Genomic DNA, 54,739 nt, shown 5'->3' with positions numbered 1-54,739 from the left:
CGACCCCCGCGGCGAAGCGGAGCGGCGGCGGCGGTCTCGTCGTCCGGCGCGACAAGCGCGACGTGACTGACGCCCAGGGCGGTCGCCAACTCGAAAAGGGTGACAATGGTAGGGTTGCGGCGGCCGCGTTCCAGGCTGCTCAGGTATTGCTGGCTGAAGCCCGACTTTTCGGCGAACGCTTCCTGCGTCAGGCCCACTTCGAGCCGGATGCGACGCACATTCCTCCCAACCAACCGCCGCATGTCCATGCAGGCACGGTTGGCGCGCTACATACTTTGAGTTTATCACCTATAGTGTGTATCGGCGTTTGCCATTGAGTTGCGCGTCAGGGATGGCGCATGGCGCACCAATCAATGACGCTGAGGCTGTGTGTGCACCGAGTCGTCGATGAGCGGAGGGCCTGCATGGACACCGGGAAGATTCTCGACAGGCCACCCGACGCGCCAACTGTCACCGACTATGATCTTGCCCAGAAAGTGACCTATCTCCGGCTGCTTGATGCCGCGGCCGAGCACGCCGATTGGCGCGAAGTTGCCCGCATCGTTCTCGGCCTGGACCCGGACCGCGACCCTGACCGTGCCAAGCGCATCCACGACAGCCACCTTGCCCGCGCCCTTTGGATGACCGAGGCCGGCTATCGCGACCTGCTGCAGCGAGGCCCCACAAACTGACCAGCGTTGCGCCGGTGGCAACACGGGTTGCCCGGCGAGCGCCTCCACAACTCGCCGAATGGTCGCATCTCTCCGCATGCTGCGCGCGGAGCGTGTGCTCCGCCCTATGCCGGAGCCTTGCCATGCCGTCGCGAGACTGGCGGTCGGCCGCCGCCTACGCAGATCTGGAGAGCGCCTCGGCGCGCGATCTCGCCTGGGAGTTCCTCAGGCGCAACCCGCGCTACGTGCGCGACTGGGAACAGCTCGACGACGCACGGCCCGACGACGCGGCCGAGCCCGTCGCCGAGCGCTGGGGGTTGCGATTTCCCGGCCGACCCGGCGCTCGACGCGCGCGCGGCGGGCGTCGTCTGGATGCCGGCGCTCTGCACCGCCACCGTGGCGCTCTCGGCCTTGCCGCCGTCATTCTCGCCACGCTCTCCGGCTGCCCTGCCGCCTCTGAACTCGCCGCGCCAGGCGAGTGACGGCCTGCACGGCGTCGTCGGGACCCCATTGCTGCCGGTCTGGCTGCTCGGCGATCCCCCGCCCGCCGCGCCGCTCGGCCTCATCATCCCGCTCGATGACCTGACGCCCAGGAGGATGGCTGCCGCGCTGCGCCTCTGGCACGCGTTGCATGGCCGCCCCAGACGAGAGCGCATCACGCGTGACCAGCGGCGGCAGTTGATCCTCCGGCTTCGCGCGCTGGATGGACACGCCGACGGCGCAGCCCTCCGCGACCTGGCGCGCGGCCTGTTCGGCGCCGATCACGTCCCCGACGGCCCTGCCTGGAAAACCCACGATCTGCGCAGCCGCACGCTTCGCCTCCTCGCCACCGCCCGCGCGCTGCGTGATGGCGGCTACCGGGAGTTGCTGACGGCGGGGCCAAGCGTCCGGCTCTGACCTCCGCACAGGGGGTCCGCTTTCTCCGCCGCAGTCTTCGGACTCCCCCGCCGCGACCCCGCTTCGCCAGCCTCCGATGCAACCGCCGCGCCCCATGCGCGGCATCCGACAGCATCACCGGAGGCTCCCGATGCCCGACCCGAATGCCGGCCTGCCACCACGCTACCTCCGCACGCCCGAGGCCGCGCGTTTCCTCGGCCTGTCCGGCCGCACCCTCGAAAAGCACCGCACCTACGGCACCGGCCCGCGCTACTCGAAGCTTGGCGGTCGGGTTGTCTACGCTGTCACCGATCTGCAGGCCTGGGTGAACCGCGGCACCAAGGCCTCGACCAGCGATGACACGGGCGAGACCGTGCTTCCCGCCAAGCGCCATGCCGCTGTCTCGCCGGCCTATGCCGGCGCAGCACGGCGCTGACCAGACGATGCACGGCGAGCGAACCCCCAGCGAACGGCTCAGGCTGAGCCCGTTCGACGCCCTGCCGGACGACGGACCGCCGCGCCGCGACCAGCGCGACCTGATGGAGCGGCCGTTCTTCTCGCTGGCAAAAGGCCGCCGCGTTGCGCCGATCCTCTACCGCGCCGGCGACATCGAGGTGCAGGTCCATGCCGTCCCCGAGCATGGTATGGCGACCATCTGGGACGCCGACGTGCTAATCTGGGCCGGCTCGCAGATCGTCGAGGCCGCCGACCGAGGGCTCGCAGCCTCCCGGTTCATGCGTTTCGCGCCGCACCAGCTGCTGACCGCCATCGGGCGCGGCACAGGCCAGCATCAATACTTGCTGCTGAAGGCCGCCCTCTGCCGGCTCCAGTCCACCGTCATCCGCACCACGATCCGCCACGGCGCGCATTGGCGGCGCCAGCAATTCTCCTGGATCAACGAGTGGGAGGAGCGGGTCACCGCCTCCGGCCGTGCCGACGGTATGGAGTTCGTGCTGCCGGACTGGTTCTACCGCGGTGTCCTCGATCGTCAGCTGCTGCTGACCATCGACCCCACGTATTTCCGTCTGTCGGGCGGCATCGAGCGCTGGCTTTACCGTGTCGCGCGCAAGCACGCGGGCCATCAGCCCTCCGGCTGGGCGTTCGAGTTCCGGCACCTGCACGCCAAATCCGGCAGCCTGGCGCGCTTCGCCGACTTCGCGCTCGATCTCCGCCGGCTTGCCGCGCGGCAGAGCCTGCCAGGCTATCGCCTCGCCATCCGCCGCGATGCCGGCGGCACCGAACTGTTGCGGATCACGCCGTGCAGCCGCCACGCCGGCTCTGTGGATAACTTGTGCAGGCCTGTGGAACCGCACGGCAGATCAGGCGCAGGGGATTCGGCACATCAGGCGCAGCCGACACGGCAGATCAGGCGCACGAACCACCCGCAAGCCGTTGCAGCACAAGCGGAATTCTGGCCCGTAAAGACTCTAATTGAGTCTAATTCTAATGAAGGTAGGCCCAGCGCGGTCGGTGGAAAACACGACCGGGACGGGGAGCGGGAGGCGGCGCCATGACGGCGCTGACCCGCGTCGAGCTGCTGTGGCTCGAGGGGCGCATCGAGCGCTGGATCCGCTTCGGGCGGATCGCCGAGGAGACGATCCTCGATCGCCGCCGCCGCGTCGTCGCCTTCGCCACGGGTGAGGTCTTCGCCTTCGTGCGGTGGGCCGCCAACGGCTACGGCACCGTCGTCAGCCGCATCGACATCCTGCGCGCGATCGCGCCCGGCGAGGCCTTCAGCACGATCGGCTTCGTGGAGCCGGGGGCGGAGATCCTGCTGCGCATCTCCGGCTGGCCGAAGGTCAACGAGGTGCTGCGCGCGATCGATGCGGTCGAGCAGACGGGCGTCGCGCCGGAGGAGGCCTGCCCGGACCATTGGCGGCACGTGATGAACCGCCTCGCGGCCAACGAGCAGCCGCGCCCCTACACGCGCGAGCGCCACCGCGCCTCGCTGCTGCGGCGGAGGATCGACGCATGACGGCGCGGCGGAGACCGCGCGCGGCGCCGGTCGCGGCCATGCTCGCCGGACTTGGGCTGATCGCCGTCCCGACGGTCGCGGGGTGGCAGCCGCGCATCATCTGGAACGCGTCGGCGAGCGTGCCGCTCGGCCTTTACATCGCGGTACCGACCGACGATATCGCGCTGGGCGACCTCGTCCTCGTCCGCCCGCCCGAGACATTGGCGGCGTTCCTCGCCGAGCGAGGCTATATCGCGCGCGGCGTGCCGCTGCTGAAGCACGTCGTCGCCCTGCCGCCGCAGCGTGTGTGCGCCGCGGGTCACGCGATCACGGTCGACGGCGAGACCGTGGCACACCGTCGCATGGCTGACCGTCTGGGCCGCCGGCTGCCGACCTGGCACGGCTGCCACAGGCTGGAATCCGGCGAGGTGTTCCTCCTGAACCCCGCTGAGCCGGATAGCCTCGACGGCCGCTACTTCGAGCCTCTCCCGCGCACGAGCATCGTCGCCCGGCTGCGTCCGGTCTGGATCACGGGGCGCGGACCATGAGCACGACGCCCCCTTTCCACGCGCGTCCATCGACGCCGCGCGACGATCAAGCAGGACGCGTTGGACCGCACGCGCCCTCCCTCCCGTCCCGGTCGTGGCCCTGCATCGCAGCCGTGCTGCTGCTGATCAGCCTGCCGCTGTCCGGGGTGGCGGCGCAGACGATCCATGCTGCCGAGATCGCGGCTGCATCGCAGCGCTTTGGCATTCCGGAAGCCTGGATCCGAGCGGTGTTGCGCGCGGAGAGCGCCGGCGATCGGCACGCCGTGTCGCACCGCGGCGCCATGGGGCTGATGCAGGTGGTGCCGGCGACCTGGGCGAGCCTGCGCGCGCAGCACGGCCTCGGCGCCGATCCCTTCGTGCCGCAGGACAACATCCTGGCGGGCACGGCGTATCTGCGCGAGATGCTCGACCGGTTCGGCTCGGTGCCGCTGATGCTGGCGGCCTACAACGCGGGGCCACGTCGGGTGGAGGCGCATCTGTCGACAGGGCAGCCGCTGCCGGCGGAGACGCGGGCCTACGTCGCAACCCTCGCGCCGCTGCTAACCGGTGACTCCGGGACCGCCGCGCCGGGCCAGATTGCGGTGCAAGCGGCGCGTGGGGCTGAGGGCATCTTCGTGCGGCTTAGGGGTGTGGCTGCAGCAGGCCCTCCGACATCCGCGCGGTCGATCTTCGTATCGGTGGCAGGCACGACGACCGCAGCGGCAACCGCGATTGTGCAGCCATTCGTTGGCAGAGACCGAGCGGCCGACGCACAAGATGTCGACGGCCCAGCAGGCGATCGCGGTTCGATCTTCGCCATCCGTCGCAGCGCCGGCGGTGCACAGTGAGCGATGGCGCTGGGACGCGGGGCACTGCGCGACCCTGCAGCCTCTCCTCTGTCGCAGGAGCGCGCCTGCTCGGGTGCTTCCGTCGTAGTGCCGGCTACCCCGGGGCTGACCACCAATGCGAACGAGGGGGAGGACCCAGGAACCCCGACCGCAGATTGCCAGATAAAAGCAGGGCTGGCGGTTGGTCGTATGTGCCTGATCCAGCACGGTATTTCGCGCCATCCGCCGAAGTGGTGGCTGGCGCTCCCTCCCAAAAGCCAAGGCAATTCAACGACCTCAGCGCCAGCCCCCGCTGCGCAAGGGCAGATCGGCGGCCATGACGACCCGCGACGACGACCTGCATGTCCGCCCCGGCCGCATCGGCGACACGCGTGCGCCGATGCGCCGTGCGCGGAGCTTCGTGGGCCAGGTCATGCGCGCCGTCCGCAAGGCCGGCCACACCGGCCCCGGCTTTGGTGGCGGGTCACGGGGTAGCAACCGCTCGCGCTTCGGGCGGGGCCGCGCCGCTGCGGCACAGGCCGCGCTCCGCTCGCCGTCGCGACGCGTCGTGCTCAAGGCGCGCGTCGTGCGCCATCAGGGCACGCGCTTCCGCTCAGCTTCCCTCGCCACCCACATCGGCTACCTCCAGCGCGACGGGGTGACCCGTGACGGCGCCAAGGCGCGGCTCTTCGATACGGACTCGGACAACGCTGACGGCCGAGATTTCGCCGAACGCTGCACCGATGACCGGCACCACTTCCGCTTCATCGTCAGCCCCGAGGACGCGCCTGCGCTCGACGACCTCAAGGCCTGGACGCGCGACCTGATGCGGCAGGCCGAGGGGGACCTTGGCAGCCGTCTCGACTGGGTCGCGGTCGACCACTGGAACACCGACAACCCGCACGTCCATGTCCTGGTGCGCGGCCGGGCCGAGGATGGCGGCGACCTCGTGATCTCGCGCGACTACATCTCGCGCGGCTTTCGCGGCCGCGCCGAGGCGCTGGTCGAACTGGAACTCGGGCCGCGGACTGACAAGGAGATCCGCAACGCGCTCGAGGCCGAGGTCGGTGCCGAGCGCTGGACCGGTCTCGACCGCGCGCTGCGCGCCGCCGGCGATGAGGGTGGCGGCATCCTGGACCTGCGCCCGGCCGGCGCGGACGCTGCCGATCCAGAACTCCGTCGGCTGATGATCGGCCGGGCGCAGACGCTGGAGCGGTTCGGTCTCGCCGAACGCCATGGCCCCGCTGCCTGGATCCTCAGGCCCGGCATGGAGGAGACGCTGCGTGACCTCGGCACCCGCGGCGACATCATCAGGACCATGCACCGCGCGATGCAAGGGATCGGCGCCTATCGCGCCGCCGGTGACTTTGCCATCCATGGTGATCGGCCCGAGCCGATCATTGGCCGCCTCGTCGAGCGCGGCATCGCCGACGAGCTCAAGGGTACAGGCTACGCCATCATCGACGGCATAGATGGCCGCGTGCACCACCTCCGCTTCACGGACCTCGAAGCGACCGGCGACGGGCACCCGGGCGCGGTCGTCGAGCTTCGCCGCTACCAGGACGCCGGCGGGAGGGAGCGCAGCGCCCTCGCCGTGCGGTCGGACCTCCCAGTCGAGACGCAAGTCATTGCCGATGGCGCGACCTGGCTGGACCGGCGCCTGCTGGAACGAGAGGCGCTGCCACTGGCCGGGCAGGGCTTTGGTGGGGAAGTCGAGGGTGCGCTCGCCCGGCGGACCGAGCATCTCGTCGCAGCCGGCCTTGCGCGCCGGCAGGGTCAGCGTGTGATCTTCGCGCGCGACCTGCTCAACACGCTGCGCCAGCGCGAGGTGGAGGCGGCTGCCGCGCGGGTGGCGGCCGAGACAGGGAAGCAGTGGCGGCCGGCGCGGGAGGGGGACAGTGTCGCCGGGGTGTTCGCCCGGCGCCTCGACCTGGCCTCGGGGCGCTTCGCGATGATCGACGACGGGCTCGGCTTCCAGCTGGTGCCGTGGAAGCCGGCGATGGAGCGGCAGCGGGGGCTGGCCGTGGCGGGGAGCATAGCGCCGGGCGGCGGTCTCGAGCTCACGCCCGCGCGCAAGCGAGGCCTCAGCCCCTGACCGGGTGCCGCGCCGCCGCATCGGCACTGAAGGGGCCCCCGCCGTTTCGCGCGACGCGATCGCCGCCGGCACGATGCCGACCTCTGGCCGCTTGAACGTCACCGCGTCGATCGCGCACGTCTCGTGTCATGGTCGCCGCGCGTCCTACACACCCATGACCGCCACCAAGATCCTCTGGGGTCAGGTCCTGGTCGTCTTCGTGATCGTGCTCGCCGCGGTCTGGGGCGCGACGCAGTGGGTCGCCTGGCGCCTCGGCTACCAAGCGCAGCTCGGGCATCCGATGGATGTCTGGGCGGGCGTGCCGGTCTATCCGCCGCCCGCCTTCTTCCTGTGGTGGTACTGGTACGACGCCTACGCGCCGCGGGTCTTCTACGAGGGCGCCGTCATCGCCGCCGCCGGTGGCTTCGCGGCGATCGGCATTGCCATCGGCATGTCCGTCTGGCGCGCCCGCGAGGCGCGGGACGTGACCACCTACGGCTCGGCCCGCTGGGCGACGGAGAGGGAAGTCCGCGAGACCGGGCTGCTCGCCCCCGATGGCGTCGTCCTCGGTTGGTTCGCGCAGCGCTATCTCCGGCACGATGGGCCAGAGCACGTCCTGTGCTTTGCGCCGACGCGCTCCGGCAAGGGCGTGGGCCTGGTTGTGCCGACGCTGCTGACCTGGCCGGGCTCGGCCATCGTGCACGACATCAAGGGCGAGAACTGGCAGCTCACCGCCGGCTGGCGGGCGCGCTTCGGCCGCGTGCTGCTGTTCGACCCGACCAACCTGGCGGGCGCGGCCTACAACCCGCTGCTCGAGGTCCGTCGTGGCGACAGCGAGGTGCGCGATGTGCAGAACATCGCCGACATCCTTGTCGATCCCGAGGGTGCGCTGGAGCGGCGGAACCACTGGGAGAAGACCAGCCACTCCCTGCTGGTCGGCGCCATCCTGCACGTCCTCTACGCCGAGCAGGACAAGACGCTCGCCGGTGTGGCTGGATTCCTGTCCGATCCCCGCCGCCCGATCGAGCGCACCCTCGCCGCGATGATGACGACGCCGCATCTCGGCGATCGGCCCCATCCGGTCGTCGCCTCCGCCGCGCGGGAGCTGCTCAACAAGTCGGACAATGAACGATCCGGCGTGCTCTCGACCGCGATGAGCTTCCTCGGCCTCTACCGCGATCCCGTCGTCGCGCAGGTGACCCGTCAGTGCGACTGGCGGATCGCCGACCTGGTCGAGGCGCGCGAGCCGGTCACGCTCTACCTCGTCGTCCCGCCCTCGGACATCGTGCGGACCAAGCCTCTGGTGCGGCTCGTGCTGAACCAGATCGGCCGCCGCCTCACCGAGGCGCTGGAGAACGAACGCCGTCGGCATCGGCTGCTGCTCATGCTGGACGAGTTCCCCGCGCTCGGGCGGCTCGACTTCTTCGAGAGCCAGCTCGCCTTCATGGCGGGCTACGGCATCCGGTCCTTCCTGATCGCGCAGTCGCTGAACCAGATCGAGCGCGCCTACGGGCCGAACAACGCGATCCTGGACAACTGCCATGTCCGCGTCGCCTTCGCGACGAATGATGAGCGCACGGCCAAGCGCGTCTCCGATGCGCTCGGCACGGCGACGGAGATCCGCGACAGCCGGAACTACGCAGGTCACCGCCTCTCGCCCTGGCTCGGTCACCTCATGGTCAGTCGGCAGGAGACGGCGCGGCCGCTGCTGACGCCAGGCGAAGTGATGCAGCTGCCGCCGATGGAGGAGATCGTGCTGGTCTCTGGCTGCCCGCCAATCCGCGCACGGAAGGCTCGCTACTACGAGGACCGGCAGCTTCGTGCCCGCGTGGTCGCGCCACCGGATCCCGCCGCGGCTGCGCCGTGTGCACCTCGTGCAGATGACTGGAGCGCGCTTAAACCTCTCGTGCGTGAGGCTGCAACATCAGCCGCTGCCGCGACTGACGATGCTGACGGGGGCATCCGCCGGGAGCCCACCCTGCCGGAGCACGAGCAGGTCGCGCCTGAGCCAGGGCCGCCGTCCGATAAGGAGTTCGTCTTCGCGGAGGACGAGCAGGACGACGACACCGCGCGCACCCGTGCCCTCGCGGCGCGTGCACGCCGCGTGGCCCGCCAAGCAGCGCTCGACCCCGATGACGGCATCGCCATCTGACCCACTATGCGTGCGAAAGCGACCTTCCGACTGCCGCCTGATCTGATCCGGCGCCTCGCCGACTACGCGGCACGGAAACGCGTCAGCCAGGCCGTCGTGGTGGAGGCCGCGCTCGAGAGCTACCTATCGCCGGACGGTCCCGACCGGCTCGAGGCGGCCCTCGCGCGCCGGCTTGATCGCCTGTCGCGCGCGAGCGAACGGCTTGAACGGCACGTCACCATAGGGAACGAAGCGCTCGCGCTGTTCGTGAAGCACTGGCTCACTGCAACACCGCCGCTGCCCGACATAATGCCCGCTGCTGCAAGAGCGAAAGGTAAGGAGCGCTATGACGCATTCGTTGAGGCGCTTGGTCGTAGGCTGCAGAAAGGCCGCACACTCGCTGATGACATAGCGGCTGACGTGGCCACGCCTGATAGTGAGCTGCACCCGGTTTCCTTGGACAGCCATCGTTCCGGCCAGAGACCGGCATGATGAAGTCCAGCATGAACCAGATCGAACACGATGAAGCGGCTGCAGGGCTTGCGGTAGCGAGGGCGGGCGCAGAACGTCCGCGCTATCCACAGGTCAGGTCGCCCCGCCGCGGCAGGGCGCACCGCGGTCAGGCCCGCTCGTTTTCGGCCAGCGTCTGGGCGTCGGGCGCAAGCGGGGGGTCGTGCTGCGGCGGCTGCGCGCCCGGATCGAGCACCCCGGCCCTTTGCGCCGCAGGCGGTCGCGGTGATGGGCGAAGCGATCTCGCCAGCGGCCGGCCGGCGCTACGGCCTCGCGCTGTTCTGCCGGGTCTGGGAGGCGGCACGCTCCTCGCCCTATGCCGCGCCCTCCGGGGCCAGTGGCCGACGGCACCGCCGCCGCGGCCCGAGGCCCGCCCTGTCGGACGCGGCGCTGCTGGCGCCCATGCGCGCCGACCTCGCGCGTTGACCCTGGACCGCCTGGACCGGCGAGGGGCACCGCCCCAGGTCTGGACCCGGCTGCGGGCCATCGACAGCCTTCGGGTGTCGCGCAAGCGCGTGCTGCGGCCGATGCGCGAGCACGCCCTGCTCTCGCGCCACAGGGCCCGGCGATGGACCGATACTGCCACGCATGAGCGCTGCATCGTCACCGCGGCGCCGGTCGCGATGTGGGCGACCGTCGCGAGCCAGACCGCCATGGTCGCCGACGGCAAGGTCTGGCTGTTCGGCGTCGCTGAGCACCGGACGCCGAACTACCCGGCTGGCACCTGGCCAAGCGCGGCACCCGCTACGAGGCCATCCCGGCGGTCGGCATAGCGGCGCGCCAGTGGTTCGGCCGGCTCGGTTCCGGCGCCGCACGCGGCCTTGCGCCGCTCCACGACCACGGCAGCAACTTCATGTCGGACGCCTTCCCGAAGCAGATCAGGTTCAGAGGCATGGTGCCGAGCCACCCCTTCGTCGCCCGCTACGACGCGGAGAGGCTGATCGAGAAGAACCGCCATCACAGCCCAGACGCCACGCGTGCCGCCCGGAATGAGCAGACCTTCAGTCACGCCGCATCAGGCGACCCATTGTCCATCCCGGTAGGGACGCGGGTTACGCCGCGCCCCCCGGACAGATCCGAGCGTGCGCTGCTAACGCACTCGGCTCCCACCTCGGGTGATGGACGATGAAGCGCTGCTGCGGCCAGGGGTGGTTGATCCTGGCGGATGGCAGCCAACGCGCGGCGATCCGCCGGACCCTCGCCCACGTCACCCAGCCCTTCTGACTGCGCCGTTGCAGCGCCCGCCGCCAGTGCCAGGTGATGTGGTAGAGGAAGGACGTGATCGCCCGCGAGTTGGTCGGCACGGCATGGTACGCGAGGTAGCCCCGCGCCACCTGCCCGAGCCAGCGTCCCTGCTCGGGCACCGGCAGGTGGCGCATGCGGTAGAGCGTCTCCTTGATCTCCACGAGCTTGGCCCGCATCTGCTTGGCGATGGTCTGCCGCAGCAGGATGAACCTCCCGTCCCGCCGCTCCCCGCAGATGTGCGTGAAGCCCAGGAAGTCGAAGGTCTCCGGCTTCCCCAACCCCTTCACCGACCGGCGCCGGACCGCGAAGCGGCCGAACTCGATCAGGCGGGTCTTGTCGGGGTGCAGCGCCAGCCCAAACGTCGCCAGCCGCTCCCGCAGGTCGCGGAGGAACCGATCGGCGTCGGCATGCCGCTGGAAGCCGACGATGGTGTCGTCGGCGTAGCGGATGACGAGCACCGGGCCGGTCGCCCTGCGCTTGCGCCACTGCTCCACCCAGAGGTCGTAGACGTAGTGCAGGTAGATGTTCGCCAGCAGCGGCGAGATCACCGCGCCCTGCGGCGTCCCCTCCGTGCCCTCCGTCCACGCCCCCGCCTCCATGACCCCGGCCTTCAGCCACTTGGCCACCAGCCGGAGCACACGGCGGTCGCCGATCCGGTGCTCCAGGAACCGCATCACCCACTCGTGGCTGACGCAGTCGAAGAAGGATCGGATGTCGGCGTCCAGGACCCAGTTCACCTCGCGCAGATTGATTCCGTAGGCGAGCGCGTCCAGCGCGTCGTGCTGGGAGCGCCCGGGGCGGAACCCGTAGGAGAAGCCGAGGAAGTCCGTCTCGTAGATGGCGTTCAGCACCTCCACCACCGCGCGCTGGACGACCTTGTCCTCCAGCGCCGCGATGCCGAGCGGCCGTTGCCGGCCGTCGGGCTTCGGGATGTACCGCCGCCGCGACGGCTTCGCCCGGTAGCCGCCGCGCATCACGCGGCGGTGCAGGTCGTCGATGTTGGCATCGAGCGACACCGCGTACTCCTCCCACGTCACCCCATCGATACCGGGAGCAGCCTGCGGCTTGAGCTGATGGAAGGCCCAGGCCAGCAGGTCCGGCGTGATGTGGTGCATCAGCGCGGTGAACCGTTCCCGCTTGTTCCGCTTCGCCGCTTCTCGTACGCGGGCCAGCGCCTGTGACACGGCGTCCCGGCTCGGCGTCCGGACCGTGCTTTGCCGCCCCGCGGTTCCCTCGGCCCCGCCCCTTCCCTCCACGGCCTCCGCGCCCGGTCCTCGACCGGGTCTGTTCGGCCGCTTCCCTGGTACTATGGGCGGGTCTGACTTCCCTGGGCCGTTCATCGGCGGAGTGCGGCCGAAGCCTTCCCGCCGCGGCCTGGCGGAAGCATGCCAGGCGGCCCATGGATCTCCCGGTTCCCGTGCGGATGGTGTCCCCGCGTGCATGGGGTCTCGGACCGCGCAGGGCCGGCGTGCACTCGCCATGACGGTGCACGCCGTGTGGCCTTCCGACCTTCTCTACGGCGTCGGCGCCCTGGAGCTTCGACATTTCGCGGCTCAATACCCAGCCCGCGGTTTCCCCTGTCAACGCTTCGCCGCCGCCCTCGCGGGCGTCAGCGCATGACTCGGGGCCGTCGTGGGCGGCTACTCCTTCGACGTACGACTCTTTCATTCGCATCCATCCACCGGTCTCCCGGCGCGCAGAGAACCTGGTCCGGTACGGGAGGGCGACGGATTCGACCCATCCTGCCCGCCTCCCGGCAGCAATTCCTTGCAGCATGCCCGCACGGCTCCACCGCGGCTGGCGTGGCCCAGCACCGCGGCGATCTTGGCCAGATGACCGCGAACCGCGCCGCGCCTCAGGCCCGCAAACGCTTTCCCTCACGCTCGCCACCGCCCAGATCCGGAATGACACGGCGTGCGACCTCGCGCCTTGCCCTGAGGGCCGCGCATCGCGGATCCGCGACCACTGCGGAGCCGCCGCCATCGATCCGGCCGCCGCCCGGCCTCACGCATCGATCTCGGCGAGCCGCTTGTAGAGATAGGTCCGCGAGATGCCGAGCTCCGCCGCGACGCGCTTCTTGTTGCCGCGGTTGCGCTGCATCGCCTCGCGGATCTTCGTGCCTTCGAGCGCGGCCATGCTGTCCGCCAGGCGCGCGCCCTGCGGTTCCGCGGCCGGCCGCGGGCGCGCCGGGCCGGCGGCGACATCGGGGAAGGCGGCGGGTGTCAGCCGCTCGCCCTCGGCGAAGATCAGCGCGCGCTCGACCGCATGGCGCAGCTCGCGGACATTGCCGGGCCAGTCGGCCTGGCGCAGCAGCGCCTCCGCCGCCGGGTCGAGCTCGGGCTCGGGTCGCCGGTGGCGCTGCGCCAGCTCGTGCAGGAAGTGGCGGGCGAGCAGCGGGATGTCCTCGCGCCGCTCCGCAAGGCCCGGCACCTCGATCACCACCGGGCTGATGCGGTAGAACAGGTCGAGCCGGAAGCGCCCCTCGGCCACCATGCGCTTGAGGTCGCAATGGGTGGCCGAGACCAGGCGGAAATCCACCGGCAGCGGCGCCTCGCCGCCGACCCGCTCGACCGTCCCTTCCTGCACCACGCGTAGCAGCTTGGCCTGGGTCTCGGGCGGCATCTCGCCGATCTCGTCGAGCAGGATGGTGCCGCCGGCGGCCTGCTCGAAGCGGCCCTTCCGCCCCTTGCGGTCGGCGCCGGTGAAGGCGCCGGGCGCGTAGCCGAACAGCTCGCTTTCGACCAGGCTGGCCGGCAGCGCGGCGCCGTTGACCGCCACCAGCGCGGCGGCGCGGCGCGGGCTCAGCGCGTGCAGGGCGCGCGCCACCAACTCCTTGCCGGTGCCGCTCTCGCCATGGATCAGCACCGGCACGTCGAGCGGGGCGACCTTGGCGATGTCGCGCTTGAGGCGGCGGATCGCCGCGCTCTCGCCGACGATGTCGTCGAGGCTGCCGACCGCGTCGCCGCGCAGCGCCGCGGCCTCGCGGCGGTAGAAATCCACCTCGCGCTGCAGCGCATTGACGTGGCGGGCCAGCGCCTCGACCTGCTGCGGCCCCTTGAACATCACCCGCCCGATGGCGCCGACCACGCGGCCGTCGCGCGTGATGGGGATGCGCGAGACCACGCGCTCGGCCCCGCGCATGCGCTGGATCTCGCCGATTTCCGGCCGCCCGGTCGCGAGCACACGGTCGAGCCGGGTGTTCTCGATCACCTCGCGCACCGGGCGGCCGATGCCGCCGCCGCGGTCGAGGCCGAAGAACGCCTCATGCACGGGCGAGATGTAGGCGACCCGCGCCTGGTCATCCACCACGGTCATGGCATCGAAGGGGTCGGTGACGACGTGCTCGATGATGTCCCAGGCGAAGTCCACCGCGGCGACGAACTCCAGCACCGCATCGCCCGGCGGCTCGCTGAACACGACCAAGTCGGCGCCGTCCAGCGGCATCAGCAGCACCAGGAAGCGACCGCGCGGGGTGGCCAGGGTGGCGAGCCGGCGCCCCCGCAGCGCCGCCATCCATGCCGGGTCGGCGAGGCAGGCCGCCACCTCGCGCGAGCGCGCGAGGCCATGGGCGGCGATCCTTCCGCCATGCTCGACGATGGCGGCGCCGCATCCCGGCGACGCGACCGGCTGCGTTCGTGGCATGGCGTTTCTTCCCCGCATGGGTGTCCTTGCCATGGACACTAGGCCGGCGCGACTGTCCGCGCCAAGGGCCGGGGCGGCGGCGCGATGGCGGGCCTCCGCCGGGCCGGGGCGCTGGCACGCCGGATGCAACCCCCGGCGCCCGGCGCGGCCCGCCGGCGCGGCGCCGGCCGTCGCGGCATCGCGGCATGAGGAGGATCGCCCATGGACCAGGCTGACAAGGCCGCCACCCCCCGGCACGACACCCCGCCCGGCGCCGCGCTGCCGCTGCTCGCCGCCGGGCCGGGCGCCTTCGACCTGCTCGACGGGGTGCGGGTGCTCGACCTCACCACCTCGATCGCCGGGCCCTATGCGGGGATGCTGCTCGGCGACCTCGGCGCCGAGGTGGTGAAGGTGGAGCGGCCCGGCGCCGGCGACGATGCGCGTGCCTGGGGCCCGCCCTTCCTCGACGGCGAATCGCTGTGGTTCGTCGCCGTCAATCGCAACAAGCGCAGCCTCACCCTAGACATCACCTCCGCCGCCGGGGCGGAGGTGCTGCGCGGCCTGATCGGGCGGGCCGACGTGCTGCTGGTCAACCAGCCGGCGCGCAGCCTCGCCAAGCTCGGCCTCGCGCCCGAGCAGCTGCGCGCGGCGCGGCCGGAGCTGATCCATGTCTCGATCACCGGCTTCGGCCTGACGGGGGAACGCGCCGACCATGCCGGCTACGACCTGATCGCCGAGGGCTATTCCGGCGTCATGGACCTGACCGGCACGCCCGAGAGCGAGCCGCAGAAGGTGGGCGCGCCGGCGGCCGACATGCTGGCCGGCCAGGACGCCGCCATGGCGGCGATGGCGGCGCTGTTCGCGCGCGCGCGCATAGGGCGCGGGCGCAGCATCGACATCGCGCTGACCGACAGCATGACCCGCTTCCTCACCTGCCGCGTCGTCCCCTTTCTGGGTTCGGGGGAGGTGCCGCGCCGCTCGGGCGGGCGGGACAGCGTCATCGCCATCTACCAGGCCTTCGAGACGGCCGACGAGCCGATCACCCTCGGCCTCGGCAATGACGGCATCTGGCGCCGCTTCTGGGAGGCGGTGGGCCGGCCGGAGCGCGGGCGGGATCCGAGCCATGGCAGCAACGCGCTGCGCCGCGCCCATCGCGCCGCGATCGTCGCCGAGATCCAGGACATCCTGCGCGGCCGCCCGCGCGCCGAATGGCTCGCCGCCTTCGCCGCCGCGCGGGTGCCGGCAGGGCCGATCAACCGGGTGGACCAGGTGGTGGCCGACCCGGCGCTGATCGCGCGCGGGCTGTTCTACCAGGTCGAGGCGCAGGGCACGGCGATGCCGCAGGTCGGCACCGGCTTCCTGCTCGACGGCGCGGCGAACCGGCCGCGCCGGCCGCCGCCGCGCCTCGGCGCCGACACCGCGGCGGTGCTCGGGGAATGGCTCGGGCTCGATGCGGCGCGGGTGGCGGCGCTGCGGGCGGAAGGGGCGCTGTAGCCGATGCGGCCCTTCCTCACCCTGCACCATCCGGCCGCCGCGCGGGCGCATTACGAGGCCGGGCTATGGCGGCGGGAGACGCTCTACGGCCTGCTCGCCGCCCATGCCGAGGCGCGGCCGGAGGCCCCGGCGGCGCGCGACGGCTCGCGCACCCTGGGCTGGCGCGCGCTGCGCGACTGGGTGGACGGGGTGGCGGCGCATCTGGACGGCGCGCTCGGCATCGGCGCGGGCGAAAGGGTGGCGATCTGGGCCGGCAACCGGCTGGAGACGCTGGTGCTGTTCCTCGCCTGCGCGCGGCAGGGCATCGCCTGCAACCCATCGCTGCACCGCACCTATACGGCCGATGAGATCCCGCCGCTGCTCGCCGCACTCTCCGCCCGCGCCCTGCTGAGCGAGCCGGGCTGGGGCGCCGACCGGCTCGCCGACCCGGTGGCGCGCTTCGGCGGCCTGCCCGGGCTGGCCGCGGTGCTGACGCCCGCCGGCTTCCCCGGCCCCGGCGCCGCGCCGGGCCCGGCGGTGGCCGACCCCGACAAGGTCGCCTATCTCGCCTTCACCTCCGGCACCACGGGCACGCCGAAATGCGTCATGCATTCGGACAACACGCTGCTCGCCAATGCCCGCGACCTGGTGCGGGACTGGGGGCACGGGCCGGACAGCGTCATCCTCACCCTGTCGCCGCTGTCGCACCACATCGCCTGGGTGGCGGTGGCGCAATGGCTGGTCGCCGGCGCGCTGCTGGTCGCCGACGACCCGCCGCCGGGCACCGGGCGGCTCGACTGGATCCTCGCCAACGGCGCGACCTACGTGCTCGGCGTGCCGACCCATGCGATGGACGTGCTGGCGGCGGCGCGCGAACGCGGCCTCGGCGCGCTGGGCGCGGTGCGCTGCTTCTACATGGCCGGGGCGCCGATCCCGCCGGCGGTGGCCGAGGCCTTCGTGCGGCTCGGCGTGCGACCGCAGAACGTCTATGGCATGACCGAGAACTCCTCGCACCACTACACCCATCCCGACGACCCGACCGAGGTGATCGTCGAGACCTGCGGCCGCGGCGGCCGCGCCTATGCGATCCGCCTGTTCGACCCGGCCGAACCGGACCGCCCCGTGGCAGCGGGCGAGATCGGCGAGATCGGCGGCCGCGGCGCCGCGCTGATGCTCGGCTATTTCGGCAACCAGGCGGCGACCGAGGCGAGCTTCAACCGCGACGGCTGGTTCCTCTCTGGCGATCTCGGCATGATCGACGAGCGCGGCAACCTGCGCGTGGTCGGGCGGAGCAAGGACCTCATCATCCGCGGCGGGCACAACATCCATCCCGCGCGCATCGAGGCGCTGGCGCTGCGCCACCCGGCGGTGAAGCGCGCCGCCGCCTTCCCGGTGCCCGACGAGCGGCTGGGCGAGCGCGTCTGCCTTGCCGTCATCGGCGAGATCGGGGCCGAGGCGCTGCTCGCGCATCTCGCCGCCGAGGGGCTGTCGCGCTACGATATGCCGGAATGGTTCCTCCGGCTCGACGCCTTTCCGCTGACGGCGAGCGGCAAGGTGCTGAAGCGGGACCTGGCGGCGATGGCGAGGGCCGGCACGCTGCGGCCCGAGCCGGTGCGCCGCGACGGCGTGCGCGAAGCATGAACCGCCGCGCGGCGGCGGAACCAAGGAGGGAGGGACAATGACCATGAGGCATCTCACGAGGCGCGCGGCGCTGGCGGCCGGCGGGCTCGCGGCGCTGGCCGCGCCGGCGCTGCGGGCGCAGGGCGTGGTGTCGGACGGCGTGGTCAAGCTCGGCGTGCTGGACGACATGTCCGGCGTCTTCGCCGACCAGCAGGGCATGGGCGATGTCGTCTCGGCGCGCATGGCGATCGAGGATTTCGGCGGCCGCGTGCTCGGCGCTTCGATCGAGCTGATCCATGGCGACCTGCAGAACCGGGCCGATGTCGGGCTCGCCATCGCGCGGCGCTGGTACGACCAGGATAAGGTGGACGCCATCTTCGGCATCGGCAATTCCGCCGTCGCGCTGGCAGTCCAGCCGCTGGCCCAGGAGAAGCGGCGCATCGCCGTCGCCACCGCGCCCGGCACCACGGAGCTGACCGGCAAGGCCTGCGCGCCGCTCGGCGTGCAATGGACCTACGACAACTACGCCCTGGCCAAGGGCACGGTGACGCCGCTGGTGCGCGGCGGCGGGCGGAAGTGGTTCTTCATCACCTCCGACTACGCCTTCGGCCATTCGCTCGAGCAGAACGCCGCCGACCTCGTCCGCCGCCTGGGCGGGGAGGTGGCGGGCGCAGTGCGCGCGCCGCTGGGGGAGACGGACTATTCCTCCCACCTGCTGCGCGCCGCCGCCTCGGGGGCCAATGTGGTCGGCATCGCGGCGGCGGGGCTCGACCTCGTCAACATCGTCAAGCAGATGGGCGAGTTCGGGCTGGCGCGGCGCGGCATCCAGCCGGCGGCGCTGCTCTGCCTGCTGACCAATGTCCGGGCGATGGGGCTGCAGACGGCGCAGGGGCTGGTCTTCACCGAGGCCTATTACTGGGACCAGAACGACGAGACGCGTGCCTTCGCCCGCCGCTTCGAGGCCATCCACGGCCGCCCGCCGACCATGATGCAGGCGAGCGTCTGGGGCGCGGTGACGCACTACCTCAACGCCATCCGCGACGCCGGCACCGATGCCGCCGAGCCGGTGATGGCGCGCATGCGCGCCACGCCCATCAACGACTTCATGACCCGCAACGGCCGCATCCGCGAGGACGGGCGCGTCATCCGCGACATGTACCTGCTGCGCGCCAAGCGCCCGCAGGACAGCCGCAGCGAGTGGGACCTGCTCGAGGTGGCCGGCACGATCCCCGGCGAGGAGGCCTATCGCCCGCTCGCCGAGAGCGAGTGCCCGCTGGTGCGCCGCACATGAGCGCGCCGACGCGCGGCGCCGTCGTCGTCACCGGGGCGAGCCGCGGCATCGGCGCCGCCATCGCCGCCGACCTCGCCGGGCGCGGCTTCCGCGTCGTCGGGCTGTCGCGCAGCGGAGTCTGCGCCTCGGGCCTCGGCATCGCCTGCGACGTGACCGAGGAGGAGGCGCTGCGCGCCGCCTTCGCCCGCGCCGCCGAGGAAGGGCCGGTGGTCGGCCTGGTCAACAATGCCGGCGCCGTCCATCACCGCCGCAGCGCCCGGCTGACCACCGCGGAGTTCGAGGCGGTGATGCGCCTCGACGCCACCGCGGTGATGGTCGGCTGCCGCGAGATCCGCCCCCATCTCATCGCCGCCGGGGGCGGGCTGATCGTCAATATCGGCTCCTTCTACGCCCGGCTCGGCGTGCCGGGCGCGCTCGCCTATTGCGCCGCCAAGGCGGCGGTCGGGGCGATCACCCGCTGCCTCGCGGTGGAATGGGCGCCCGAGGGCATCCGCGCCCTGTGCGTCGCCCCCGGCTACATCGAGACCGACCTCAACCGCGAGGCCCTGGCGGGGCAGGAGCTGCACGAGCGGCTGATGACGCGCATTCCGCTGCGGCGCTACGGCCGCGCCGAGGAGGTCGGCCGGCTGGTCGGCACGCTGTTCGAGGGAGGCATGGACTTCATGACCGGCACGACGCTGACCATCGACGGCGCGCACGGGATCGCCGAATGAGCGCCGCCGCCGGGCCGCTCGCCGGGCTGCTGGTGCTCGATTTCTCGACCCTGCTGCCGGGGCCGCTGGCGACGCTGATCCTGGCCGAGGCGGGGGCCGAGGTGGTCAAGGTCGAACGCCCCGGCACGGGCGACGAGATGCGCGGCTACCAGCCGCCCTGGGGAGCGGATTCGGCCAATTTCGCCCTGCTCAACCGCGGCAAGCGCAGCGTCGCGCTCGACCTCAAGGACCCCGCGCAGCGCGCGCGGCTCGATCCGCTGATCGAACGCGCCGACATCCTGGTCGAGCAGTTCCGCCCCGGCGTGATGGAGCGCCTCGGCCTCGGCCCCGAGCAGGTGATGGCGCGCAACCCGCGGCTGATCTGGTGCTCGATCACCGGCTACGGGCAAAGCGGGCCGAAGCGCGACGCGGCGGGGCACGACCTCAACTACATCGGCGATGCCGGGCTGCTCTCCCTCGGCCATGGGGACCCGGTGCGGCCGGTGGTGCCGCCGGCGCTGATCGCCGACATCGCCGGCGGCGCCTATCCGGCGGTGATGAACATCCTGATGGCGCTGCTCGCTCGCCAGGCGACGGGCCGCGGCCAGCGGCTCGACATCGCCATGACCGACAACCTCTTCCCCTTCCTCTACTGGGCGATCGGGCAGGGCTTCGCCACCGGGCGCTGGCCCGGCAATGGCGATGGGCTGGTGACCGGCGGCACGCCGCGCTACCGGCTCTACCCGACCGCCGATGGCCGCCTGCTCGCCGCTGCGCCGATCGAGGACCGCTTCTGGGCCGTGTTCTGCGACATCATCGGGCTGGAGCCGGAATGGCGCGACGATGCGCGCGACCCCGCCGGCACCGCGGCGCGGGTGGCCGCACTGGTCGCGGCGCGCGACGCCGCTGCCTGGCGGAGCGCGATCGCCGGGCGCGACTGCTGCTGCAGCATCGTCGCGACCGTGGAGGAAGCCATGAACGACCCGCACTTCGCCGCGCGCGGCCTGTTCGGCCATCGCCTCGCCAATGCCGCCGGGCAGCAGATGCCGGCGCTGCCGGTGCCGCTCGCCCCGGCGCTGCGCGCCCCGCCCGGCATCCGCTCCGCCCCGGCGCTCGGCGCCGACACCGCCACGGTGCTGCCCCGATGAAGGCGGCGCTGCTGACCGAATACGCCGGGCCTTCGGCGATCGTGCTGCGCGACCTACCCGAGCCGGTGCCGGCCGAGGGCGAGGTGCTACTGGGCTTCGAGGCGGCCGAGGTGAACTACCCCGACGCGCTGGTGGTGAGCGGCCGCTACCAGACGCGCCCGCCGCTGCCCTTCATCCCCGGCAAGGCCATGGTCGGGCGAGTGCTGGATGCGCGCGGCGCGGCGGCCCCGGCGCGCGGGGCGCGGGTGATCGCGCATGTCGAATACGGCGCCTTCGCCGAGCGCGTGGCGCTGCCCGCCGCCGCCTGCCTGCCGGTGCCCGAGGGGATCGGCGCGGCGGATGCGGCCGCCCTCGGGCTCAACTACCAGACCGCGCATTTCGCGCTGGCTGCGCGCGGCGGCCTCGCGGCGGGGGAGAGCGTGCTGGTGCTCGGCGCCTCGGGCGCGGTGGGCGCCGCGGCGCTGCAACTGGCCCGTCCGCTCGGCGCCGCGCGGGTGCTGGCCGGCATCCGCGGCGAGGCGGCGGCGGCCGGCGCCCTCGCCGCGGGCGCCGATGCCGCGCTGCGGCTCGACCAGGGGGCGGAATTGCGCCAGCAGGTGGCGGCGGCGACCGGCGGGCGCGGCGTGGATGTGGTGATCGACCCGCTGGGCGATGCCGTCACCGCCGCCGCGCTGCGCTGCCTCGCCCCCTGCGGGCGGCTGGTGGTGGTCGGCTTCGCCGCCGGGGAGATCCCGCAGATCCGCAGCAACTACCTGCTGGTGAAGAATGTCGGCGTGGTCGGCCTGAACTGGGCCGACCACCGCGACCGCGAGCCCGCGCGCGTCGCGGCGGTGCAGGCGGAGATCTTCGCGCTGTTCCTGGAAGGGCGGCTGCGGCCGCGCATTCATCGCCGCCTGCCGCTTGCCGCGGCGGCTGAGGCGCTGGACCTCGTCGCGCGCGGCGGCCTGCCGGGCCGGGTGCTGCTGGAAGGCTGATCCCCCGCCGTGGCGAGGAGCGAATGGCGGGGAGGGGCCGCCCCCCTCCCCGCCATGCGCTGTTCAGCCGAGCGTCGCGGTCGCCTGCATGGCGATGCCGCCATCCGGGCCCACTGCCCAGACCTCGGCGCCCTCGGCGGTCGGCCGGCCGACCACCGTGAAGGGCGCGGTGTCGAACAGCGGCGCGCGCGCCCGCATGGTGAAGGTGCGGATCGCCTTGCCGGGGAGATTGTCGCGCAGCAGGTCGAGAAGGCATTGCTGCGAGAACGGCCCGTGCACCACCAGGCCCGGATACCCTTCCTCCTGCATCGCGTAGGTCCGGTCGTAGTGGATGCGGTGCGGGTTGAGGGTCAGCGCCGAATAGCGGAACAGCGTCACCGGGTCGGTGGTGATGGTGCGCCGCCAAGCAACGTCCGTCGGGGCCGGGTCGCGCTTGGGCGCGCGCACGGGCGCGGCGGGGTCCACCGCCTCGCGGAAAACGGTGTGCTGGTCCTCGGTCACCGCGAGGCCGCGCGGGGTGTAGATCCGCCGCGTCACGGTGGTGAAGAGCATGGTGCCGGTGCCGCCTTCGCGCAGCTGGATGTCGCTCAGCTCGGTTTCGCGCCGCAGCGCGTCGCCAACCAGGATCGGTGCGTGGAAGGTATAGGCTTGGCCGGCGAACATCCGCCGCGGCAGCGGCATCTCCGGCAGCACGCCGCCGGAGGTGGGCAGCCCGTCGGCGCCGAGCACCGAGCGCGGCGCGAGCGGCACGAAGAAGCACCAGTGCCAGCCCGGCGGGACCGGCTCGCCGCGCGCGGGGGCGGGCTCGGGCCGCTCGAAGGTGACGGTCATGCCGCGCATGGGCGGCAGCGTCGCCTCGTCGGTTTCCTCGATCTTGCGGCCGATATGGCTTCGCAGCTGGTCGATGTCGATCTTCATGCCGGCTCTCCCGGGACAAGGTAGGGCAGGGTGAGGCCGTCCTTCACCGTCTCGTAATCCACGCGCACGGGCAGGCCGATCCGCAGCTTCTCGGCCGGCACCGCGCGCAGCTGCGCGAGCATCCGCACGCCTTCGTCGAGATCCACCGTGGCGAGGGTATAAGGCAGGTCGTCGCGCACGCCGGGATGGAAGGCGTGGTGGGTGATGGTCCAGCTATGGATCACGCCGCGGCCGCTGGCCTCGACCCATTCCACCTCCGTCGAATGGCAGGACGGGCACATGGGCTGCGGATAGTGGCGGATCCTGCCGCAGCCGCAGCACTTCTGCAGCAGCAGCTTGCGCCGGTTCAGCCCTTCCCAATAGGGCGCGCTGTGCGGCGTCGGCTCGGGGACGAGCTTGTTGTAGGTTCCGGTCGCGCTCATCATCCCCTCCTCATGATGGCGACGGAGCCGTCGCCCATGTCGCCATAGCCGGTGACGAGGCCGATCTCGGCGTCGCGCACCTGGGCCTTGCCGGCCTCTCCGCGCAGCTGGCGCACCAGCTCCGCGATGTGGTTCATGCCCACCATGTGCGCCTGGCTGAGCAGGCCGCCATGGGTGTTGACCGGCAGCTTGCCGCCGAGGCGGATCGCGCCGCTCTCGACGAAGGGGCCGCCCTCGCCCTTCTTGCAGAAGCCCAGATCCTCGAGCTGGCACATCACGATGTAGGTGAAGCAGTCGTAGATCTCGGCCACGTCGATGTCGTCGTGCTTGACGCCGGCCATCTCGAAGGCGCGCGGCGCCGCCTTGGCGATGCCTAGGCGCGTCATATCCGGGCGCTGGGTGATGACGCTGGGAGAGTCCGGATGGCCTTCGGCGATGCCCATCACCATCACCGGCGGCTTGCGCAGGTCGCGTGCGCGCTCGGCGCCGCTGACAACAATGGCGCAGGAGCCGTCGCTCTCGAGGCTGCAGTCGAACAGCCGGAAGGGGTCGGAGATCATGCGCGAGGCCTGGTGGTCCTCGATCGACATCGGCTTCGTCATGACGGCGTTGCCGTTGAGAATGGCGTTGGCGCGCGTTGAGACCGCGATCTCGCCGAGCTGGCGGCTGGTGGTGCCGTAGAGCTCCATGTGCCGGCGCGCCATCGGCGCGTAGAGCTGCGCCGGCGCGATGGCGCCGAGCGGCATCTCGAACTCGCCGACCAGGCGGAACTGCGGCATGTGCTGCACCCGCGTCCCGATGCGCCCCTGCGAGGCGCCGTTGCGCCCGACCGGGATCAGCACATGGTTGCAGATGCCCGCGGCGATCGCGGCGATGGCGCATTGCACCGCGGCGACGCAGCTTGCCCCGCCGAGCGGCGTCGTCGCCGAGAAACGCAGGTCGGGCAGGCCGAGATTGGTGATGAAATCCTCGGCGACGACCCCCGTGGAATAGGGGATCAGGCCGTCGATGTCGGTCGGCTTGAGACCGGCATCCTCGATCGCCTTCAGCGAGGCCTCGAGCTGCAGTGACAGCACGCTGCGGCCCGATTCCCGGGAATAGGCGGTTTCGCCCACCCCGGTGATCGCGCCCTTTTCGCACAATGACATGGCTATCCTCCTTCAATCTTCGCGGAAATGCAGGCTCAGGCGGCGATCCAGCCCTGCGCCACCGCCGCGTCGTGCCGGCAGCGCTCGGGCCCCCCGAGGGCCTGCCGGTCGAAAGTGATGCGCTTGAACTGGTAGTGCAGCCCGAGCAGGTCGGTGAAACCCATGCCGCCATGCACCTCGGTCGCCAGCCGCGCGACCTCGCGCCCGACCTCGGCCAGATGGGCCTTGGCGTGGGAGGCGGCCATAGCGGCTTCCTCCGGCACCGCGTCCTGCGCGTAGGCGGCATACCACACCATGGCGCGGCACGGCTCGAGCATGGTCGCCATGTCGGCGCACATGTACTTCACGCCCTGGAAGCTGCCGATGACGCGGCCGAATTGCACCCGCTCATTGGCATAGGCCACGGCGCGGTCGAGCATGTTCTGCGCGGCGCCGAGCGTGTCGGCTGCCAGCACCACCCGCCCCGCGTCGCGCACCCGCCGCGCCGCGGCGAGCGGATCGTTCGAGGATTGCAGCAGCGCCACCGGCGCCGCCCCGGCGAGGTCGAGGTCCACCAGCGCGCGGGTGCGGTCCACGCTCCGCCGCAGCGTGGCGGTGACGCCCGGGGCGCCGGCCTCGATCAGCGCGGCGCGGCCATCGGGCAGGTAGGCGAGGAAATGGGTGGCGTCGCCGCCATCCATCAGCCCGTCCAGCGCGCCGGACAGGCGCCCGCCCTCAAGGCGCAGCGCCGCCCGGCCGGTCTGCCCCGCCAGCCCCGCGAAGCCGAGGCCGATGCGCGCCTGCCCCGCGGCGATGCGCGGCAGCCACTGGCGCTGCTGCTCGGCGTCGCCGGCGCTGCGGAAGGCCTGCACGGCCATCACCAGCGCCGCCGCGAAGGGCGCGGGCGCGGCGTGGTAGCCGAGCGCCTCGGCCGCCAGCGCGGCGTCGAGCATGCCGAGCCCGGCCCCGCCATGCTCCTCGGGCACCAGCAGCCCGTGCAGGCCGAGCTCGCCGAGGCCGCGCCACAGCTCGGCATCGAAGCCGGTGCCGGGCTCGGCGAGGCGGCGCAGCGCGTCGAGCGGCAGCCGGTCGGCGAGGAAGCCGCGCAGCGAGCGGCCGAACAGTCCCTGGTCTTCCGTCAATCCGAACCGCATCTCAGTTCCTCCCCGCCGGCACCGCCGCCTTGGGCTCGCGCGGCAGGCCGAGGCCGCGCTCGCCGATGATGTTCTTCTGGATGTTCGACGACCCGCCGCCGATGATGAGGCCGATGTCGTACATGTAGTCGATCTGCCAGGTGGTGGCGGGATCGTCCTCGGCCACTTCGCCCTGCGGTTCGTAGAGCAGGCCGGTGCTGCCCATGACGTCGAGTGCCAGCGAGGCGAGCCGGTGCCCGAGCATGGTGCCGTGATACTTCACGATGAAGCGCCCGAGGCCCGAATCCACCCCTTCGGCGGTTTCCGTCAGCAGGCGCATGTTGTGGTTGCGCGCCGCGATCACCTCGCCCTGTAGGCGCAGCAGGCGGTCGCGCCATTCCGCGCGGTCGAGCAGGCGCGCGCCGTCGGCGCCCGGCTGCTCCATCATGCGGCGGATCGCCTCGAGCCGCTGCTGCAGCTTGTTGGGATCGCCGAGCAGCATCCGCTCATACTTGAGCGTGACGTTGGCGACGTGCCAGCCGTCGCCGCGGCCCATGACGATCTGGTCCACCGGCACGCGCACGTCGGTGAAGAAGGTCTCGTTGAACTCGGCGCGGCCGGTCATGGTCCGCAGCGGGCGCACCTCGATCCCCGGCGTGTTCATCGGCAGCAGCAGGTAGGACAGGCCGGCATGCTTCGACTTGTCGGGCTCGGTGCGGCAGAGCAGGAACATCATGTCGGCGAAATGCGCCGAGCTGGTCCAGATCTTCTGGCCGTTGATGACGAAATGCCCGTCCTCGACCGCGGCGCGGGTCTGCGCGGCGGCGAGGTCGGAGCCCGAGCCGGGCTCCGAATAGCCCTGGCACCAGATGACCTCGCCGCGGATGGTCGGACCGATCCAGCGCCGCTTCTGCTCCTCGGTGCCGACCTCGAGCAGCGTCGGCACCAGCATGCTGATGCCCTGGTTGTGGATGCCTGGCGAGATGCCGGCGCGGCTGAAGGCATCGGCGATGATCGCCAGTTCGATGACGTCGTGCGGCGCGCCGAAGCCGCCGTATTCGCGCGGGATGGTGCGCGCGAAATAGCCGTGCTCGAGCAGCAGCGCCTGCCAGTCCAGCGCCTTGCGGTCGGGCCGCTTGCGCCCGCCGCCCGGGCGCGGTGCGGCGTCGCGATGCGCGGCGATGAAGGCATCGACCTCGTCGCGCAGCGCGCGGTGTTTCGGGGTCAGCGTCAAATCCATGGAGTTCCTCCGCTCATTGTTCCAGTCCGCGTGCCGGACCGCCGCCCCGCACGCCGCATCCCGTCCCGCCCGGGCGGCGCCGGCCTGCCATCGCCCCCGGCGCCATGCGCGCGGCCCGTCTTGCGCGGCGTGCCTTGCGCGCGGCGTGCCAGCGTCCTCGCGGCATCGATGCGACGGCGCGGCAGTATCACGCCGCGCCATCGCGCGCGCAACCCCCGGGGCGCGATGGCGCGCTGCGCGCGGCGCGGACATCATGTCCGCGACGCCGACAATGCGGGAGGCGCGAAGGCATGCGATGGCCCGGATGCGGCGGCCAGCGCCGCTGGCACATGCATTGCTGCGTTCATCCCCGGAGGCATGGCGCGCGCCGCGACGGCGACGTCCTGCACCGCGGGAGGAACAGCCATGCGCCAAGATCAGCGCGATGGAGGCGGCGCGCCATGAGCGCGGAGGGTGTCGTGCTCGAACGCGACGGCGCCGTGGCGGTGCTGCGGCTGTGCCGGCCCGACCGGCTCAACGCGCTCTCCGCGGCGATGCGCCACGCCATCGCCGCGCGGCTGCGCGAGGTCGCCGCCGACCCCGGCATCGCCGTGCTGCTGCTGCGCGGGGAGGGCCGCGCCTTCTGCGCCGGCGCCGATCTCGACGACATGCCCGAGGATCCCTTCGCCTGGCGCGAGCGCATCCTGCTCGCGCAGGCGCAGCACCTCGCGCTGATCCGCATGGACAAGGTCGTGGTCGCGGCGGTGCAGGGCGCGGCCTTCGGCGGCGGCGCCTCGCTCGCGCTCGCCGCCGACATCCTGCTACTCGCCGAGGATGCGCGGCTCGGCTTTCCCTTCGTGCATCTGGGCATCGTGCCCGATGGCGGCGCCGCCTTCCTGCTGCAGGCGCGCCTCGGCGGCGCGGTCGCGCTCGACCTGCTGCTGACCGGCGGCACCCTGCCGGCCGAGGAGGCGCGGCGGCTCGGCCTGACGCGGCGGGTGGCGCCGGTGGCCGGCTTCGACGCCGCGGCGCTGGCGCTGGCGCAGGAGGTCGCGGCGCTGCCGCGCGAGGCGCTGGCGCTGACCAAGTCGCTGTGCCGCCAGCGCTGGGGCCAGGGCCTCGACAATGCGCTGGCGCATGAGGCGGACGCCTTCGCCCTCGCCACCACCACCGCCTCGCACCGCGCCGCGCTGGCCGCCGCCCGCCGGCGGCAATCCGCGCCGCGCAAGGGATCCTGACATGCTCGCCGGCACCGCCTTCGCGCCCGGGCTGCTCGCCGACCAGGTGGCCTTCGTCACCGGCGGCGGCAGCGGCATCGGCTTCGCCATCGCCTCCGCCTATGCCCGGCTCGGCGCGCGGGTGGTGATCGCCAGCCGCAGGCAGGCGACGCTCGATGCCGCGGCGGCGCGCCTCGCCGCCGAGGGCGCGGAGGTCGCCGCCTTCCAGGCTGATGTGCGCTCCTACGAGCAGGTGCACGAGGCGGTGACGCGCACGGTCGAACGCTTCGGCGCGCTCGACATCCTGGTGAACAACGCCGCCGGCAACTTCTTCTGCCCCACCGCCGGCCTGTCGGCCAATGGCTGGAAGACGGTGGTGGACATCGACCTCAACGGCACCTTCCATTGCTGCCGCGCCGCCTATGCCGCTCTCAAGGCGTCGCGCGGCGGCGGGCGGATCATCAGCATCATCACCATGAACGCGCTGTCGGGCTGGCCGGGGGCGGCCCATGCAGCGGCGGCCAAGGCGGGCATCCTCTCGCTCAGCCGCAGCCTGGCGGTGGAATGGGGGCCGGACGGCATCCGCAGCAACACCATCTCGCCCGGGCCGATCGCCGACACCGAAGGGGTGCGCCGGCTCTACGAGGACCGCGGGGTGGCGGAGCTGGAGCGCCGGCGCACCGCGCTCGGCCGCTTCGGGCGGACCGAGGATGTCGCCCATGCCGCGGTGTTCCTCGCCTCGCCGCTCGCCGCCTATGTGACCGGGGAGAACCTCGTCGTCGATGGCGGGCGCTGGCTGAAGCATGTCGCGGCGTAACGCGGACAGGGAGGGCAAGGCCATGAGCACCGATCCGGCCGGGGAGCTGGTCAGGCGGCGGCGCGAGGGCGCGGTGCTGGTGCTGCGGCTCGACAATCCGAAGAACCGCAACGGGCTCGACGAGCCGATGCGCGTCGCGCTCGGCGCCGCGGTCGAGGAAGCCGAAGCCGACCCCGCCGTGCGCGCGGTCTATCTCACCGGCGCGGGGCCGAGCTTCTGCGCCGGCGGCGACCTGCGGATGCTGCGCGAGGCCAGCGCTCCCTGGCCGGTGCATCGCCGCTTCCGCCGCCTCGGCCGCTGGCTGGTGCCGCTGATGACGCTCGAGAAGCCGGTGGTGATCGGCGTCAACGGCCATGCGGTGGGTGGCGGGATGGGCCTCGCGCTCACCGGCGACCGGCTGATCGCCGCCGAGGGCGCGGTGTTCATGGCCGGCTTCTTCCGCCTCGGCGCGATTCCCGACATCGGCATGATGTACACGCTGCCGCGGCTGATCGGCATGGCGCGCGCCAAGGATTTCCTGTTCGGCGGCGGCAGCCTGACGGCGGCCGAGGCGCTGGCGATCGGCCTGGTCGGCCGCGTGGTGCCCGATGCCGAACTCGACGCGGCGGGACTCGCCGAGGCGCAGCGCCTCGCTTCCGGTCCGGCGGAGGTGATGGGCCTCGCCAAGATCCTGATGGCGCGCAGCTTCGAGAGCAGCCTCGACGAGATGTTCGCCTATGAGGGGCTGGGCCAGGCGCTGGCCATGTCCAACCCCGAGTTCCGCGAGGGGCTGGCGGCGATGCTCGACCGCCGGCCCGCCGATTTCCCGGCCGCCGCCGCCGCGGCGCGCCGCTGAGCCCGACAGGAACCCGAGAGCATGACCGAAACGCTGCCGAGCCCCGTCGTCAACGCCGATTCCGCCCCCTACTGGCAGGGCGCGCGGGAGGGGCGGCTGCTGATCCGCCGCTGCGATGCCTGCGGCCAGACGCATTTCATGCCGCGCCATTTGTGCCCCGCCTGCTGGTCCGCCGCCCTGCGCTGGGTCGAGGCCACGGGCCGCGGCACGGTGCACAGCTTCACGATCATCCGCCGCGCGCCGCTTGCCGCCTTCGCCCCGCGCGTGCCCTATGTGGTGGCGCTGATCGACCTTGAGGAAGGCCCGCGCATGATGGCCAACATCCTCGGCGATGATGCGCTCGACACGGCGATCGGCGATGCCGTCGCGGTCTGCTTCGAGGATCGCGGCGAGGGCGCCGCCGTGCCGCAGTTCCGCCGCGCCGGCGGCCGGGGCTGAGCGATGGATTTCGCCCCCACCGAGGAGCAGCGGCTGCTGCGCGAGAGTGCGGCCGCCTTCGTCCGCCGCCACTGCCCGCGCGAGGCGGTGCGCCGCTGGGACCGCGAAGGCGAGTTCCCCGAGACGCTGCACGCGGCGATGGTCGAGGCCGGCTTCCCGGCGATGGTGGTGCCCGCCGCCCATGGCGGCCTCGGCAGCCCGATGCAGGATTGCGCCATCGTCTATGAGGAGCTCGCCCGCCCGTCGATGGACATCGCCTCGCGCATCGCGCTGATCGCCTGGGGGGCGGCGATCCTCGGCGACTTCGCGTCCGAGGAGATGCGGCGCGCGATGCTGCCGCGGGTGGCGCGCGGGGAGGCCAAGCTCTCCTTCAGCCTGACCGAGCCGCAATCGGGTTCGGACGCGGCGTCCCTGCGGACCCGCGCGCGGCGCGACGGCGGCGACTGGGTGGTGAGCGGGCAGAAGCTGTTCTCCACCGGCGCCCATGCCAGGGACAACCACATCATCCTGGTGGCGCGCACCGATCCGGACGCGCCGAAGCACAAGGGCATCTCGCTGCTGCTGGTGCCCAACGACGCGCCCGGCATCACCATGCGCCGGCTCGACACGGTTGGGCGGCACATCATCGGGCTGAACGAGATCTACTTCGACGAGGTGCGGCTGCCCGGCTCGGCCCTGATCGGGGAGGCGAACCAGGGCTGGCGCTACGTCACCCGCCACCTGGAGCGCGAGCGCATCACCATCGCCGCCTACAATCTCGGCTGCGCGCTGGCGACGCTGGAGGATGCGGTGGCCTATGCGCGCGAGCGCGAGCAGTTCGGCCAGCCGATCGGGCGCTTCCAGGCGCTTGCCCATGCGCTGGCGGACGCGGCGACCGAGGTGGAGGCGGCGCGCTGGCTGACCGCGCTGGCCGCCTGGCGCTACGACCAGGGGCTGCCCTGCGCGCGGGAGGCGAGCATGGCGAAGCTGCATGCGTCGGAGATGCTGGTGCGGCTGACCACGCTCGGGATGCAGGTGCTGGGCGGGCATGCCTACACCTATGACCACGACATGCAGCGCTACTGGCGCGATGCGCGCAATTCCACGGTGGGCGGCGGGACCTCGCAGATCCAGCGCCAGCTGATCGCGCGGGAGATCGGGTTGTGAACGGCGCGACGGGACGCCGCGGCAAGGAAGCGGGAAGATGAGCGAGACGAGCCTGCGGAACCGGGTGGCGATCGTCGGCGTCGGCGAATCCGACATCGGCAAGGTGCCGGCCATGACCGGACTCGGGCTGAATGCCCAGGCGGCGAAGCGCGCGCTGGACGATGCCGGTCTGAAGCCGTCGGACATCGACGGGCTGCTGACCGCCTATTCCTTCACCGAGCCCTATTTCATGCTGGGTTCGGTGCTGTGCGAGTATCTCGGCCTGCAGCCGCGCTTCAACGCCTCCCTCGTGGTGGGCGGGGCGACGCCGGCGGTGATGCTGAAGCACGCCGCCGAGGCGATCGTCGCCGGCCAGGCCGAGGTGGTGCTGGTGACCGCCGGCGAGAACCGCGCCACCGGCCAGAGCCGCGACCAGGCGGTGGCGGCGCTGACCGCGGTCGGCCACCCGTATTTCGAGCAGCCCTACGGATCCTCGATCCCCGGCTTCTACGCCATGATCGCGCGCCGCCACATGCTGGAATACGGCACCACGCGCGAGCAGATGGCCGAGGTGGCCGCGACCACGCGCCGGCACGCGCTGCTGCACCCCAACGCCCACATGAAGGCCCCGCTGACGCGCGAGCAGGTGCTCGCGGCCAAGCCGATCGCCGATCCGCTCGGCATGCTCGATTGCTGCCTGATCTCCGATGCCGGGGGCGCCTTCATCGTCACCTCGGCCGAGCGGGCGGCCGACCTGCGCGCGAAGCCGGCCTACCTGCTCGGCATCGGCGAGTTCCACACGCATGAGCACATCATGTGCGCGCCGAGCCTGACCGAGTTCGGCGCGACGCGCTCGGGGGCTGCGGCCTATCGCATGGCCGGGCTCGGCCCGGCGGACATCGACGTGGCCGAGCTGTACGACTGCTTCAGCATCGTGCCGATCATCGAGGCCGAGGAGCTCGGGCTCTGCCCGCGCGGCGAGGGCGGCCGCTACTGGCTCGACGGGCGGGCGGCGATCGGCGGCGGCGCGGTGCCGGTGAACACCCATGGCGGCATGCTCTCCCACGCCCATGCGGGCGCGGCGGGCGGGCTGTTCGGCATCGTCGAGGCGGTGCGCCAGCTGCGCGGCGGCCTCGGCGCGCGGCAGGTGGAAGGCGCCGAGATCGCGCTGGTGCACAATGAGGGCGGCATCCTGTCCTCGCACTGCACGATGCTGCTCGGCAAGGACAAGGCGTGAGGAGGAACGGAGCATGACCACCGCAGGCAAGCCGCGCGGGATGTATTTCGAGGATTTCGAGATCGGCCAGGAGCTGACGACGCCGGCGCGCACCATCACCTCCACCGACATCGTCAACTTCGCCTGCCTGTCGGGCGACTTCAACGAGGTCCACACCAATTTCGAGTATTGCCGCACCACCCAGTTCGGCGAGCCGATCGCCCATGGGCCGCTGGTCTATGCGGTGATGGGCGGCCTCACCTACGCCAGCGGCATCAATGACGGCACGCTGCTCGCGCTGCTGCAGATCGACGGCTGGAAGATGCTCTCCCCGGTCAAGCACGGCGACACCATCCGGATGGTAGCGAAGGTGGTGGCGAAGAAGGAATCGAGCAAGCCGGACCGCGGCACGGTCACGCTCGACCGGCGCTGCGTGAAGCAGGACGGCACGGTGGCGCAGGAGATGCGCGCCACCCTGCTCTATCGCCGCCGGCCGGGCTGAGCGCGCGATGAACGGCGCCGCCGACCGGATGGAGACGCGCGCGACGCGCGTGCTCGGCATCCGCTACCCGATCGTGCAGGGCGGGCTCGCGCGCGTTGCGCGGGCGGAGCTGGCGGCGGCGGTCTCGGCGGCCGGCGGCCTCGGCCAGATCGCCATGGCCGGGCTGCACCAGCCCGAGCTGCTGCGCGCCGAGATCCGCAAGGCCAAGGCGCTGACCTCGGCGCCCTTCGCGGTGAACTTCCCGATCGGGCGGATCGACATCTCGGCGCTGGTGGATCTCTCGGTCGAGGAAGGCGTGCCGGTGCTCTCCTTCACCGCGGGCAATCCGCGGCCCTGGATCGACCGGCTGGCGGGCACCGGCACCCGCACCCTGGTGCTGGTGGCCGGCGCCGAGCAGGCGCGCAAGGCGGAACAGGCCGGCGCCGACGTGGTGGCGACGGTGGGCTACGAGGGCGGCGGCCATCTCGGCCGTTCGGACCTGACGACGATGGTGGCGGTGCCGATGGTGGTCGATGCCGTCGGCATCCCGGTGCTGGCGAGCGGGGGCATCGTGGACGGGCGCGGCCTGGCCGCGGCGCTGGCGCTCGGCGCGGACGGGATCGAGCTCGGCACGCGCTTCGTCGCCACCCGCGAGGCGGCGGCGCATGAACGCTACAAGGCGGCGCTGCTGGCGGCGCAGCCCGAGGACACGCTGGTCATCAAGCAGAGCCTCGGCATGCCCGGCCGGGTGCTGGACAGCGCCTGGACCCGCCGCATCCAGGCGGCGGAGAAGGCGGGGGCGGACCGCGACAGCGTGCTCGCCATGGTGGACTGGGCGGCGAATGAACGCGCCGCGGTCGGCGGCGCGCTCGACGAGGGGCTGGTCTGGGCCGGCCAGGCGGTGGGCCTGATCGACGACCTGCCCCCGGCGGGGGAGGTGGTGGCGCGCATCGTCGCCGGGGCGCGCGCGGCGGCGGGACGCGCGGCGGCGCTGGCGGGCGCGCAGGGGGAAGGATGATGGCGATGCAGGATCCGGGGCGCGATTTCGGCCTGACCGACGAACAGCGCATGATGCGCGACAGCGTGCAGGCGCTGCTCGCCCGCGTGCTGCCGCGCGAGCGCATCCGCGCCCTCGACGAGGCCGGCGAGTTCCCCCTCGAGGCCTATGAGGCGCTGGCGCGGGACGGCTGGCTCGGCCTGCCCTTCCCCACGGCGATCGGCGGCGCAGGCGGCTCGTTCAAGGACCTCGCGGTCTTCGTCGAGGCGGTCTCCTGGCACAGCGCGCAGATGGCCTCGGCCTGGCTGACCACGGCGATCTATGGCGGGCGGCAGCTGCTCGGCGCGTCCGAGGCGCTGAAGGCGGAGATCATGCCGGGCCTGCTGCGCGGCGAGACCCGGCTCGCCTTCTGCCTGACCGAGCCGCATACCGGGTCGGACGCGGCGGCGATCCGCACCCGCGCGGTGCAGGACGGCGACGGCTTCGTCATCACCGGGCAGAAGATCTACATCACCTGCGCCCATGTCGCGCACCACCTCGCGGTGGTGACCAAGACCGAGGCCGATGCCGGCCATCGCGGTATCACCGTGTTCCTGGTGGATGCGCGCAGCCCGGGGCTGACCATCCGGCCGCTGCGCGCACTCGGGCGGCGGATGATCCATGTGAACGAGGTGTTCTTCGACGATGTGCGCGTGCCCGCCGCGCGCATGCTGGGCGGGCGCGGCCAGGGCTGGAGCAACCTGATGCGCGGGCTCAATGTCGAGCGGCTCTGCCTCGCCGCGGCGGCGAGCGGCAACTGCCAGCGCATCATCGACGACGCCCGCGAATTCGCGCTGGACCGCACCGCCTTCGGCCGCCGGATCACCGAGTTCCAGGCGGTGGCGCACAAATTCGCCGACATGCGGATGATGGCCGAGGCGGCGCGCGCCCTGACCTACCGCGCGGCGGAGATGATGGATGCCGGCCTCGACCCGGTGAGCGAGACCACGATCGCCAAGGTCGTGGCGACCGAGAACAACAGCCGCTGCGCCGACATGGGCATCCAGATCATGGGCGGGGCCGGCTACATGATGGACCACGACATGCAGATGTATTTCCGCGACGCGCGCGTGGGCACCATCGGCGGCGGCACCAGCGAGATCATGCGCGGGATCATCGCCCGCCGCATGGGGCTGTGAGCGGCAGCGGGGCGCGGTCATGCGGACCGCCGAAGGCGCGCTCGATGCCGCCACCGCGGCGATGCTGTGGATCGCCGGGGCGGCGCTGCTGCTGATGATGGTCAACGTCACGCTCGACGTGACGCTGAAATTCCTGTTCCGCTGGCCGGTGCCCGGCACGCTCGAGATGGTCTCCTACTACTTCATGGCGGCCGCGGTGTTCTTCCCCTTCGCCCATGTGCAGCGCAAGCGCCACCACATCGCGGTGACGCTGTTCACCGACGCGCTGCCGGCGCCCGCGCGCCGCGGGGTGGAGGCGGCGGCGCTGCTGCTCTCGGCCGTCTATTTGGCCGCCTTCGGCTGGGCCGGCGCCGAGGAGGCGTGGGAGATGACGCAGGTCGGCGAGGCCACCGGCGCGGTCGCGTTCGACGTGCTGATCTGGCCGACGCGCTGGGCGGTGCCGCTCGGCACCTGGTCGATGGCGGCGTGGATGCTGCTGCAGGCCGTGCGCGAGGTGGCGCCGCCCCGGGCGCCGGCGCCGTGACGCGCGCCGCGCCCTGGGCGATGCCCGCCGGTTCAGGCGGGAGGCGGGGACAGCAGCGCCTCCAGCTCGTGGCGGCGGATCTTGCCGGTGGTGCTGCGCGGCAGCGCGGCTTCCTCGATGAAGCGGATCTCCTTGGGCACCTTGTAGCCGGCGATGGCGGCGCGGCAGGCGGCGATCAGCTCGGCCTCGGTCAGTGCCGCGTCGCGGCGGGCGACGAAGGCCACCGGCACCTCCCCCCAGCGGGCGTCGGGGCGGCGCACCACCACCGCCTCGCTCACCCGCGGGGAGGCGAGCAGCACGCGCTCGATCTCGGCCGGGTAGATGTTCTCGCCGCCCGACTTGATGAGGTATTTCACCCGGTCCACGAAATCGAGCGTGCCGTCCGGGTTGCGCCGCATCACGTCGCCCATGTGGAACCAGCCGCCGCGGAAGTCGCGCGCATTGGTCTCGGGCGCGCGCCAGTAGCCGCTGAACAGGCTCGGGCCGCGGAAGGCGACCTCGCCGGGCTCGCCGTCGGGCACCTCGCGGTCCTCGGAGTCCACCAGGCGGATGCGGCAGTAGGAGCTCTGCACCTTCGACAGCCGCGCCGGCGTCGCGCCCACCGGGATGCGGCCGCGGCTGGCCGGGCCGGGGCCGGTCTCGGTCGAGCCGAAGGTGTTGCGGAACGGCGCCTGCAGCCTTTCGGTCAGCTCGGCGATGGCGGCCGGCGCGATCAGGTCGGCCATGGCGCCGACCAGCCGGACCCCGCGCGGGCGCGCGCCGGTGCGGCGCAGTTCCTCGAGCAGCGGCTCGGCGGTGCCGGGCATGACCGAGAGCCAGCCGAGCTCCTCGCGCGCCAGCACCGCGACCAGGGCGGCCGGGTCGAAGCCGTCGTGGATGATGACCTTGCCGCCATGCATCAGCGCCGCCAGCGCGCTGTCGGTCGCGCCCATGTGGAACATCGGCGACCAGGCGACGAAGGTCTCCTCGGGGAAGGCGCTCTGGTCGGCGCGGGCGATGATGGCGCGCGCGGCCATGGCGCGCTGGCTGATCAGCGCGCCCTTCGGCATGCCGGTGGTGCCGCTGGTGTAGAGGATGACGAGGCCGTCCTCCGGCTCGGCGCGGTCGGGCGGCGGCGCGGCGCTTTCGGCGGCCAGCGCCGCCTCGTAGCGCGGGCCGAAGACCAGGCCCGGCAGCGCGCCGCCGCCGGCCTCGGCCAGGCGCGCCTCGAAGCGTTCCGAGACCAGGCACAGGCAAGGGTCGGCGAGGGCGAGGCAATAGGCCAGTTCCTCGCGCGACTGGCGCCAGTTCTGGCAGGCCACGATGGCGCCGAGCGAGGCGGCGGCGAGTTCGGCCTCGACGAATTCGTGCCGGTTCTCCGACAGCACGGCGATGCGCTCGCCGCGCCCGACGCCGCGCGCGGCGAGCGCGCGGGCGAGGCGGTTCACCCGTTCCTCCAGCGCGCCATAGGTCCAGCGCCGGCCATCCTGTTCGAGCGCGACGCGGTCGCGGTGCCGCGCCGCGCGGTCGCGGAACAGGTCCGCGACGGTCAGCGCCGCGGCGCCAAGGATGCCGGGCTCGGCGGGGCTTTCGGTCATGGCGTCCTCCTGCTTCTTCGCGCGCAGGCTGCGGGCGGGGCGATGATGCGTCAACGGGGCGCGCGGCGCGGGCGCGGATGGGGAGAGAGGCGATGAGCGGCATCGGCAGGCGGACAATGCTGGCGGCAGCACTCGGCGCGCCGGCGGCAGCGCGCGCGCAGGAGGCGGCCTGGCCGGCGCGGCCGGTCACGCTCGTCACCGGCTATCCGGCCGGGGCGCTGACCGACACGGCGACGCGCGCGGCGGCCGAGCGGCTGGCGCGCGAGCTCGGCCAGCCGGTGGTGGTGGAGAACCGCACCGGCGCGGCGGCGGCCATCGCCGCCGCCCATGTCGTGCGCGCGCGCCCCGACGGCTACACGCTGCTGATGGGCGCGGCGAGCCTCGCCATCGCGCCGGCGCTGCAGCCGCAGCTGGTGCCGCAGGACCCGCTGCGCGAACTGGCGCCGATCGCGCATTTCTACGACACGCCCTTCATCCTGGTGCTCCACCCCGACGTGCCGGCGGCCGACTTCGCCGGTTTCCTTGACCTTGCGCGGCGCACGCCGGGCGGGCTGACCTTCGGCAGCTCGGGCATCGGCGCGGTGAACCACCTGATGATCGAGATGATCCACCGCGCCTCCGGCGCGCCCTTCGTGCATGTGCCCTATCGCGGCGCGGCGCCGGCGCTGGTGGACCTGACGGCCGGGCGGCTGCCCGCCTTCCTCGCCACGGTGTCGGATGCGGCGCCGCTGCTGGCCGACCGCCGCGCGCGCGCCATCGCCGTCACCGCGCGCGAGCGGATCGCGCTGATGCCCGACCTGCCGGCGATGCAGGAGACGCTGCCCGGCGTGCAGGCGAGTTTCTGGCAGGCGCTTTTCGCCCCGGCGGGCACGCCGCAGCCGATCATCGCGCGCCTTGCCGCGGCAATGCGCGCCGCCACCGCCGATCCCGCCTTCCGCGCCCAGTGGGAAGCGCGCGGGCTGGTGATGGGCCAGGGCGGGCCGGAGGAGCTGCGCGCGCTGCTCGCCGCCGACCTCGCGACCTGGCGATCGCTGATCCGCGAGGCCGGGATCAGAGTGGAGTAGATGCCGCAGCGCCGCCCGCCTCCCTGCCGCCCCCGGCCCGGACCCGCCGCATGACCTCGCTGCAGATCGGCTTCGCCGGGCTCGGCGCCGTCTTCGTGCTGATCGCGCTGCGGGTGCCGATCGGCGTCGCCCTCGGCGGCGTGTCGGTCGTCGGCATCGCGGTGCTGCGGAGCCCGCAGGCGGCGCTCGGCGCGCTCGGCGCGCTGCCCTTCGACTTCGCCGCGCATTGGTCGCTCTCGGCGGTGCCGATGTTCCTGCTGATGGGGGCGGTCGCCTACCACACCGGCATGACCGGCAGCCTGTTCCGCGCCGCGCGGCTGTGGCTGGGCTTCCTGCCGGGCGGGCTCGCGGTCGCCACCAATTTCGCCGCCGCGGGCTTCGCCGCCGCCTCGGGATCCTCGATGGCGACGGCGGCGGCGATGGGCCGGCTCGCCATCCCGGAGATGCTGCGCGCGCGCTACGAGCCCGGCCTCGCCACCGCCGTGGTGGCGGCGAGCGGCACCCTCGGCTCGCTCATCCCGCCGAGCATCCTGATGGTGCTCTACGGCATCTTCGCCGAGCAGCCGATCGGCCGGCTGCTGATCGCGGGCATCGTGCCGGGGCTGCTGACGGCGGCGGTCTATGCGGCGATGATCATCCTGCGCTGCTGGTTGAACCCGGCGCTGGCGCCGCGCGCGGAGGAGCCGGCCGGCTGGGCCGAGCGGCTGGCCGCGCTGCGCCAGGTCTGGCCGATCCCGGTGCTGGTGCTGGCGGTGATCGGCAGCCTCTATGGCGGCGTCGCCACGCCGACCGAGGCGGCGGCGGTCGGCGCGCTCGCCGCCTGCGGCATCGCCGCGCTGCAGGGCCGGATGTCGCGCGCGGCGATGGGCGCGGCGGTGATGGAGGCGCTGGAGGGGACCGCCTCGATCTTCTTCATCGCCATCGGCGCGGTGCTGCTGTCGCGCTTCCTGGCGCTGTCGGGGATGCCGGGCTTCCTTGCCGGGCTGATGGGAAGCTGGGCGGTGGATCCGCTGCTGGTGGTGATCGGCGCCTCGCTGATCTACCTGTTTCTCGGCTGCTTCCTCGATCCGCTCGGGCTGATGCTGCTGACGCTGCCGGTGCTGCTGCCGATGTTCCAGGCGCTCAACCTCGACCTGGTGTGGATCGGCGTGCTGGTCATCAAGTATCTCGAGATCGGCCTGCTGACGCCGCCGGTGGGGATGAACGCCTATGTCGTCAGCGGCATCGTCGGCAAGGAGGTGCCGCTGCCGACGATCTTCCGCGGCCTGCTGTGGTTCCTGGCGGCCGAGGCGGTGATCATGGCGCTGCTGATCGCCTATCCGCAGATTTCGCTCTGGCTGCCGGACCTGATGGGGCGCTGAGGCTGCCGCCCCGCGCGCGACCGGCCATCAACCACAAGGGAGGAACGGAGATGACGAGACGATCGGGACTGACAACCCTGCTGGCCGGCGCCGCGCTGGCGCTGGGCAGCCTGCTGCCGGCCGGCGCATCGGCGCAACAGCGGGCGCTGACCTATTCCAGCTACCTGCCGCCCAGCCACGGCAGCAACCGCGACGGGCTGATCCCGCTGTTCCAGGAGGCGGAGCGCGCGACCGGCGGGTCGCTGCGGATCCAGCTGCACACGGGCGGCTCGCTGGTCGCCGGGCCGGCGACGCTCTCGGCCATCCGCACCGGGCTGGTCGATGGCGGCTTCGTCGTCTCGCTCTACCACCCGAACCAGATCCCGCTGAACACGGCGATGAGCGACCTCGCGCTGCTCGCCGCCGATCCGCTGGCGACGATGGGCGCCATCAACGAGACGGTGCTGCTGAACTGCCCGGACTGCCTGGCCGAGTATCGCCGCAACAACACGGTCTATATCGGCGCCTACTCGACCACGCCATACCGCGTCATGTGCCGCCAGCCGGTTCGCAGCATGGACGACCTGCGCGGGTTGCGGATGCGCGCGGCCGGCAATGTCTATGGCCGCTGGGCGCAGCGCATGGGCGGCGTCGGCGTCAACATCCCCAACGCCGAGGCCTATGAGGCGCTCGAGCGCGGCCAGCTCGACTGCGTCATCGGCTCAGTGGCCTGGCTCGAGACGCTGTCGCTGTGGGATGTGGCGAAGAACGTCGTGGACCTGCCGATGGGGGCGTATTTCGGCGGCGCGCTGATCGCCTTCAACCGCGACAGCTGGAACGGCATCCGCGCCGAGGACCGCGCCGCCTTCCTGCGCCTGGTCCCGCGCGCCCTGGCGCAGGTCGCGGTCGGCTACGTCCGCGACGACGAGACGGTGGAGCGCCGCGCGCGCGAGCGCGGCGTGACCACCTTCCCGCCCGATCCGGCGCTGGCCCGGCTGCTCGAGGACTACAACCGTGACGAGGTCCGCAACGCCATCGCCGTGGCGCGCCAGCGCGGCGCCCGCAACCCGGAGCCGGTGATCGAGGCCTTCCTTGCCAATCTGCGGAAATGGCGCGAGATCGTGCAGCGCACCGGCGTGGACGTGGACCGCTTCGAGCAGGCGCTGCGGACGGAGATCTACGACCGGGCCAGGTTCTGAGGAGGAGGAACGCCATGCCGGCATGGGAGCCGCCCTATCGCGGGCTCAGGGTGCTCGATATCAGCCAGGGGCTCGCGGGGCCGTCCTGCGCCTCGATCCTCGCCCAGCAGGGGGCGGAGGTGATCAAGGTGGAGCCGCCCGCGGGCGACTGGGGCCGCGGCATCGGCTGGGGGCTCGAAGGCAAGTGCGGGCTGTTCATCGCCGGCAACCTCGGCAAGCGGTCCATCGCCATCGACGCGACGCGGCCAAAGGGGCGCGAATTGCTGGCGCGCCTCGCCCAGGGCGTGGACGTGGTGGTGGAGAGCTTCCGCCCCGGCGTCGCGGCGCGGCTCGGCCTCGGCTATGCCGATCTCGCCGCGCGCGATCCGCGGCTCGTCTATGTCTCGGTCAATGGCTACGGGCAGGATGGCCCCTATGAGACGCGGCCCGGATCGGATTCCGTGTTCCAGGCGATGACCGGGCTGATGCGCGTCAACCGCGATGCGAGCGGGACGCCGCGCAAGGTGGGCGTGCTGGTGGCCGACATCTGCACCGGCGTCTATGCGGCGCAGGCGACCGGCGCGGCGCTCTATCGCCGCGCCACCACCGGCAAGGGCGGGCATGTGGAGGCCTCGCTGCTCGAGGCCACCAGCGCCTTCCAGGCCATGGCGGTGGTCGAGGACGAGATCGCCGGCGGCAAGACCGTGCAGCCCGTGGCGGTGCCGGCGGCGACCTACGCGACCGCCGACGGCTATATCAACGTCACCGCGCTGACCGACCCGATGTTCGCCAAGCTCGCCCAGGCGATCGGGCGGACCGACTGGGCGGGGGATGCGTCCCTCGCCAAGATCGCCGGCCGGCTCGAACGGCGCGGCGAGATCGATGCCGGGCTGGCCGCGCTGTTCGCCACCGCGCCGACCGCGCATTGGATCGAGCTGCTGAGCCGCCACGACGTGCTGTGCGGCGCGGTGAACAGCTATGCCGAGATGCGCGCCGATCCGCAGGTGCGCCATTCGCGCATCCTGACGGAGCTGGACCAGGCGCCCTATGGCCGCATCCTTGTGCCCCGGCTGCCCGGGGTGCCGCCGGAAGCCGCGGCCGCGATCCGGCCCGCGCCGGGCATCGGCGAGCACAGCATCGAGGTGCTGGAAGGGCTCGGCGCGACCGGCGCCGAGATCGCCGCGCTGATCGAGGAAGGCATCGTCCTCGCGGGCTGAACCCTGAAACGAGAAACGGGGGGAGAAGGGAACTTCTCCCCCCGTACCCCCCTCAACCTTTCTTGGCACCTGGGAACTGACAGCCGAGGCCGGCGCCAGATGACAAGGAAGGGAGGAGGTTCGGGAGAGGTTCTCCTCCCCCGGCCTTACTTCGCCAGTTCGGCTTCCAGTTCCGGCACCGCCTTAAACAGGTCCGCCACCAGGCCGTAGTCGGCGACCTGGAAGATCGGCGCCTCCTCGTCCTTGTTGATGGCGACGATGACCTTGCTGTCCTTCATGCCGGCCAGGTGCTGGATGGCACCCGAGATGCCGACGGCGATGTAGAGGTCCGGCGCCACGATCTTGCCGGTCTGGCCGACCTGCATGTCGTTCGGCGCATAGCCCGCATCGACCGCGGCGCGCGACGCACCGACGGCCGCGCCCAGGATGTCCGCGACCTTCTCGATGATGGCGAAGTTCTCGGAGGACGCCATGGCCCGACCACCGGAGATGACGATCCGCGCGGCGGTCAGTTCCGGCCGCTCGGACTTCACGATCTCCGCGCCCAGGAAGGTGGACAGGCCGGGATCGGCGGCGGTCGGCGCGGCTTCCACCGAAGCGGAGCCACCCTCGGCCGGCGCCGGGTCGAAGGACGCGGCGCGCACCGTGATCACCTTCTTCGCATCCGACGACTTCACCGTGGCCAACGCATTGCCCGCATAGATCGGGCGGATGAAGGTATCGGCATCGACCACGCCCGAGATGTCGGACAGGATCTGCACGTCGAGCAGCGCCGCGACACGCGGCATCACGTTCTTGCCCGAGGCCGAGGCCGGGGCCAGCAGGTGCGAATACCCCGGCGCCATCGCCACCAGAAGGGCGGCCAGGGGTTCGGCCAGCACCGGCGCTTCCGCACCGGTCAGCACCTTCGCTACGCCGGCGATCTTCGCGGCGGCGGGCGCTGCCGCGGCGGCACCTTCGCCTACCAGCAGCACATGGACGTCCCCGAGCGCCGCGGCGGCCGCGACCGTGCTGCGCGTGGGCTGGGTGATGCCGCCATCCTTGTGGTCGGCGAGAACGAGCACGGCCATGGTCAGATCACCTTCGCTTCGTTGCGCAGCTTCTCGACGAGCTCCTGCACCGAGCCCACCTTCTTGCCGGCCTGGCGCTTCGCCGGCTCCTCGACCTTCAGCACGCTCAGCCGCGGCGTCACATCAACGCCCAGATCGGCCGGCTTCACCGTCTCGATCGGCTTCTTGCGCGCCTTCATGATGTTGGGCAGCGAGGCGTAGCGCGGCTCGTTCAGCCGCAGGTCGGTGGTCACGATCGCGGGAAGCTTCAGCGACACCGTCTCGAGCCCGCCATCGACCTCACGCGTCACCTTCAGGGTCTCGCCATCCTTCTCGATCTTGGACGCGAAGGTGCCCTGGCCCCAGCCGAGCAGCGCGGCCAGCATCTGGCCGGTCGCGCTCATGTCGTCGTCGATCGCCTGCTTGCCCAGGATGACCAGCGCCGGGCCTTCCTTGGCGACGATCGCCTTGAGGATCTTGGCCACCGCGAGCGGTTCCAGCACGCCGTCATGCTCGACCAGGATGCCGCGATCGGCCCCCATGGCGAGCGCGGTGCGGATCTGTTCCTGCGCGGCGGACGGGCCGGCGGAGACGGCGATGATCTCCGTCGCCACGCCCTTTTCCTTCAGGCGCACGGCTTCTTCCACCGCGATCTCGTCGAACGGGTTCATCGACATCTTGACGTTCGCCGTCTCGACGCCCGACCCGTCCGCCTTGACACGGACCTTCACGTTGTAATCGACCACCCGCTTGACGGGGACAAGGACCTTCATCGGCATCTTCCTGGTTTGCTCAAGGGGCCGCCCTGCGGCGGCGCGTTCAGTAGGATTTCGGCAGCCCGAGCACGCGCTCGGCGACGAAGCTGAGGATGAGCTGCGGGCTCACCGGGGCGATGCGCGGGATCATGCTCTCGCGCAGGTAGCGCTCGACGTGATACTCCTTCGCGTAGCCGAAGCCGCCATGGGTCATCACCGCCTGCTGGCATGCCTTGAAGCCGGCCTCGGCGGCGAGGTATTTCGCCGCGTTCGCCTGCGCCCCGCATTCGAGCCCGCTATCGTAGCGCCAGGCGGCGTTCATCGTCATCAGCCGCGCCGCCTCGAGCTCCATCCAGCATTCGGCGAGCGGATGCTGGATCGCCTGATTCTGGCCGATCGGGCGCCCGAACACCACGCGGTCCTTGGCATAGGCGGCGGCGCGCGACACCGCGAGATGACCGAGGCCCGCCGCCTCTGCGGCGATCAGGATGCGCTCGGGGTTCATGCCGTGCAGGATGTAGCGGAAGCCCTGCCCTTCCTCGCCGATGCGGTCCTCGACCGGAATCTCGAGCCCGTCGATGAACACCTGGTTGGAATCGACCGCCTTGCGGCCCATCTTCTCGATCTCGCGCACCTCGATGCGGCTGCGGTCGAAGTCGGTGTAGAACAGCGACAGCCCCTCGGTGCGCTTGCGCGCCTGCTCAGCCGGGGTGGTGCGCGCCAGCAGCAGCATCTTCTCGGCGACCTGCGCCGTGCTGATCCATACCTTCTGGCCATGCACCACATAGCGGTCCCCGCGCCGCTCGGCGCGGGTCTTGAGCTGGGTGGTGTCGAGGCCGGTATTGGGCTCGGTCACGGCGAAGCAGGCCCGCTCGCGCCCCTCGATCAGCGGCGGCAGCATCCGCTGCTTCTGTTCCTCGGTGCCGAACACCACGACCGGCTGCAGCCCGAAGATGTTCATGTGGATGGCCGAGGCGCCGCTCATGCCCGCGCCGGATTGCGCGATGGTCTGCATCATCAGCGCCGCCTCGGTGATGCCGAGGCCGGCGCCGCCCACATCCTCGGGCATGCAGACGCCGAGCCAGCCGCCTTTCGCGAGCGCCTGGTGCAGCTCGGTCGGGAAGCCGCCCTGGCGGTCGCGCATTAGCCAGTAGTCGTCGCCGAGATCGGCGCAGATGCGCCCGATGGCCTCCTGCAGCGCCTCGTGCTGCGGTGTCAGAGCGAAATCCACGACGTTTCCCCCTTCATTCCTCGATCGCCATCCGCGCCGATCGGTTCGGACCGGCATCCGTCAAGTCACCGTCCCAGGCTGGCACGGCCCCGCCATTCGCGGAAGCACCCCGGCCGGCTCCGGCGATGCGGCGGCGTTCAGCCCGCCGGGCGCGGGCGCAGGCGCATCAGCCAGGCGGGCGGGATGGCGACGACGAAGGCGATGGCGACCAGCAGGAAGCCGTCGCGGTAGCCCATCATCGCCGCCTGCGCGGCCAGCATCCGGCCGAGATAGTCGAGCGCGTAGCCGAGCCGCTGCCCCTCGGCCAGGCCGATGCTCTCTGCCCCGAAGCCCGGGGCGACACCGCCTTCGGCAACGCCTCCCTCGGCCAGGAGGTAGGAGAGAAGCTGGCGCAGCAAATCCACCGTGGCGGGATTGGCGGTGTCCTGGGAGGCGGCGAAGGCATGGGCGTAGAGCTGGCCGCGCCGCTCGCTCATCACCGCGAGCAGGTTGGTCCCGATCGCCCCGCCAAGCTGGCGGACGAAGTTGAGCGCCCCCGAACCCTGGCCCAGCAGTTGCGGCGGAAGCGCACGCAGCGCCCCCGCGTTCAGGCTCGGCATGATGAGGGAAAGCCCGACGCGCCCCAGCGCGATCCACACCGCCAGCGACCAGAAGGGGGTGTTGGTGTCGAGCCCGGCCATGAGCAGCGAGGACCAGGCGAACAGTAGCAGCCCGGCGGTGATCATCACATCCGCCGGCAGCTTGTCTGTCAGCCGCCCGGCGATGGGGAAGGCGATCGTCAGGATGAGCCCGGCGGGCATCAGCACCAGCCCCGACCGGGTCGCGGTGTAGCCCTGGATGGTCTGCACGAAGATCGGCACCAGGTAGGTCGAGCCGAAGATGCCGGCGCCGAACACGATGGCGACGATGGAGGCGCCGGAGAAGCTCGGGAGGCGGAACAGCGCGAGGTTCAGCATCGGCGCGGCGGTCCAGGTCTCCCACGCCACGAAGGCGAGGCCCGAGACCGCGGCGAGGGTGAAGTTGAGCAGTACCATGTGCGACCGCCAGCCATGGCGCTGGCCGTTGGACAGCCCGTTGAGCAGCACGACCAGGAACACCGAGAGCAGGGCGAAGCCGATCCAGTCGAAGGGCTTGCGCGGGCCGCTGGCCGCGCGCCTGGGCATGAACAGCGCGGAGAGGAACAGCCCGGCGACGCAGGTCGGCAGCACCAGGAAGAACACGAAGCGCCAGTTGAAGTTGTCCACCATCAGCCCGCCGATGGTCGGCCCGAGCGCCGGCGCCAGCACCACGCCGATGCCGTAGATGCCCATGGCCGAGCCGCGCCGCTCGGGCGGGAAGACCTGGAAGATGGTCACCATCGCAAGCGGCTGCAGCACCCCCGCCGCGCCGCCCTGCAGCACGCGGGCAAGGATCAGGATCGGCTCGCTGGGCGCGAGGCCGCCCATCGCCGAGGCGACGATGAAGACGGCGATGGTACCGGAGAAGGTGGCGCGCTGGCCGAAGCTGTCCACCAGCCAGGCATTGATCAGCATGGTGCCGGTCATTGCCGCGAGGAAGCCGGTGGAGATCAGCTGGGCCTTGTCCTGGCCCATGCCGAATGTCCCCATGATGTCCGGCAGGGCGACATTGACGATGGTCGAGCTGAGCACGGTGCTGATGGTGCCCATCATCGCCGTGATCGTGACATACCACCGGTAATTGGGCCCCCAGCGCTTCATGAGCGCGGGGAGCGAGCCGGGCGCCGGCGCCTGGTCAGTCACGGATGGATGCCTCGACCTCCACCATCATGCCCGGGCGCAGCCGCCCTTCCTGCTGCGGCACGCGGATCCGCACCGGCAGGCGCTGGGAGATCTTGGTGAAATTGCCGCTCGGGTTGGGGTTGGGCAGCAGCGCGAATTCGCTGGTCGCGGCCTGGCCGAGGCGATCGACCGCCCCGTCGAGGACCAGGCCGGGATAGGCGTCCACCGTGACCCGCACCCGCCCGCCGGGGCGGAAATAGCGGATGTCGGTTTCCTTGACGTTGGCATCCACGCGCACGGCGTCGGGATCGTGCACCATCAGCAGGCGCTGGCCCGGCGTGACGTATTCGCCCGGATCGACGAAGACGCGGTCCACCCTGCCGTTGAACGGCATGACGATGCGCCGGTCGGCGAGGTCGAGCGCGGCGCGCTCGCGCTGCGCCGTCAGGCTCGCCTCCTCGGCCGCCAGTGTCTCGAGCTGCCGCCGCAGCACGTTGAGCTGCTCGCGCGCCGCGATGACCTCGGCGAGGGTGGCGCGCGCATTGGTCAGGTCGGCGCGCCGGGCGAGCACCGCCTGCCGGCCGGAATCGAGGGCGGCGCGGCTCTGGTCGAAGCGGGCCCTGGTGCCGGCGCCGGTGGTCACGAGTTCCTGCGCGCGCGCGAAATCCGCCTGGGCCAGCTCGAACTGCGCCTCAGCCCCGGCGAGCGCCGCCTCGGCCGCCTCGACCCGGGCGCGCTGGGCCTCCTCCTGGCTGGCGGTCTGGTGGTCGATCATCACGATGCGCGCCTCGGTCTCGGCGCGGCGGGCGGCCACGCCGGCGAGCTGCGCTTCGACATTGCGCAGGTCGAGCGCGGCGATGCGCTGATCGATGGTGAGGATCACCGTTCCCCGGGTGACGGAATCGCCTTCCGCGACGCTGACCTCCGTCACCCAGCCCGGCATGCGGCTGCTCAGCACGACCATGTCGGCGGCGATGCGCGCATCATCGACATGGATATGGGTGAACTGCTTCATCAGCCACGAACCGGCGGCGACCAGCATGGCCCCGCCGACCACCACCGCGGCCGCCCGCCCCACGATCCGCCGGATCACCCGCATCCGCGCAGGCTGGCCAGCCGTCTCCGCCGGGATGCCGCTAGGCTGCCCTATGTCCATTCTCGCAATCCGTCCTTGCAGGCGTGGCGGCGAGATTGGCCGCCACGCGATCGAACACCGCGAGGCAGAGATCGAGCTCCGCCGCGGAGATGCCGTCCAGCAGTTCCGACCGCACCGCAGCCGCGTTTTCCTCGATCAGCCGCAGCACCGGGATCGCCTTGGCCGTCAGGTGGACGGTCTTGGCGCGGCGGTCCTGCACGTCGCCCACCCGGACGACCATGCCTTCCCGCTCCAGGCGGTCGAGGGTGCGGACCAGCGTCGGCCCGCCGACACCGACGCGGGCAGCGAGGTCCTTCTGGGTGAGGCCGTCGCCACTGCGCGCAAGATGCAGCAGGGTCACCCAGCGGGCATCCGTCAGCCCGAACTCGCTCAGCCGGCGGTCGAGGCGCGCGCGCCAATGGCGGGCGATCTGCCCGAGCAGCACGCCGAAGCGTTCCTGACCGCCGAGCAGGGTTGCATCCAATCTCATCGCAGGTAATTAATTAGCCAGACAATTAATCTGATGCAATCGAAAAAGCGGCGATGGCGGTCCTCGCGGCGGTCCGCTGCCGGAGGCGGCATCCGCGATGCGTCGCCCGATGGCCGCCTGGCGGGCCGCAGGAGAGGTGATTGACGATTGCCGCGCCGGCTGCGCAGACTAAACCCATGTTCAGCGGGCTGCCGCCCGCTGGAAAAGCAAACCGAAAAAGATGAGTGGAGTGGGGGAAACCATGGAACGACCGAAGGCTGCGGCCTTGCCGCGCCGGCAGGCGCTGATCGGCGGCGCGGCGTTGCTGACGCCTGCATTGGCCACCCCGGCCCGGGCCCAGGAATGGCCGGCACGGCCGATCCGCTTCATCGTGCCCTTCCCCGCCGGCGGCTCGACCGACGTGCTCGGGCGCCTGCTCGCCGAAATGCTGCGCGATGGGCTCGGGCAGCCTGTGGTGGTCGAGAACCGCGCCGGGGCCGGCGGCAATATCGGCGTGGACGCCATCGCCAAGGCGGCGCCCGACGGCTACACGATGGGCGTCTCGGCGGGCGGGGCGCTGGCGATCAATGTCTCGCTGTTCCGTCGCCTGCCCTATGACCCGCGCCGCGACCATGAGCCGATCGCCCAGATCGCGCGCACGGCGAACATCCTGGTGGTGCGCTCGCAATCGCCGATCCGCTCGCTGCCGGAGCTGATCGCCGCGGCGCGGGCGCGCCCGGGGGAGCTCTCCTACGCCACCCCCGGGGTGGGCTCGTCGAGCCATCTGTCGGGCGAGCTGCTGCGCGTGCGCGCCGGGATCGACATCTTCGCCGTCCATTTCGGCGGCAATGCGCCCTCGGCCACGGCGATGATGCGCGGCGACGTCGCCTTCACCTTCGAGACCATGACGACCGGCCTCGCCGCGATCCGCGCCGGGCAGTTCCGCGCCCTGGCGGTGACCGGGGCGGCGCGGGCGCCGGCGCTGCCAGACGTGCCGACCATGGCCGAGGCCGGCGTGCCGGACTGCGTCACCGATGTGTTCTTCGCCGTCATCGGCCCCGCCGGGATGCCCCGCGCCGCGGTCGAGCGCACCTCGGCCGCACTGCAGCGGGGCCTTCGCGCGCCCGGCGTCGAGGAACGGTTCCGCGACACGCTCGGGCTCGAGATCGCCTTCTCCTCGCCCGAGGAGCTGCGCGGGATCATCGCTTCCGAGATCGACCGCTGGGGCGAGATCGTTCGCATTTCCGGCGCCCGCGCGGACTGACCGGCGCGCCGCCAATCCTGCAAGGACCGAACCCGATGACCACCATGACCGAGACGCGCGCGGCGCCCGCCGGCGCCCCTGGCACCACCTTCGACGCCATCGTGATCGGCGCCGGCATGTCGGGCCTCTACCAGCTGATCCGCCTGCGCGAGCTCGGCCTGCGCGCGCGCGTCTTCGAGGCCGGCACGGGCGTCGGCGGCACCTGGTACTGGAACCGCTACCCCGGCTGCCGCTTCGATTCCGAGAGCTATTCCTATGGCTATTCCTTCGACAAGGACCTGCTGCAGGAATGGAGCTGGAGCGAGCATTTCGCCCCGCAGCCGGAGACCGAGCGCTACCTCAACCGCGTCGCCGACAAATACGACCTGCGCCGCGACATCCAGTTCAACGCGCGGGTCAAGGCGGCCGAATGGGACGAGGCCAGCCGCAGCTGGACCGTCACGCTCGAGGATGGCAGCCGCCACCGCTCGCGCTTCCTGATCACCGCGATCGGCGCGCTGTCGGCGCCGACCATGCCGAACTTCCCCGGCATCAGCGACTTCCGCGGCCAGTCCTTCCACACCGGCCTGTGGCCCAAGGAGCCGGTGGATTTCGCCGGCAAGCGCGTCGCCGTCATCGGCACCGGCGCCTCGGGCGTGCAGACCATCCAGGAGGTCGCCAAGATGGCGCGGGAACTGGTGGTCTTCCAGCGCACGCCGAACTGGTGCGCCCCGCTCGGCAACGGCAGGATCGCGCCCGAGGAGATGGAGCAGATCCGCGCCCGCTACGACGAGATCTTCCGTCGCTGCGAGGAGACCTTCTCCTGCTTCCTGCACACGCCGATGGACAAGAACACCTTCGACGCGTCCGAGGAGGAGCGCAACGCGATCCTCGAGAAGCTCTACAACGAGCGCGGCTTCGGCATCTGGGTCGGCAACTTCAAGGACATGCTGACCAACCGCGAGGCCAACCGGGTCATCTCGGACTTCGTCGCCAACAAGATCCGCCAGCGGGTGAAGGATCAGAAGGTCGCCGAGAAGCTGATCCCGACCAACCACGGCTTCGGCACCCGCCGCGTGCCGCTCGAGACCAACTACTACGAGGTCTACAACCAGCCGAACGTGACGCTGGTGGACACCCGCGAGACGCCGATCGAGCGCATCACCGGGACCGGCATCCGCACCAGCGAACGGGACTACGAATTCGACATCATCGTCTATGCCACCGGCTTCGACGCCTTGCGCGGCGCCTTCGACCGCATCGACTTCCGCGGCAAGGACGGCGTGACGCTGAAGGAGATGTGGAAGGACGGCGCGACATCCCTGGTCGGCATGTTGCAGGACGGCTTCCCCAACATGTTCATGCTGCTCGGCCCGCACGCCGCGCTCGGCAACATCCCGCGCTCGATCGAGTTCAACGTGGACTGGGTGACCCGGCTGCTGCGCCACATGCAGGCCAATGGCCTGACGCGCGCCGAGGCGACGCCCGAGGCGATGGCGAAGTGGATGGACCATGTGATGGAGGTCGCCAAGGGGCTGCTCTCCATGGAGGTCGATTCATGGATGACCGGCGTCAACGTCAATGTCAAGGGCCGGCAGGTGCGCCGCGTCGCGCGCTACACCGGCAGCGCGCCGGCCTACCGCGGTTGGGCCGACGACATCGCCGCGCGCGGTTATGCCGGCGTGGCGCTGAGCTGATTCCGGGGACCGCCATGCACCTCGAGGCTTTTCCGATGGTTTCTTCGCCTCCTCGCGGCGCCGCCCGCGGCGCGGAGCATGGCGGCTGATGCCGCGTCCGGCCATGCTGGCCGCGGCCCTTGCGCCGGCCCTCGACGCGCCCCGCGCGGAGCCGCGCCCGCAGGAATGGGAGCGGTTCACGCGGCGCGACTGGGCCGCGCTCGCCGCCGGCACGCCGCCCGCCCTGACGGAAGCCGAGTTCGCCGCGCTGTGCGGCGTGAGCGAGCCGGTCTCCTTCGCCGAGGTGACCGAGACGCTGACCCCGCTCGCCTGCCTCATCAACCTCGAGGTGGCGGCGGCGCGGCGGCTGGCGGCGGAGAAGGCGGCCTTCCTCGACCGCGCGGCGGAACACCGGCCCTTCATCGTCGCCATCGCCGGCAGCGTCGCCGTGGGCAAGAGCACGCTCGCGCGCACGCTGCGGTTCCTGCTGGCGCGCTGGCCCGACCATCCGCGGGTGGATCTCGTGACCACCGACGGCTTCCTGCATCCGAACCGGGTGCTGGAACAGCGCGGTCTGATGCACCGCAAGGGCTTTCCCGAAAGCTACGACCTGCGCCGGATGATCCGCTTCCTCGCCGATGCAAAGTCGGGGCTCGAGGTGCAGGCGCCGGTCTATTCGCACCTCGCCTACGACATCGTGCCCGGCGAGCACCAGGCGGTGCGCCGGCCCGATATCCTGATCTTCGAGGGGCTGAACGTGCTGCAGACCACCGCCACCTCGGTCGTGGCCTCGGATTTCTTCGACTTCTCGATCTACGTCGATGCCGAGACCGCCGACATCGAGGCCTGGTACCTGGAACGCTTCCTGCTGCTCCAGCGCACCGCCTTCCGCGACCCGGCCTCCTATTTCCACCGCTACCGCGACCTGCCGCGCGCGGAGGCGGAGGCGATGGCGCGCGACATCTGGCGCCGCGTCAATCTCGTCAACCTCCGGCGCAATGTCGCGCCGACGCGCGAGCGCGCGCGGCTCGTGCTGTCCAAGCGCAGCGATCATGCCGTGGGGGAGGTGCTGCTGCGCCGCCACTGACCACGCCCCCCGCGCCGCGATGGCGCCCCACGCCGCCTGTGCAGCCGGCCCCTGCCTGCACGCCGCCCGAGGCTCCCCTGCCCATGTCCGCCAGCCCCGCTTCCCCGGTTTCCGCCCGCGCCGCCGCCACCGTGCTGCTGTTGCGCGACCGCCCGCAGGGCATGGAGGTGTTCATGGTGGTCCGCCACCATGAGATCGACTTCGCCTCGGGCGCGCTGGTGTTTCCCGGCGGCCGCGTCGATCCGGACGATGCCGCGATCGCCGAGGCCCTCGGCGGTGCTTCGCACGCCACGCCCATCCACGTCGCGGCGGTGCGCGAAACCTTCGAGGAATGCGGCGTGCTGCTGGCCCGGCGGCGCGGCGAGCAGGGGCTGGTCGGCGCCGAGGTGGTGCAGCGGCTGGAGGCGCCGCGCGCCGCGCTGTGCCGCCGCGAGGCCGCCTTCGCCGATATCCTCGCCGCCGAGGACCTGGTGCCGGCGACCGACCTGCTGGTGCATTTCGCGCATTGGATCACGCCGCGCACCCAGCCCAAGCGCTTCGACACGCATTTCTTCCTAACCGTCGCGCCGGAGGACCATCTCGCCCTGCATGACGGCGGGGAGGCGGTCGATTCCGTCTGGATCCGGCCGGCCGACGCGCTGGACGATGCCGCCAACGGGCGCCGCAAGATGATATTCCCGACCCGCATCAACCTGATGAAGCTGGCGCGCGAGACCACCGCCGAAGCCTCGATCGGCGCCGCGCGCAGCGCGCCCGTCATCACCGTCGAGCCGGAATTCGTGCGCGCCGTCCCCGGCGGGCGCGAACTCCGCATCCCGCTCGCCGCCGGCTATGGCGGCGAGATCTTCCTCGCCCACGACATGCCGGCCTCGGGCGGGGCGCCGCCGCGTTGACCGGCGCGCGGCGATGATCGGACCTTCCATCGAAGGGCGCCCGCCCGCCCGGGCGGGCGGGCGGAAGTGCCGCGGCATGGCGCCCCGGCGGGACACCGGCGCACGCGGAGCCGGTCGGTGAGCGCGGGACGCGGTGCCCCCGTGTCGGCGCGCGCGGCCGGCGGCGGCCAGCCCGCCGCGGCCAGGCTGACCGCCGAGCGCCGGGCCCAGATCACCGAGGCGGCGGGCGAATTGTTCGGGCGCCGCGGCTATCACGCGGCGACGATGCGCGACATCGCCCTTCGCGTCGGCGTCAGCCCCGGGCTCATCTACAACTATGTCGAGGACAAGGAGGAACTCCTGCTCCTGGTCCTCGACAGCCTGCTTGATGCCTATGCCAGCAGTATCCCGGCGGCGCTCGCCGGGTTGCGCGATCCGCTCGCGCGCTTCGCCGCCGCGGTGGATACCTATTGCCGGATCGTCGCCGAAAGGCCCGAGGCGACCCTGCTCGCCTATCAGGAATCGCGTTCGCTGCGCCGCTCGTTGCGCGAGCACATCAAGCGGCGCGAGGTCGAGACGAATGCGCTGATCGCCGACTGCATCAGCGACGGCATCGCGCAGGGGCTGTTCCGGCCGGTGGATGCCGAGCTGACCGCCTATCGCGTGGTGATGATGGCGCATGGATGGGCGCTCAAGACCTGGCGGCTGGCGGGGCGGATGACGATCGACGACTACATCGCCGACAGCCTTGAGATGCTGCTCGGCGCGCTGCTCACGCCGCTCGGCGCGCAACGGCGGGCGGAGGCGGCGCGGTGACCATCCAGATCCTCAACGGCCTCGTCTATGGCAGCCTGCTGCTGGTGCTGGCGGCGGGGCTGGCGCTGATCTACGGGCTGCGGCGCGTGGTCAATTTCGGCCATGGCGCCTTCTACATGCTCGGCGCCTATGCCGGCTACACGGCGGCGCAGGCGGGCGGCTTCTGGGCCGGGCTGGCGGCGAGCGCGGTGGTGCTGGCGCTGTTCGGCGCAGTGCTCGACCGGCTGGTGTTCCGCGCCTTGCAGGACCGCGACCCGCTGGTGACGGTGATCGTCACCTTCGGCCTGCTGCTGGTGATCGAGGATGCGGTGCAGTGGATCTGGGGCACCGAGGGCCGCTCGATGGATGCGCCGGCGCTGCTGGCGGGTTCCGTCGCGCTGGGCGGCGACGCCTTCCCGGTCTATCGCCTGGCGGTGATCGCCATGGCGGCGGCGCTGACCGCCGCGCTGCTGGCCTGGCTGCACCGTTCCCGCGCCGGGCTGTTCGTCCGCGCCGCGAGCCTCGATCCGGCGATCACCGCCGTGCAGGGGGTGAACACCGACGCGGTGGCGATGCTGGTCACCGCGCTCGGCGCCGCGCTGGCCGGGGTGTCGGGGGTGATCGCCGCGCCGTTCCTGTCGCTGTCCCCGGCGATGGGCGGGCAGATCCTGGTGGATTGCTTCGTGGTGGTAGTGGTGGGCGGGCTGGGCAGCCTGGGCGGCGCGGCGCTGGCGGCGCTGCTGCTCGGCCAGGTGCAGGTGCTGGGCGCGGTGCTGCTGCCCGACATCGCGGCGCTGATCCCGTTCCTGACCATGGCGGCGGTGCTGCTGTGGCGGCCGACCGGGCTGGCGGGGAAGCGGCTGTGAGCGGGGCAGGGCGGATCGCCGCCGGGGCGCTGGCGGCAGCGGCGGCGGGGCCGGCGATCGCGGCGCTGGTGCCGCCGGGCGTGCTGCTCTCGCTGCTGGCGCAGGCCTGCATCTACGCCATCCTCGCGCTGTCCGTCGGCGTGCTGGCGCGGCAGAACGGCATGGTCAGCTTCGGTCATGCGGCGAT

At 71.9% G+C, this 54,739-nt stretch carries 55 protein-coding genes (2 of these 55 cut by a window edge); 40 read left to right on the top strand and 15 right to left on the bottom strand.

Annotation, left to right across the window (positions count from 1 at the left end; genetic code table 11):
* Window positions 1–218 carry the 5' portion of a helix-turn-helix domain-containing protein gene (locus QWZ14_RS04875; protein ID WP_290315441.1) on the bottom strand. It extends 28 nt beyond the left edge of the window, so 218 of the gene's 246 nt are visible here — the first part of the coding sequence; its start codon is at window positions 216–218; the stop codon falls past the left edge of the window.
* Window positions 219–404: 186 nt separating this feature from the next.
* On the opposite strand from QWZ14_RS04875, the gene QWZ14_RS04870 reads away from it, so the two are divergent.
* From QWZ14_RS04870 to QWZ14_RS04810, 13 genes are all read left to right on the top strand, one after another.
* Window positions 405–671, top strand: a complete 267-nt coding sequence (locus QWZ14_RS04870; RefSeq protein ID WP_290315440.1) for a DNA -binding domain-containing protein — start codon at window positions 405–407, stop codon at window positions 669–671.
* Between the two features lie 122 nt (window positions 672–793).
* Window positions 794–1,132: a transcriptional regulator domain-containing protein gene (locus QWZ14_RS04865; RefSeq protein ID WP_290315439.1), complete on the top strand. Its 339-nt coding sequence runs from the start codon at window positions 794–796 to the stop codon at window positions 1,130–1,132.
* Between the two features lie 28 nt (window positions 1,133–1,160).
* Window positions 1,161–1,547 carry a DUF2285 domain-containing protein gene (locus QWZ14_RS04860; protein WP_290315438.1) on the top strand — a complete coding sequence of 129 codons (387 nt, stop codon included), beginning with the start codon at window positions 1,161–1,163 and terminating at the stop codon, window positions 1,545–1,547.
* A 130-nt stretch (window positions 1,548–1,677) separates the two neighbouring features.
* On the top strand, window positions 1,678–1,962 hold the full coding sequence (locus QWZ14_RS04855; RefSeq protein WP_137127624.1) for a helix-turn-helix transcriptional regulator: 285 nt from the start codon (window positions 1,678–1,680) through the stop codon (window positions 1,960–1,962).
* The gene (locus tag QWZ14_RS04850) at window positions 1,919–3,040 is read left to right on the top strand and encodes a replication initiator protein A (protein ID WP_290315436.1); all 1,122 of its coding nucleotides are present in this window, start codon (window positions 1,919–1,921) and stop codon (window positions 3,038–3,040) included. Before QWZ14_RS04855 ends, QWZ14_RS04850 begins: the two co-directional genes overlap by 44 nt.
* The gene (locus QWZ14_RS04845) at window positions 3,037–3,501 is read left to right on the top strand and encodes a DUF2840 domain-containing protein (RefSeq protein WP_290315435.1); all 465 of its coding nucleotides are present in this window, start codon (window positions 3,037–3,039) and stop codon (window positions 3,499–3,501) included. The genes QWZ14_RS04850 and QWZ14_RS04845 overlap by 4 nt, the downstream gene beginning before the upstream one ends.
* On the top strand, window positions 3,498–4,028 hold the full coding sequence (locus tag QWZ14_RS04840; protein ID WP_290315434.1) for a S26 family signal peptidase: 531 nt from the start codon (window positions 3,498–3,500) through the stop codon (window positions 4,026–4,028). The genes QWZ14_RS04845 and QWZ14_RS04840 overlap by 4 nt, the downstream gene beginning before the upstream one ends.
* Window positions 4,029–4,141: 113 nt before the next feature.
* The gene (locus QWZ14_RS04835; RefSeq protein WP_377752845.1) at window positions 4,142–4,855 is read left to right on the top strand and encodes a lytic transglycosylase domain-containing protein; all 714 of its coding nucleotides are present in this window, start codon (window positions 4,142–4,144) and stop codon (window positions 4,853–4,855) included.
* A gap of 316 nt (window positions 4,856–5,171) precedes the next feature.
* Window positions 5,172–6,929: a relaxase/mobilization nuclease domain-containing protein gene (locus tag QWZ14_RS04830; protein ID WP_290315433.1), complete on the top strand. Its 1,758-nt coding sequence runs from the start codon at window positions 5,172–5,174 to the stop codon at window positions 6,927–6,929.
* Window positions 6,930–7,083: 154 nt separating this feature from the next.
* Window positions 7,084–9,060: a conjugal transfer protein TraG gene (locus tag QWZ14_RS04825; protein ID WP_290315472.1), complete on the top strand. Its 1,977-nt coding sequence runs from the start codon at window positions 7,084–7,086 to the stop codon at window positions 9,058–9,060.
* Window positions 9,061–9,066: 6 nt separating this feature from the next.
* Window positions 9,067–9,531, top strand: coding sequence for a ribbon-helix-helix domain-containing protein (locus QWZ14_RS04820; RefSeq protein WP_290315432.1), 465 nt, complete (start codon window positions 9,067–9,069; stop codon window positions 9,529–9,531).
* A gap of 246 nt (window positions 9,532–9,777) precedes the next feature.
* Entirely contained in the window at window positions 9,778–9,975 is a 198-nt protein-coding gene (locus QWZ14_RS04815) for a hypothetical protein (RefSeq protein ID WP_290315431.1), read from the top strand.
* Window positions 9,972–10,322, top strand: a complete 351-nt coding sequence (locus QWZ14_RS04810; RefSeq protein WP_290315430.1) for a transposase — start codon at window positions 9,972–9,974, stop codon at window positions 10,320–10,322. The genes QWZ14_RS04815 and QWZ14_RS04810 overlap by 4 nt, the downstream gene beginning before the upstream one ends.
* A 279-nt stretch (window positions 10,323–10,601) precedes the next feature.
* Here QWZ14_RS04810 and ltrA read toward each other — a convergent pair whose 3' ends face one another.
* Window positions 10,602–11,909: a group II intron reverse transcriptase/maturase gene (gene ltrA, locus QWZ14_RS04805; protein ID WP_353959275.1), complete on the bottom strand. Its 1,308-nt coding sequence runs from the start codon at window positions 11,907–11,909 to the stop codon at window positions 10,602–10,604.
* Between the two features lie 889 nt (window positions 11,910–12,798).
* A complete protein-coding gene (locus tag QWZ14_RS04800; protein WP_290315427.1) occupies window positions 12,799–14,436 on the bottom strand; it encodes a sigma-54 interaction domain-containing protein in 1,638 nt (545 codons plus the stop codon).
* Window positions 14,437–14,637: 201 nt separating this feature from the next.
* On the opposite strand from QWZ14_RS04800, the gene QWZ14_RS04795 reads away from it, so the two are divergent.
* From QWZ14_RS04795 to QWZ14_RS04770, 6 genes are read left to right on the top strand one after another with little or no spacing between them, the layout of a single operon-like run.
* Window positions 14,638–15,909, top strand: a complete 1,272-nt coding sequence (locus QWZ14_RS04795; RefSeq protein ID WP_290315426.1) for a CaiB/BaiF CoA transferase family protein — start codon at window positions 14,638–14,640, stop codon at window positions 15,907–15,909.
* 3 nt (window positions 15,910–15,912) lie between these two features.
* A complete protein-coding gene (locus QWZ14_RS04790; RefSeq protein WP_290315425.1) occupies window positions 15,913–17,529 on the top strand; it encodes a class I adenylate-forming enzyme family protein in 1,617 nt (538 codons plus the stop codon).
* 43 nt (window positions 17,530–17,572) lie between these two features.
* Window positions 17,573–18,799, top strand: a complete 1,227-nt coding sequence (locus QWZ14_RS04785) for an ABC transporter substrate-binding protein (RefSeq protein WP_290315424.1) — start codon at window positions 17,573–17,575, stop codon at window positions 18,797–18,799.
* Entirely contained in the window at window positions 18,796–19,512 is a 717-nt protein-coding gene (locus QWZ14_RS04780) for an SDR family NAD(P)-dependent oxidoreductase (RefSeq protein WP_099096152.1), read from the top strand. Before QWZ14_RS04785 ends, QWZ14_RS04780 begins: the two co-directional genes overlap by 4 nt.
* Window positions 19,509–20,639 carry a CaiB/BaiF CoA transferase family protein gene (locus QWZ14_RS04775; RefSeq protein WP_290315423.1) on the top strand — a complete coding sequence of 377 codons (1,131 nt, stop codon included), beginning with the start codon at window positions 19,509–19,511 and terminating at the stop codon, window positions 20,637–20,639. The genes QWZ14_RS04780 and QWZ14_RS04775 overlap by 4 nt, the downstream gene beginning before the upstream one ends.
* A complete protein-coding gene (locus tag QWZ14_RS04770; protein WP_290315422.1) occupies window positions 20,636–21,613 on the top strand; it encodes a zinc-binding dehydrogenase in 978 nt (325 codons plus the stop codon). The genes QWZ14_RS04775 and QWZ14_RS04770 overlap by 4 nt, the downstream gene beginning before the upstream one ends.
* 63 nt (window positions 21,614–21,676) lie before the next feature.
* Here QWZ14_RS04770 and QWZ14_RS04765 read toward each other — a convergent pair whose 3' ends face one another.
* From QWZ14_RS04765 to QWZ14_RS04745, 5 genes are read right to left on the bottom strand one after another with little or no spacing between them, the layout of a single operon-like run.
* Window positions 21,677–22,531 carry an FAS1-like dehydratase domain-containing protein gene (locus QWZ14_RS04765; protein ID WP_290315421.1) on the bottom strand — a complete coding sequence of 285 codons (855 nt, stop codon included), beginning with the start codon at window positions 22,529–22,531 and terminating at the stop codon, window positions 21,677–21,679.
* On the bottom strand, window positions 22,528–22,953 hold the full coding sequence (locus QWZ14_RS04760; protein WP_211847608.1) for a Zn-ribbon domain-containing OB-fold protein: 426 nt from the start codon (window positions 22,951–22,953) through the stop codon (window positions 22,528–22,530). Before QWZ14_RS04760 ends, QWZ14_RS04765 begins: the two co-directional genes overlap by 4 nt.
* The gene (locus QWZ14_RS04755) at window positions 22,953–24,101 is read right to left on the bottom strand and encodes a thiolase family protein (protein WP_290315420.1); all 1,149 of its coding nucleotides are present in this window, start codon (window positions 24,099–24,101) and stop codon (window positions 22,953–22,955) included. Before QWZ14_RS04755 ends, QWZ14_RS04760 begins: the two co-directional genes overlap by 1 nt.
* A 35-nt stretch (window positions 24,102–24,136) precedes the next feature.
* Window positions 24,137–25,234: an acyl-CoA dehydrogenase family protein gene (locus QWZ14_RS04750; RefSeq protein WP_290315419.1), complete on the bottom strand. Its 1,098-nt coding sequence runs from the start codon at window positions 25,232–25,234 to the stop codon at window positions 24,137–24,139.
* A gap of 1 nt (window position 25,235) precedes the next feature.
* Window positions 25,236–26,453 (bottom strand): acyl-CoA dehydrogenase family protein, encoded by a 1,218-nt coding sequence (locus tag QWZ14_RS04745; protein WP_290315417.1) that lies wholly within the window; start codon window positions 26,451–26,453, stop codon window positions 25,236–25,238.
* A 440-nt stretch (window positions 26,454–26,893) separates the two neighbouring features.
* Between QWZ14_RS04745 and QWZ14_RS04740 the strand changes: the two genes are divergently transcribed.
* The 10 genes from QWZ14_RS04740 to QWZ14_RS04695 are packed head-to-tail and all read left to right on the top strand — an operon-like array spanning window position 26,894 to window position 35,259.
* Entirely contained in the window at window positions 26,894–27,670 is a 777-nt protein-coding gene (locus QWZ14_RS04740) for an enoyl-CoA hydratase/isomerase family protein (RefSeq protein WP_290315416.1), read from the top strand.
* A gap of 1 nt (window position 27,671) precedes the next feature.
* Complete coding sequence (locus tag QWZ14_RS04735; RefSeq protein WP_290315415.1) at window positions 27,672–28,466, top strand: SDR family oxidoreductase; 795 nt, start codon at window positions 27,672–27,674, stop codon at window positions 28,464–28,466.
* Window positions 28,467–28,488: 22 nt separating this feature from the next.
* The gene (locus tag QWZ14_RS04730; RefSeq protein ID WP_290315414.1) at window positions 28,489–29,301 is read left to right on the top strand and encodes an enoyl-CoA hydratase/isomerase family protein; all 813 of its coding nucleotides are present in this window, start codon (window positions 28,489–28,491) and stop codon (window positions 29,299–29,301) included.
* A 21-nt stretch (window positions 29,302–29,322) separates the two neighbouring features.
* Window positions 29,323–29,739, top strand: a complete 417-nt coding sequence (locus QWZ14_RS04725) for a Zn-ribbon domain-containing OB-fold protein (protein WP_290315413.1) — start codon at window positions 29,323–29,325, stop codon at window positions 29,737–29,739.
* Window positions 29,740–29,742: 3 nt separating this feature from the next.
* Window positions 29,743–30,885, top strand: coding sequence for an acyl-CoA dehydrogenase family protein (locus tag QWZ14_RS04720; protein ID WP_290315412.1), 1,143 nt, complete (start codon window positions 29,743–29,745; stop codon window positions 30,883–30,885).
* Between the two features lie 37 nt (window positions 30,886–30,922).
* Window positions 30,923–32,101, top strand: coding sequence for a thiolase C-terminal domain-containing protein (locus tag QWZ14_RS04715; protein ID WP_290315411.1), 1,179 nt, complete (start codon window positions 30,923–30,925; stop codon window positions 32,099–32,101).
* 13 nt (window positions 32,102–32,114) lie between these two features.
* Entirely contained in the window at window positions 32,115–32,582 is a 468-nt protein-coding gene (locus QWZ14_RS04710) for a MaoC/PaaZ C-terminal domain-containing protein (RefSeq protein WP_099096133.1), read from the top strand.
* A 7-nt stretch (window positions 32,583–32,589) separates the two neighbouring features.
* A complete protein-coding gene (locus QWZ14_RS04705; protein ID WP_211847618.1) occupies window positions 32,590–33,579 on the top strand; it encodes an NAD(P)H-dependent flavin oxidoreductase in 990 nt (329 codons plus the stop codon).
* Window positions 33,580–33,584: 5 nt separating this feature from the next.
* Window positions 33,585–34,736, top strand: a complete 1,152-nt coding sequence (locus tag QWZ14_RS04700) for an acyl-CoA dehydrogenase family protein (RefSeq protein ID WP_290315410.1) — start codon at window positions 33,585–33,587, stop codon at window positions 34,734–34,736.
* A gap of 19 nt (window positions 34,737–34,755) precedes the next feature.
* Complete coding sequence (locus QWZ14_RS04695; RefSeq protein ID WP_290315409.1) at window positions 34,756–35,259, top strand: TRAP transporter small permease; 504 nt, start codon at window positions 34,756–34,758, stop codon at window positions 35,257–35,259.
* Between the two features lie 32 nt (window positions 35,260–35,291).
* Here the strand turns inward: QWZ14_RS04695 and QWZ14_RS04690 are convergent, their stop codons facing one another.
* Window positions 35,292–36,836 carry a class I adenylate-forming enzyme family protein gene (locus QWZ14_RS04690; protein ID WP_290315408.1) on the bottom strand — a complete coding sequence of 515 codons (1,545 nt, stop codon included), beginning with the start codon at window positions 36,834–36,836 and terminating at the stop codon, window positions 35,292–35,294.
* A 92-nt stretch (window positions 36,837–36,928) separates the two neighbouring features.
* Here QWZ14_RS04690 and QWZ14_RS04685 point away from each other — a divergent pair, with 92 nt between their 5' ends.
* From QWZ14_RS04685 to QWZ14_RS04670, 4 genes are read left to right on the top strand one after another with little or no spacing between them, the layout of a single operon-like run.
* A complete protein-coding gene (locus tag QWZ14_RS04685; RefSeq protein ID WP_290315407.1) occupies window positions 36,929–37,900 on the top strand; it encodes a Bug family tripartite tricarboxylate transporter substrate binding protein in 972 nt (323 codons plus the stop codon).
* A gap of 50 nt (window positions 37,901–37,950) precedes the next feature.
* The gene (locus QWZ14_RS04680) at window positions 37,951–39,261 is read left to right on the top strand and encodes a TRAP transporter large permease (RefSeq protein WP_290315406.1); all 1,311 of its coding nucleotides are present in this window, start codon (window positions 37,951–37,953) and stop codon (window positions 39,259–39,261) included.
* Between the two features lie 50 nt (window positions 39,262–39,311).
* Window positions 39,312–40,439, top strand: coding sequence for a C4-dicarboxylate TRAP transporter substrate-binding protein (locus QWZ14_RS04675; RefSeq protein WP_290315405.1), 1,128 nt, complete (start codon window positions 39,312–39,314; stop codon window positions 40,437–40,439).
* A gap of 14 nt (window positions 40,440–40,453) precedes the next feature.
* Window positions 40,454–41,635 carry a CaiB/BaiF CoA transferase family protein gene (locus tag QWZ14_RS04670; protein WP_290315404.1) on the top strand — a complete coding sequence of 394 codons (1,182 nt, stop codon included), beginning with the start codon at window positions 40,454–40,456 and terminating at the stop codon, window positions 41,633–41,635.
* Between the two features lie 146 nt (window positions 41,636–41,781).
* Here QWZ14_RS04670 and QWZ14_RS04665 read toward each other — a convergent pair whose 3' ends face one another.
* The 6 genes from QWZ14_RS04665 to QWZ14_RS04640 all read right to left on the bottom strand — a co-directional run bounded on the left by QWZ14_RS04665 (window position 41,782) and on the right by QWZ14_RS04640 (window position 48,034).
* Window positions 41,782–42,705: an electron transfer flavoprotein subunit alpha/FixB family protein gene (locus tag QWZ14_RS04665; RefSeq protein ID WP_290315403.1), complete on the bottom strand. Its 924-nt coding sequence runs from the start codon at window positions 42,703–42,705 to the stop codon at window positions 41,782–41,784.
* 2 nt (window positions 42,706–42,707) lie between these two features.
* Window positions 42,708–43,457 (bottom strand): electron transfer flavoprotein subunit beta/FixA family protein, encoded by a 750-nt coding sequence (locus QWZ14_RS04660; RefSeq protein ID WP_290315402.1) that lies wholly within the window; start codon window positions 43,455–43,457, stop codon window positions 42,708–42,710.
* Between the two features lie 46 nt (window positions 43,458–43,503).
* The gene (locus QWZ14_RS04655; protein WP_290315401.1) at window positions 43,504–44,670 is read right to left on the bottom strand and encodes an acyl-CoA dehydrogenase family protein; all 1,167 of its coding nucleotides are present in this window, start codon (window positions 44,668–44,670) and stop codon (window positions 43,504–43,506) included.
* Window positions 44,671–44,807: 137 nt separating this feature from the next.
* Entirely contained in the window at window positions 44,808–46,430 is a 1,623-nt protein-coding gene (locus QWZ14_RS04650) for an MDR family MFS transporter (protein ID WP_290315400.1), read from the bottom strand.
* Entirely contained in the window at window positions 46,423–47,565 is a 1,143-nt protein-coding gene (locus QWZ14_RS04645; RefSeq protein ID WP_290315399.1) for an HlyD family secretion protein, read from the bottom strand. The genes QWZ14_RS04650 and QWZ14_RS04645 overlap by 8 nt, the downstream gene beginning before the upstream one ends.
* Complete coding sequence (locus QWZ14_RS04640) at window positions 47,546–48,034, bottom strand: MarR family transcriptional regulator (protein WP_211847631.1); 489 nt, start codon at window positions 48,032–48,034, stop codon at window positions 47,546–47,548. The genes QWZ14_RS04645 and QWZ14_RS04640 overlap by 20 nt, the downstream gene beginning before the upstream one ends.
* Before the next feature lie 241 nt (window positions 48,035–48,275).
* On the opposite strand from QWZ14_RS04640, the gene QWZ14_RS04635 reads away from it, so the two are divergent.
* From QWZ14_RS04635 to QWZ14_RS04605, 7 genes are all read left to right on the top strand, one after another.
* The gene (locus tag QWZ14_RS04635; protein WP_290315398.1) at window positions 48,276–49,277 is read left to right on the top strand and encodes a Bug family tripartite tricarboxylate transporter substrate binding protein; all 1,002 of its coding nucleotides are present in this window, start codon (window positions 48,276–48,278) and stop codon (window positions 49,275–49,277) included.
* A 35-nt stretch (window positions 49,278–49,312) separates the two neighbouring features.
* Entirely contained in the window at window positions 49,313–50,953 is a 1,641-nt protein-coding gene (locus tag QWZ14_RS04630) for a flavin-containing monooxygenase (RefSeq protein WP_290315397.1), read from the top strand.
* Window positions 50,954–51,041: 88 nt separating this feature from the next.
* On the top strand, window positions 51,042–52,019 hold the full coding sequence (gene coaA / locus QWZ14_RS04625) for a type I pantothenate kinase (RefSeq protein ID WP_290315396.1): 978 nt from the start codon (window positions 51,042–51,044) through the stop codon (window positions 52,017–52,019).
* An 83-nt stretch (window positions 52,020–52,102) separates the two neighbouring features.
* The gene (locus tag QWZ14_RS04620; protein ID WP_149536431.1) at window positions 52,103–52,912 is read left to right on the top strand and encodes an NUDIX hydrolase; all 810 of its coding nucleotides are present in this window, start codon (window positions 52,103–52,105) and stop codon (window positions 52,910–52,912) included.
* A 141-nt stretch (window positions 52,913–53,053) separates the two neighbouring features.
* Window positions 53,054–53,707 (top strand): TetR/AcrR family transcriptional regulator, encoded by a 654-nt coding sequence (locus QWZ14_RS04615; RefSeq protein WP_290315395.1) that lies wholly within the window; start codon window positions 53,054–53,056, stop codon window positions 53,705–53,707.
* Complete coding sequence (locus tag QWZ14_RS04610) at window positions 53,704–54,552, top strand: branched-chain amino acid ABC transporter permease (RefSeq protein WP_149536430.1); 849 nt, start codon at window positions 53,704–53,706, stop codon at window positions 54,550–54,552. The genes QWZ14_RS04615 and QWZ14_RS04610 overlap by 4 nt, the downstream gene beginning before the upstream one ends.
* Window positions 54,549–54,739 carry the 5' portion of a branched-chain amino acid ABC transporter permease gene (locus QWZ14_RS04605; protein WP_187830007.1) on the top strand. The gene runs 772 nt beyond the window's last position, so only the first 191 of its 963 coding nucleotides appear in the window; the start codon lies at window positions 54,549–54,551; its stop codon lies beyond the right edge, outside the window. Before QWZ14_RS04610 ends, QWZ14_RS04605 begins: the two co-directional genes overlap by 4 nt.

This window comes from Paeniroseomonas aquatica (assembly GCF_030409335.1).
Taxonomy (GTDB): Bacteria; Pseudomonadota; Alphaproteobacteria; order Acetobacterales; family Acetobacteraceae; genus Belnapia; species Belnapia aquatica.
Note: the sequence above shows the minus strand (reverse complement) of the source record. Positions and strands in the feature narration are given on the sequence as shown.

What these genes read in the sequence shown, in the direction of transcription:
- QWZ14_RS04665 (WP_290315403.1), bottom strand. Translation starts at nt 42,705, where the DNA reads ATGGCCGTGCTCGTTCTCGCCGACCACAAGGATGGCGGCATCACCCAG.
- QWZ14_RS04795 (WP_290315426.1), top strand. Translation starts at nt 14,638, where the DNA reads ATGGACCAGGCTGACAAGGCCGCCACCCCCCGGCACGACACCCCGCCC.
- QWZ14_RS04820 (WP_290315432.1), top strand. Translation starts at nt 9,067, where the DNA reads ATGCGTGCGAAAGCGACCTTCCGACTGCCGCCTGATCTGATCCGGCGC.
- QWZ14_RS04815 (WP_290315431.1), top strand. Translation starts at nt 9,778, where the DNA reads ATGGGCGAAGCGATCTCGCCAGCGGCCGGCCGGCGCTACGGCCTCGCG.
- QWZ14_RS04685 (WP_290315407.1), top strand. Translation starts at nt 36,929, where the DNA reads ATGAGCGGCATCGGCAGGCGGACAATGCTGGCGGCAGCACTCGGCGCG.
- QWZ14_RS04680 (WP_290315406.1), top strand. Translation starts at nt 37,951, where the DNA reads ATGACCTCGCTGCAGATCGGCTTCGCCGGGCTCGGCGCCGTCTTCGTG.
- QWZ14_RS04745 (WP_290315417.1), bottom strand. Translation starts at nt 26,453, where the DNA reads ATGGATTTGACGCTGACCCCGAAACACCGCGCGCTGCGCGACGAGGTC.
- QWZ14_RS04790 (WP_290315425.1), top strand. Translation starts at nt 15,913, where the DNA reads ATGCGGCCCTTCCTCACCCTGCACCATCCGGCCGCCGCGCGGGCGCAT.
- QWZ14_RS04725 (WP_290315413.1), top strand. Translation starts at nt 29,323, where the DNA reads ATGACCGAAACGCTGCCGAGCCCCGTCGTCAACGCCGATTCCGCCCCC.
- QWZ14_RS04775 (WP_290315423.1), top strand. Translation starts at nt 19,509, where the DNA reads ATGAGCGCCGCCGCCGGGCCGCTCGCCGGGCTGCTGGTGCTCGATTTC.
- QWZ14_RS04850 (WP_290315436.1), top strand. Translation starts at nt 1,919, where the DNA reads ATGCCGCTGTCTCGCCGGCCTATGCCGGCGCAGCACGGCGCTGACCAG.
- QWZ14_RS04840 (WP_290315434.1), top strand. Translation starts at nt 3,498, where the DNA reads ATGACGGCGCGGCGGAGACCGCGCGCGGCGCCGGTCGCGGCCATGCTC.
- QWZ14_RS04705 (WP_211847618.1), top strand. Translation starts at nt 32,590, where the DNA reads ATGAACGGCGCCGCCGACCGGATGGAGACGCGCGCGACGCGCGTGCTC.
- QWZ14_RS04620 (WP_149536431.1), top strand. Translation starts at nt 52,103, where the DNA reads ATGTCCGCCAGCCCCGCTTCCCCGGTTTCCGCCCGCGCCGCCGCCACC.
- QWZ14_RS04635 (WP_290315398.1), top strand. Translation starts at nt 48,276, where the DNA reads ATGGAACGACCGAAGGCTGCGGCCTTGCCGCGCCGGCAGGCGCTGATC.
- QWZ14_RS04750 (WP_290315419.1), bottom strand. Translation starts at nt 25,234, where the DNA reads ATGCGGTTCGGATTGACGGAAGACCAGGGACTGTTCGGCCGCTCGCTG.
- QWZ14_RS04755 (WP_290315420.1), bottom strand. Translation starts at nt 24,101, where the DNA reads ATGTCATTGTGCGAAAAGGGCGCGATCACCGGGGTGGGCGAAACCGCC.
- QWZ14_RS04780 (WP_099096152.1), top strand. Translation starts at nt 18,796, where the DNA reads ATGAGCGCGCCGACGCGCGGCGCCGTCGTCGTCACCGGGGCGAGCCGC.
- QWZ14_RS04675 (WP_290315405.1), top strand. Translation starts at nt 39,312, where the DNA reads ATGACGAGACGATCGGGACTGACAACCCTGCTGGCCGGCGCCGCGCTG.
- QWZ14_RS04710 (WP_099096133.1), top strand. Translation starts at nt 32,115, where the DNA reads ATGACCACCGCAGGCAAGCCGCGCGGGATGTATTTCGAGGATTTCGAG.
- QWZ14_RS04870 (WP_290315440.1), top strand. Translation starts at nt 405, where the DNA reads ATGGACACCGGGAAGATTCTCGACAGGCCACCCGACGCGCCAACTGTC.
- QWZ14_RS04740 (WP_290315416.1), top strand. Translation starts at nt 26,894, where the DNA reads ATGAGCGCGGAGGGTGTCGTGCTCGAACGCGACGGCGCCGTGGCGGTG.
- coaA (WP_290315396.1), top strand. Translation starts at nt 51,042, where the DNA reads ATGCCGCGTCCGGCCATGCTGGCCGCGGCCCTTGCGCCGGCCCTCGAC.
- QWZ14_RS04715 (WP_290315411.1), top strand. Translation starts at nt 30,923, where the DNA reads ATGAGCGAGACGAGCCTGCGGAACCGGGTGGCGATCGTCGGCGTCGGC.
- QWZ14_RS04660 (WP_290315402.1), bottom strand. Translation starts at nt 43,457, where the DNA reads ATGAAGGTCCTTGTCCCCGTCAAGCGGGTGGTCGATTACAACGTGAAG.
- QWZ14_RS04695 (WP_290315409.1), top strand. Translation starts at nt 34,756, where the DNA reads ATGCGGACCGCCGAAGGCGCGCTCGATGCCGCCACCGCGGCGATGCTG.
- QWZ14_RS04830 (WP_290315433.1), top strand. Translation starts at nt 5,172, where the DNA reads ATGACGACCCGCGACGACGACCTGCATGTCCGCCCCGGCCGCATCGGC.
- QWZ14_RS04770 (WP_290315422.1), top strand. Translation starts at nt 20,636, where the DNA reads ATGAAGGCGGCGCTGCTGACCGAATACGCCGGGCCTTCGGCGATCGTG.
- QWZ14_RS04645 (WP_290315399.1), bottom strand. Translation starts at nt 47,565, where the DNA reads ATGGACATAGGGCAGCCTAGCGGCATCCCGGCGGAGACGGCTGGCCAG.
- ltrA (WP_353959275.1), bottom strand. Translation starts at nt 11,909, where the DNA reads ATGCACCACATCACGCCGGACCTGCTGGCCTGGGCCTTCCATCAGCTC.
- QWZ14_RS04720 (WP_290315412.1), top strand. Translation starts at nt 29,743, where the DNA reads ATGGATTTCGCCCCCACCGAGGAGCAGCGGCTGCTGCGCGAGAGTGCG.
- QWZ14_RS04760 (WP_211847608.1), bottom strand. Translation starts at nt 22,953, where the DNA reads ATGAGCGCGACCGGAACCTACAACAAGCTCGTCCCCGAGCCGACGCCG.
- QWZ14_RS04630 (WP_290315397.1), top strand. Translation starts at nt 49,313, where the DNA reads ATGACCACCATGACCGAGACGCGCGCGGCGCCCGCCGGCGCCCCTGGC.
- QWZ14_RS04865 (WP_290315439.1), top strand. Translation starts at nt 794, where the DNA reads ATGCCGTCGCGAGACTGGCGGTCGGCCGCCGCCTACGCAGATCTGGAG.
- QWZ14_RS04785 (WP_290315424.1), top strand. Translation starts at nt 17,573, where the DNA reads ATGAGGCATCTCACGAGGCGCGCGGCGCTGGCGGCCGGCGGGCTCGCG.
- QWZ14_RS04700 (WP_290315410.1), top strand. Translation starts at nt 33,585, where the DNA reads ATGCAGGATCCGGGGCGCGATTTCGGCCTGACCGACGAACAGCGCATG.
- QWZ14_RS04640 (WP_211847631.1), bottom strand. Translation starts at nt 48,034, where the DNA reads ATGAGATTGGATGCAACCCTGCTCGGCGGTCAGGAACGCTTCGGCGTG.
- QWZ14_RS04825 (WP_290315472.1), top strand. Translation starts at nt 7,084, where the DNA reads ATGACCGCCACCAAGATCCTCTGGGGTCAGGTCCTGGTCGTCTTCGTG.
- QWZ14_RS04845 (WP_290315435.1), top strand. Translation starts at nt 3,037, where the DNA reads ATGACGGCGCTGACCCGCGTCGAGCTGCTGTGGCTCGAGGGGCGCATC.
- QWZ14_RS04730 (WP_290315414.1), top strand. Translation starts at nt 28,489, where the DNA reads ATGAGCACCGATCCGGCCGGGGAGCTGGTCAGGCGGCGGCGCGAGGGC.
- QWZ14_RS04765 (WP_290315421.1), bottom strand. Translation starts at nt 22,531, where the DNA reads ATGAAGATCGACATCGACCAGCTGCGAAGCCATATCGGCCGCAAGATC.
- QWZ14_RS04800 (WP_290315427.1), bottom strand. Translation starts at nt 14,436, where the DNA reads ATGCCACGAACGCAGCCGGTCGCGTCGCCGGGATGCGGCGCCGCCATC.
- QWZ14_RS04855 (WP_137127624.1), top strand. Translation starts at nt 1,678, where the DNA reads ATGCCCGACCCGAATGCCGGCCTGCCACCACGCTACCTCCGCACGCCC.
- QWZ14_RS04735 (WP_290315415.1), top strand. Translation starts at nt 27,672, where the DNA reads ATGCTCGCCGGCACCGCCTTCGCGCCCGGGCTGCTCGCCGACCAGGTG.
- QWZ14_RS04690 (WP_290315408.1), bottom strand. Translation starts at nt 36,836, where the DNA reads ATGACCGAAAGCCCCGCCGAGCCCGGCATCCTTGGCGCCGCGGCGCTG.
- QWZ14_RS04670 (WP_290315404.1), top strand. Translation starts at nt 40,454, where the DNA reads ATGCCGGCATGGGAGCCGCCCTATCGCGGGCTCAGGGTGCTCGATATC.